Annotated in this window: 49 protein-coding genes and 1 riboswitch (2 of these 50 only partly in view); of the genes, 26 read left to right on the top strand and 23 right to left on the bottom strand. The window is 46.1% G+C overall.

Going from position 1 to position 57,671, the window contains the following annotated elements:
* On the bottom strand, window positions 1–1,680 hold the 5' portion of the coding sequence (glyS, locus tag DN599_RS16985; RefSeq protein ID WP_110458782.1) for a glycine--tRNA ligase subunit beta. It extends 390 nt beyond the left edge of the window; 1,680 of the gene's 2,070 nt are visible here — the first part of the coding sequence; the start codon lies at window positions 1,678–1,680; the stop codon falls past the left edge of the window.
* A 12-nt stretch (window positions 1,681–1,692) separates the two neighbouring features.
* Complete coding sequence (glyQ, locus tag DN599_RS16980; RefSeq protein WP_110458781.1) at window positions 1,693–2,598, bottom strand: glycine--tRNA ligase subunit alpha; 906 nt, start codon at window positions 2,596–2,598, stop codon at window positions 1,693–1,695.
* A 108-nt stretch (window positions 2,599–2,706) separates the two neighbouring features.
* On the opposite strand from glyQ, the gene DN599_RS16975 reads away from it, so the two are divergent.
* A complete protein-coding gene (locus DN599_RS16975; protein WP_110458780.1) occupies window positions 2,707–3,276 on the top strand; it encodes a DNA-3-methyladenine glycosylase I in 570 nt (189 codons plus the stop codon).
* A gap of 216 nt (window positions 3,277–3,492) precedes the next feature.
* Here DN599_RS16975 and DN599_RS16970 read toward each other — a convergent pair whose 3' ends face one another.
* The 6 genes from DN599_RS16970 to fadB all read right to left on the bottom strand — a co-directional run bounded on the left by DN599_RS16970 (window position 3,493) and on the right by fadB (window position 12,183).
* The gene (locus DN599_RS16970) at window positions 3,493–6,690 is read right to left on the bottom strand and encodes an amidohydrolase family protein (protein WP_110458779.1); all 3,198 of its coding nucleotides are present in this window, start codon (window positions 6,688–6,690) and stop codon (window positions 3,493–3,495) included.
* Between the two features lie 305 nt (window positions 6,691–6,995).
* On the bottom strand, window positions 6,996–7,451 hold the full coding sequence (locus DN599_RS16965) for an MOSC domain-containing protein (protein ID WP_110458778.1): 456 nt from the start codon (window positions 7,449–7,451) through the stop codon (window positions 6,996–6,998).
* An 88-nt stretch (window positions 7,452–7,539) separates the two neighbouring features.
* The gene (gene tusA, locus DN599_RS16960; protein ID WP_110458777.1) at window positions 7,540–7,785 is read right to left on the bottom strand and encodes a sulfurtransferase TusA; all 246 of its coding nucleotides are present in this window, start codon (window positions 7,783–7,785) and stop codon (window positions 7,540–7,542) included.
* 140 nt (window positions 7,786–7,925) lie between these two features.
* The gene (ybaK, locus tag DN599_RS16955; RefSeq protein WP_110458776.1) at window positions 7,926–8,408 is read right to left on the bottom strand and encodes a Cys-tRNA(Pro) deacylase; all 483 of its coding nucleotides are present in this window, start codon (window positions 8,406–8,408) and stop codon (window positions 7,926–7,928) included.
* A 439-nt stretch (window positions 8,409–8,847) separates the two neighbouring features.
* Complete coding sequence (gene fadA / locus DN599_RS16950; RefSeq protein ID WP_110458775.1) at window positions 8,848–10,011, bottom strand: acetyl-CoA C-acyltransferase FadA; 1,164 nt, start codon at window positions 10,009–10,011, stop codon at window positions 8,848–8,850.
* 21 nt (window positions 10,012–10,032) lie between these two features.
* The gene (gene fadB, locus DN599_RS16945) at window positions 10,033–12,183 is read right to left on the bottom strand and encodes a fatty acid oxidation complex subunit alpha FadB (RefSeq protein ID WP_110458774.1); all 2,151 of its coding nucleotides are present in this window, start codon (window positions 12,181–12,183) and stop codon (window positions 10,033–10,035) included.
* 282 nt (window positions 12,184–12,465) lie between these two features.
* On the opposite strand from fadB, the gene pepQ reads away from it, so the two are divergent.
* The 4 genes from pepQ to hemG (DN599_RS16925) all read left to right on the top strand — a co-directional run bounded on the left by pepQ (window position 12,466) and on the right by hemG (DN599_RS16925) (window position 16,597).
* Window positions 12,466–13,788 (top strand): Xaa-Pro dipeptidase, encoded by a 1,323-nt coding sequence (pepQ, locus tag DN599_RS16940; RefSeq protein WP_110458773.1) that lies wholly within the window; start codon window positions 12,466–12,468, stop codon window positions 13,786–13,788.
* 13 nt (window positions 13,789–13,801) lie between these two features.
* Window positions 13,802–14,419 carry a YigZ family protein gene (locus DN599_RS16935; protein WP_110458842.1) on the top strand — a complete coding sequence of 206 codons (618 nt, stop codon included), beginning with the start codon at window positions 13,802–13,804 and terminating at the stop codon, window positions 14,417–14,419.
* A gap of 193 nt (window positions 14,420–14,612) precedes the next feature.
* Window positions 14,613–16,070 (top strand): TrkH family potassium uptake protein, encoded by a 1,458-nt coding sequence (locus DN599_RS16930; protein WP_110458772.1) that lies wholly within the window; start codon window positions 14,613–14,615, stop codon window positions 16,068–16,070.
* A complete protein-coding gene (gene hemG, locus DN599_RS16925) occupies window positions 16,070–16,597 on the top strand; it encodes a menaquinone-dependent protoporphyrinogen IX dehydrogenase (protein ID WP_110458771.1) in 528 nt (175 codons plus the stop codon). The genes DN599_RS16930 and hemG (DN599_RS16925) overlap by 1 nt, the downstream gene beginning before the upstream one ends.
* A gap of 24 nt (window positions 16,598–16,621) precedes the next feature.
* Here the strand turns inward: hemG (DN599_RS16925) and DN599_RS16920 are convergent, their stop codons facing one another.
* On the bottom strand, window positions 16,622–16,927 hold the full coding sequence (locus tag DN599_RS16920) for an ArsR/SmtB family transcription factor (protein ID WP_028763438.1): 306 nt from the start codon (window positions 16,925–16,927) through the stop codon (window positions 16,622–16,624).
* Window positions 16,928–17,192: 265 nt separating this feature from the next.
* On the opposite strand from DN599_RS16920, the gene hemG (DN599_RS16915) reads away from it, so the two are divergent.
* Window positions 17,193–17,726, top strand: coding sequence for a menaquinone-dependent protoporphyrinogen IX dehydrogenase (gene hemG / locus DN599_RS16915; RefSeq protein WP_110458770.1), 534 nt, complete (start codon window positions 17,193–17,195; stop codon window positions 17,724–17,726).
* Between the two features lie 177 nt (window positions 17,727–17,903).
* Window positions 17,904–18,434, top strand: a complete 531-nt coding sequence (locus tag DN599_RS16910; protein ID WP_110458769.1) for a thioesterase family protein — start codon at window positions 17,904–17,906, stop codon at window positions 18,432–18,434.
* Window positions 18,435–18,463: 29 nt separating this feature from the next.
* Here the strand turns inward: DN599_RS16910 and DN599_RS16905 are convergent, their stop codons facing one another.
* A complete protein-coding gene (locus DN599_RS16905) occupies window positions 18,464–19,111 on the bottom strand; it encodes a glutathione S-transferase family protein (RefSeq protein WP_110458768.1) in 648 nt (215 codons plus the stop codon).
* 217 nt (window positions 19,112–19,328) lie between these two features.
* Window positions 19,329–19,730 (bottom strand): helix-turn-helix domain-containing protein, encoded by a 402-nt coding sequence (locus DN599_RS16900; RefSeq protein WP_239473339.1) that lies wholly within the window; start codon window positions 19,728–19,730, stop codon window positions 19,329–19,331.
* Window positions 19,731–19,949: 219 nt separating this feature from the next.
* Between DN599_RS16900 and DN599_RS16895 the strand changes: the two genes are divergently transcribed.
* Complete coding sequence (locus DN599_RS16895) at window positions 19,950–20,606, top strand: DNA-3-methyladenine glycosylase I (protein ID WP_110458840.1); 657 nt, start codon at window positions 19,950–19,952, stop codon at window positions 20,604–20,606.
* Window positions 20,607–20,824: 218 nt separating this feature from the next.
* On the opposite strand, the gene DN599_RS16890 is transcribed toward DN599_RS16895, so the two are convergent.
* Window positions 20,825–21,574, bottom strand: a complete 750-nt coding sequence (locus DN599_RS16890; protein ID WP_110458767.1) for a TorF family putative porin — start codon at window positions 21,572–21,574, stop codon at window positions 20,825–20,827.
* A gap of 422 nt (window positions 21,575–21,996) precedes the next feature.
* Here DN599_RS16890 and DN599_RS16885 point away from each other — a divergent pair, with 422 nt between their 5' ends.
* From DN599_RS16885 to DN599_RS16870, 4 genes are all read left to right on the top strand, one after another.
* Window positions 21,997–23,157, top strand: coding sequence for an efflux RND transporter periplasmic adaptor subunit (locus DN599_RS16885; protein WP_110458766.1), 1,161 nt, complete (start codon window positions 21,997–21,999; stop codon window positions 23,155–23,157).
* 9 nt (window positions 23,158–23,166) lie between these two features.
* Window positions 23,167–26,322, top strand: coding sequence for an efflux RND transporter permease subunit (locus tag DN599_RS16880; protein WP_110458765.1), 3,156 nt, complete (start codon window positions 23,167–23,169; stop codon window positions 26,320–26,322).
* A 123-nt stretch (window positions 26,323–26,445) separates the two neighbouring features.
* On the top strand, window positions 26,446–28,284 hold the full coding sequence (locus DN599_RS16875; protein WP_110458764.1) for a M14 family metallopeptidase: 1,839 nt from the start codon (window positions 26,446–26,448) through the stop codon (window positions 28,282–28,284).
* A gap of 301 nt (window positions 28,285–28,585) precedes the next feature.
* Window positions 28,586–29,356: a DUF4097 family beta strand repeat-containing protein gene (locus tag DN599_RS16870; RefSeq protein WP_110458763.1), complete on the top strand. Its 771-nt coding sequence runs from the start codon at window positions 28,586–28,588 to the stop codon at window positions 29,354–29,356.
* Between the two features lie 157 nt (window positions 29,357–29,513).
* On the opposite strand, the gene DN599_RS16865 is transcribed toward DN599_RS16870, so the two are convergent.
* The 3 genes from DN599_RS16865 to DN599_RS16855 form a co-directional block, all read right to left on the bottom strand.
* Complete coding sequence (locus tag DN599_RS16865; RefSeq protein ID WP_110458762.1) at window positions 29,514–30,335, bottom strand: phosphatase PAP2 family protein; 822 nt, start codon at window positions 30,333–30,335, stop codon at window positions 29,514–29,516.
* 157 nt (window positions 30,336–30,492) lie between these two features.
* On the bottom strand, window positions 30,493–30,777 hold the full coding sequence (locus tag DN599_RS16860; protein ID WP_110458761.1) for a GIY-YIG nuclease family protein: 285 nt from the start codon (window positions 30,775–30,777) through the stop codon (window positions 30,493–30,495).
* A 27-nt stretch (window positions 30,778–30,804) separates the two neighbouring features.
* On the bottom strand, window positions 30,805–32,895 hold the full coding sequence (locus tag DN599_RS16855) for a S9 family peptidase (RefSeq protein WP_110458760.1): 2,091 nt from the start codon (window positions 32,893–32,895) through the stop codon (window positions 30,805–30,807).
* 302 nt (window positions 32,896–33,197) lie between these two features.
* A riboswitch (FMN riboswitch) is annotated at window positions 33,198–33,402 on the top strand.
* A 164-nt stretch (window positions 33,403–33,566) separates the two neighbouring features.
* On the opposite strand from DN599_RS16855, the gene ribB reads away from it, so the two are divergent.
* Window positions 33,567–34,220 carry a 3,4-dihydroxy-2-butanone-4-phosphate synthase gene (ribB, locus tag DN599_RS16850; protein ID WP_110458759.1) on the top strand — a complete coding sequence of 218 codons (654 nt, stop codon included), beginning with the start codon at window positions 33,567–33,569 and terminating at the stop codon, window positions 34,218–34,220.
* A 114-nt stretch (window positions 34,221–34,334) separates the two neighbouring features.
* Here ribB and ftnA read toward each other — a convergent pair whose 3' ends face one another.
* Window positions 34,335–34,859, bottom strand: a complete 525-nt coding sequence (gene ftnA, locus DN599_RS16845) for a non-heme ferritin (protein ID WP_110458758.1) — start codon at window positions 34,857–34,859, stop codon at window positions 34,335–34,337.
* A gap of 394 nt (window positions 34,860–35,253) precedes the next feature.
* Here ftnA and moeA point away from each other — a divergent pair, with 394 nt between their 5' ends.
* Window positions 35,254–36,498 (top strand): molybdopterin molybdotransferase MoeA, encoded by a 1,245-nt coding sequence (gene moeA / locus DN599_RS16840; protein WP_110458757.1) that lies wholly within the window; start codon window positions 35,254–35,256, stop codon window positions 36,496–36,498.
* 14 nt (window positions 36,499–36,512) lie between these two features.
* On the top strand, window positions 36,513–37,283 hold the full coding sequence (moeB, locus tag DN599_RS16835) for a molybdopterin-synthase adenylyltransferase MoeB (RefSeq protein WP_110458756.1): 771 nt from the start codon (window positions 36,513–36,515) through the stop codon (window positions 37,281–37,283).
* Window positions 37,284–37,440: 157 nt separating this feature from the next.
* Here moeB and folM read toward each other — a convergent pair whose 3' ends face one another.
* From folM to folX, 3 genes are read right to left on the bottom strand one after another with little or no spacing between them, the layout of a single operon-like run.
* Window positions 37,441–38,148 carry a dihydromonapterin reductase gene (gene folM / locus DN599_RS16830; RefSeq protein WP_110458755.1) on the bottom strand — a complete coding sequence of 236 codons (708 nt, stop codon included), beginning with the start codon at window positions 38,146–38,148 and terminating at the stop codon, window positions 37,441–37,443.
* Between the two features lie 18 nt (window positions 38,149–38,166).
* Window positions 38,167–38,802, bottom strand: a complete 636-nt coding sequence (gene folE / locus DN599_RS16825; protein ID WP_110458754.1) for a GTP cyclohydrolase I FolE — start codon at window positions 38,800–38,802, stop codon at window positions 38,167–38,169.
* Window positions 38,803–38,836: 34 nt separating this feature from the next.
* On the bottom strand, window positions 38,837–39,202 hold the full coding sequence (gene folX / locus DN599_RS16820; protein ID WP_110458839.1) for a dihydroneopterin triphosphate 2'-epimerase: 366 nt from the start codon (window positions 39,200–39,202) through the stop codon (window positions 38,837–38,839).
* Between the two features lie 658 nt (window positions 39,203–39,860).
* Here folX and DN599_RS16815 point away from each other — a divergent pair.
* Window positions 39,861–41,432 (top strand): BCCT family transporter, encoded by a 1,572-nt coding sequence (locus DN599_RS16815; RefSeq protein ID WP_110458753.1) that lies wholly within the window; start codon window positions 39,861–39,863, stop codon window positions 41,430–41,432.
* A 70-nt stretch (window positions 41,433–41,502) separates the two neighbouring features.
* Here the strand turns inward: DN599_RS16815 and DN599_RS16810 are convergent, their stop codons facing one another.
* The 4 genes from DN599_RS16810 to DN599_RS16795 form a co-directional block, all read right to left on the bottom strand.
* Window positions 41,503–42,222, bottom strand: a complete 720-nt coding sequence (locus DN599_RS16810; RefSeq protein WP_110458752.1) for a 3'-5' exonuclease — start codon at window positions 42,220–42,222, stop codon at window positions 41,503–41,505.
* A gap of 7 nt (window positions 42,223–42,229) precedes the next feature.
* Entirely contained in the window at window positions 42,230–44,119 is a 1,890-nt protein-coding gene (locus DN599_RS16805) for a DUF294 nucleotidyltransferase-like domain-containing protein (RefSeq protein WP_110458751.1), read from the bottom strand.
* Window positions 44,120–44,211: 92 nt separating this feature from the next.
* Entirely contained in the window at window positions 44,212–45,117 is a 906-nt protein-coding gene (locus DN599_RS16800; protein ID WP_110458750.1) for a helix-turn-helix transcriptional regulator, read from the bottom strand.
* Between the two features lie 28 nt (window positions 45,118–45,145).
* On the bottom strand, window positions 45,146–45,991 hold the full coding sequence (locus DN599_RS16795; protein ID WP_110458838.1) for a formate dehydrogenase accessory sulfurtransferase FdhD: 846 nt from the start codon (window positions 45,989–45,991) through the stop codon (window positions 45,146–45,148).
* 293 nt (window positions 45,992–46,284) lie between these two features.
* Between DN599_RS16795 and DN599_RS16790 the strand changes: the two genes are divergently transcribed.
* The 10 genes from DN599_RS16790 to DN599_RS16745 all read left to right on the top strand — a co-directional run.
* Window positions 46,285–46,755 carry a DUF3305 domain-containing protein gene (locus tag DN599_RS16790; RefSeq protein ID WP_110458749.1) on the top strand — a complete coding sequence of 157 codons (471 nt, stop codon included), beginning with the start codon at window positions 46,285–46,287 and terminating at the stop codon, window positions 46,753–46,755.
* The gene (locus DN599_RS16785) at window positions 46,755–47,351 is read left to right on the top strand and encodes a DUF3306 domain-containing protein (RefSeq protein WP_110458748.1); all 597 of its coding nucleotides are present in this window, start codon (window positions 46,755–46,757) and stop codon (window positions 47,349–47,351) included. The genes DN599_RS16790 and DN599_RS16785 overlap by 1 nt, the downstream gene beginning before the upstream one ends.
* Before the next feature lie 193 nt (window positions 47,352–47,544).
* Window positions 47,545–49,215: a 4Fe-4S binding protein gene (locus DN599_RS16780; RefSeq protein WP_110458747.1), complete on the top strand. Its 1,671-nt coding sequence runs from the start codon at window positions 47,545–47,547 to the stop codon at window positions 49,213–49,215.
* A gap of 10 nt (window positions 49,216–49,225) precedes the next feature.
* Entirely contained in the window at window positions 49,226–49,894 is a 669-nt protein-coding gene (locus tag DN599_RS16775) for a TorD/DmsD family molecular chaperone (RefSeq protein ID WP_110458746.1), read from the top strand.
* Between the two features lie 142 nt (window positions 49,895–50,036).
* Entirely contained in the window at window positions 50,037–50,237 is a 201-nt protein-coding gene (locus tag DN599_RS16770) for a twin-arginine translocation signal domain-containing protein (RefSeq protein WP_110458745.1), read from the top strand.
* 67 nt (window positions 50,238–50,304) lie between these two features.
* On the top strand, window positions 50,305–53,154 hold the full coding sequence (locus DN599_RS16765) for a formate dehydrogenase subunit alpha (RefSeq protein WP_110458744.1): 2,850 nt from the start codon (window positions 50,305–50,307) through the stop codon (window positions 53,152–53,154).
* 26 nt (window positions 53,155–53,180) lie between these two features.
* A complete protein-coding gene (gene fdh3B / locus DN599_RS16760) occupies window positions 53,181–53,777 on the top strand; it encodes a formate dehydrogenase FDH3 subunit beta (RefSeq protein ID WP_110458743.1) in 597 nt (198 codons plus the stop codon).
* A gap of 50 nt (window positions 53,778–53,827) precedes the next feature.
* The gene (locus DN599_RS16755; RefSeq protein WP_110458742.1) at window positions 53,828–54,856 is read left to right on the top strand and encodes a formate dehydrogenase subunit gamma; all 1,029 of its coding nucleotides are present in this window, start codon (window positions 53,828–53,830) and stop codon (window positions 54,854–54,856) included.
* Between the two features lie 727 nt (window positions 54,857–55,583).
* Window positions 55,584–55,781, top strand: coding sequence for a twin-arginine translocation signal domain-containing protein (locus tag DN599_RS16750; protein WP_110458741.1), 198 nt, complete (start codon window positions 55,584–55,586; stop codon window positions 55,779–55,781).
* 17 nt (window positions 55,782–55,798) lie between these two features.
* Window positions 55,799–57,671: the 5' portion of a molybdopterin-dependent oxidoreductase gene (locus DN599_RS16745; protein WP_110458740.1), read on the top strand. Its footprint extends 983 nt past the window's final position; 1,873 of the gene's 2,856 nt are visible here — the first part of the coding sequence; it begins with the start codon at window positions 55,799–55,801; its stop codon lies off the right edge, out of view.

Below are 57,671 nucleotides of genomic sequence, written 5' to 3'. Positions count from 1 at the left end.
AAAATCGGCCGGTGAAGTAGGGCGACGAGCCAGTACGGCTAAAATCACGTCGACACTGACACCTTGATCTTGATACCAAGCACGGAAGCGGCCCATAAAGAACTCAAGTACCTGTTCTGCCACGTTGTCGTTGCTGAGGTTTTCACCATGAAGCGCTTGTGCTTTAGCAATTAGATCAACCAAATCAAGCGGTAAGTTATTCTCTAAACAGATGCGTAGCACACCAATTGCGGCGCGGCGTAGGGCGAATGGATCGGCTGCGCCTTTTGGTGCTTGGCCAATACCAAAAATACCCACTAAGGTATCGAGCTTCTCTGCTAATGCAACGCAGATAGAGATAGGTGCTGTTGGCACGGTATCGCCAGAGAACTTAGGCTTGTACTGCTCAGCAAGTGCAACCGCTACAGCATCGGTTTCACCATCTAGACGCGCATAGTGCATGCCCATGGTGCCCTGTAGATCGGTGAACTCCATCACCATATTGGTCATCAAGTCTGATTTAGATAGAAGACCTGCACGAGCGGCTTCTTCTTGGTTTGCACCAATGCTGCTGGCAATGAAGCCAGCTAATGCTGAAATGCGCTCAACGCGTTGCTTAATGGTGCCCAACTGCTTTTGGAATACCACGGTTTCAAGGCTAGCAAGACGAGACTCGAGCGACTGCTTTTTGTCGGTTTCGAAGAAGAACTCTGCGTCGGCAAGACGCGGACGAACCACTTTCTCGTTACCTGAGATAATCTGCGCCGGATCTTTAGATTCGATGTTAGTGACGAAAATAAAGTTTGGCAGCAGTGCGCCCGCTTCATCAAATACTGGGAAGTATTTTTGGTCGCCTTTCATGGTGTAAACCAAGGCTTCTGCTGGTACGTCGAGGAATTTCTCTTCGAAGTTGGCGGTCAATACAACTGGCCATTCAACCAGTGAGGTCACTTCTTCGAGTAGATCATCTTCAAGATCGGCCACGCCACCGATTTTAGCGGCAGCAGCTTCGGCGCCCGCTTTAATGATCGCTTTACGCTCAGCGTAATCGGCTAACACTTTACCTTGCTCTTTAAGTGCGCTGAGGTAGTTGTCTGCATGGTCTAGCTCTAAGGTGTCTACACCCATAAAGCGATGACCGCGTATGGTGCGAGCAGATTTTATGCCCAGTAATTCGCCTTCAATTAGCTCGCTACCCATTAGCATAGTCACTGTGTGCACTGGGCGGATAAATTGTGTCTTGCTACTGCCCCAACGCATAGGTTTAGGAATAGGTAGCTTGTCTAGTGCGCGCTGAGCCATATCTGCGATCAGTGACTTTGTTTCTACGCCAACCACTTTAGCTTGATGTAATAACCACTCGCCTTTATCCGTTTTAAGACGTTCGGCTTGTTCAACGCTAATGCCGTTACCACGAGCCCAGCCCATTGCGGCTTTAGTTGGGTTGCCATCGGCATCGAATGCTTGCGCGATGGCAGGACCACGCTTCTCTACCACTTTATCGGCTTGCGCCAATACCAGTTGCTTAACATTGATGGCTAAACGACGAGGAGCTGCATACCAAGTTGCTGATTCAAAGCCCAGCTCGGCTTTATTTAGCTCTTCGGTAAAGTTAGCTAAAAATGATTCTGCTAAGTTACGTAGTGCTTTTGGTGGTAACTCTTCGGTGCCTACTTCAATGAGTAAGTTTTCAAATTTCATCTTTATAACCCTCTACTTACACATTGGGAAACCAAGCGCTTCACGGGCTTGGTAATAGGATTCTGCAACCGCTTTTGCCATGGTGCGAACGCGTAAAATATAACGCTGACGTTCGGTAACCGAAATAGCATGACGAGCATCGAGTAAGTTAAAAGCGTGAGACGCTTTCATCACTTGCTCATAAGCGGGTAGTGGCAGAGGTGTTTCAAGTGCTAGCAAATGGTTACAGGCTTTTTCGCAGTCATCGAACTGCTTGAAAAGCACTTCTACGTTGGCGTGTTCAAAGTTGTAGGTAGACTGCTCAACTTCATTTTGGTGGAAAACATCACCATACATAATCTTGCCCATTGGACCATCAGTCCAAACAAGATCGTAAACGCTATCAACCTCTTGAATGTACATGGCTAGGCGTTCTAAGCCATAGGTGATCTCGCCCGTTACAGGGCTACACTCTAGGCCGCCGACTTGTTGGAAGTAAGTGAACTGAGACACTTCCATACCATTTAGCCAGACTTCCCAGCCCAGTCCCCAAGCACCGAGCGTGGGTGATTCCCAGTTGTCTTCAACGAAGCGCACATCGTGGATACCCATATCGACACCTAAGGCTTCAAGTGACCCTAAATACAGCTCTTGAATGTTGCTTGGTGAAGGTTTTAAGACTACTTGAAACTGGTAGTAGTGTTGCAGGCGGTTAGGGTTTTCACCATAACGGCCATCGGTTGGACGGCGACATGGCTGGACATAGGCGCTGCTCATTGGTTCTGGGCCTAATGAACGCAAGAAAGTCATGGGGTGGAATGTGCCCGCACCCACTTCCATGTCCAGCGGTTGAACGATAGCGCAACCTTGCTGTGCCCAGTATTCTTGCAGGGTTAAGATAAATCCCTGAAATGTTTTTACGTCGTGTTTCGTCGTCATGTCTACTACTGTCAGCTGGTGATAGAAAATGGTTTCGATTATACCTTGTTGAAAACGGCTTATGTAGGTTATTTTTTATCTTAACTGGGGAAAATTGAGAAAAATGTCATGACTATAACGCGTTGTGGTTGGGTGAGTGATGACCCTTTATATCAGGCTTATCATGATGATGTATGGGGAAAACCTGTTTACGATAGTCAAGAGCTGTTTGCTAAGCTCTGCTTAGATGGCCAACAGGCGGGCTTGTCTTGGCTCACTATTTTAAAAAAACAGCAAAATTATGAGGCGGCATTTGCTAATTTCGACCCAAAAATCATTGCCACCTTTGATGAGCAGAAAGTGGAAGCCTTATTGCAAAACCCCGGTATTGTGCGTAATCGCTTAAAGGTGAATTCGATTATAAAAAATGCCAAAGGCTATTTGGCATATGTAGAGCAGGGTAATGATTTTTCGACATTTTTATGGGCTTTTGTCGATGGGAAACCTAGGGTTAATCATTTCACTTCTTTAGCGCAAGTACCTGCACAAACGCCTGAGTCTGAAGCGATGTCAAAGGCGCTTAAGAAGCTCGGTTTCAACTTTGTTGGACCGACCATTTGTTACGCCTTTATGCAAGCGGTGGGCATGGTAAATGATCATCTAGTCGATTGCTGCTGTTATCAACAGCCAGATACATGATTTCGAGTAAAGTGGGCTGGATGAATTCTTGTTATATTCACCATAGCTAAAGTGACGAAGATGGAATGTTGATTGCATTTTTATACGGCATTAAAAAGGGTGTTCCACGTGGAACACCCTTTTTATCGCTTGAATGGAATTTTTACTTCATTTTTAAATTTTCATGAAATTAAAATTGGCGGCCAAACTCCGGCAGATTTTTAAATTGAAAATTGATTAAAGTTCGAAGAAAAATGGCTTGCGCTTGGTTTTCTTACCGTTAAGTTGGTTCATGGTTTCGGCATTGTAAAGTTTGCCGTTGACCATGGTATAAGCCACTCTGTCGGTAACACGAATGTCTTCGAGTGGATTGCCATCGATGACGATCAAGTCGGCAAGCTTACCTGATTTAATCGACCCCAGTTGATGATCCATGGCGAAGGTAATGGCAGGGTTGATGGTTGCCGTTTTTAACACTTCCATATTGCTCATGCCTCCTTGGGCGAACATCCACATCTCCCAATGTGCGGCCAAGCCTTCACGTTGTCCGTGGGCGCCAATGTTTGGTTTAACACCGAGTTCGTTTAACTCATTGGCGACGCGTGCAACATTGAAATGGTTGTAGTGCGCATCGGGTGCGGTAGGTCTGCGCATTGAACGGGCTTGTAAAAGATCACCAGGTACATATTTAGATAGGCGAGGGTGTGACCAGACATCTGTCTTATCATACCAATAGTTTTCGCCTGATATACCACCATAGGCAACTACGAGAGTCGGGGTGTAATGGACATCCGTCTGGCTCCACAACTGTTTAATATCATTGTAAATGGCGCCTGCAGGTAGTGAGTGCTCAACGGTTGAGTGTCCATCGGCGATCATGGTGAGATTATGCTGCAGTAAGCTCCCCCCCTCTGGCACGACCATCATTTCCAACTCGCGGGCTGCGGCAATCACTTGCTGACGTTGGTTTCGTCGTGGTTGGTTATAGCTCTTGACGCTGAATGCACCCACTTTTTTGAGGCGTTCTAAGTGAAACTTGGCATCGTCGAGCGAATCGATGTGCGACGTATATCCCGGTGCATTGGCACCATACAGGATTGTACCCGTTGAGAAGATACGTGGGCCGGCGATATTACCTGCCTTCTGTTGCTCAGAAGCGGCAAAGATCTCGGTGGTGTCGTTAGAGGGATCATGGATGCTGGTGACACCGAGCGACAGGTTGGAATAAAGTTCCCAGTTTTGCTGCGGGATAATTTCACTTTCACCTTGTGCCCCATGAGCGTGTGCGTCAAATAACCCCGGCATTAATGTCTTACCTTTGATGTCGATAACCTCTGCACCAGCAGGGATCTCTGTTGTTGCATCACCCACTGCGACAATCTTGTTGTCTTTGATGATGACAACGCCGTTATCGATAACTTTATCATCTTCCATGGTGACCACTTGGCCGCCGACAAAGGCAATGGTTCCACGTGGAACATCAGCCTTCTTACTAAAACCGATATCGGTGATCTTAGGTTCGCGATTCTCTGACTTAGCCTCTTTCTCTGCAGTAGTGTAGCTGCTATCCACGTTAACTTGATAGAGCTCTGGTCCTAATGTCCAATAAAGCTGATCGCTGTTGTTGTTCCAACTAATGCTTTCGCCTGCTCGCACGCTTAATTGGGTAACGGGAAGGTTGCTGGCTTTGGGGCCGATATCTATGGTTTCGCCATGTTTGGCAAATGGGGTTACCCAGACTTTAAAGCGCTCAGCAAATGCGAGTTGTTTGCCGTCCGGTGAGACCCTAAACTCGGTTGCGTGCTTACTAGTGTAATGTACCCGTTTTTGGAATCCATGCAGATTAATTGAAGATAACTGTGGCGTCTCATCGTGGTCTAAAAAGAAGACTCGGTCTGACTCTGCGCCAAACTGAGGCTGATAGCCATCGGGAGTGATCTTGGTATTGGCTTTGCCTTTGATGTCGACCACATATAGACCGGGTTCCTGAGACCAAGTTCTAGGGGTGATATTGCCACCTTTAGCTTTACGGTAAACGACTAACTCGCCATCTGGCGAAAACGTGGGCTCAACATATTTGCCAGGTTCTTGGGTGAGTACCTTTGCCTTGCCACCCCGAGCGCTGATAACACGGACACTACCTTGCTTGTCATCATCCCAAGTGGTGAAGACTATCTGTCTGCCATCGCGAGACCATTGCGGGAATAGCTCACGCAGGTCTGCATCTAGTTTGGTGAGTCGAGTGACCTTACCGTCTGGGAGCGCCTTTATCCATAACTTACCTAATGCCTCATAGACGACTTTTTTGCCGTCTGGAGACACCTGCGCCATGCGGAGCATTTTTACGTCGAAGATATCTTTGTCTATGTCCTGCTTAAAGCGTACTGACGGTTGTATAGCAAGCTCTGTCTTAACCGAGAAGGGGATCTGCTTGACTTGCTTATCTGCTACCTTTAGGCGGTTAATTTTACCACCCGCCCAGAACACAAGTTCTTCATTATCGGCGGTCCAGCTTATTGTTGGATATACACCGTGAATAGCCCAGGTTTCTTGCATGTCACGGTCGAGTTTGTCGTATAGTTTGGTTTTTTTACCAGACTTTAAATCCAGTAGATAAAGTGATGATTGGAAGCCATCACGTTTAATGAAGGCGAGTTTGCTTCCATCTGGGCTTGGGGTTGGACGAATTGCACCACCTGTACCTTCGATAAGCACCTCAATACCACCCGTTTGAGTATCGTAGCGCTTAATCTTATAGATACCCTTGACCGAGTCTTTTGAGTAGTGGAAGGTTTTGCCTGGCGTGGCGTCTTGACTGAAGTAAACGTAGCGGCCATCTGGCGAATAGGCGGGTTCGCCCAGATCTTTCTGTTCGTTAGGGCGCTCAGTTAGTTTGACACCATCGCCGCCGGCCACATGATAAAGCCAAACTTCGCCAGCTCCTAAGCTACGGCTGCCAGTAAAATGCTTACGCGCGATAAGGTATTGTGAGTCGGGGCTCCAAGCTGGGCTGTTGAGTAAGCGGAATGTCTCTTTTGTCACTGGGCGAGGGTTGCTGCCATCGGCATCCATAATCCATATATTGTCGCCACCATCTTCATCTGAGGTAAATGCAATGGATTTACCATCAGGGCTATAAACGGGCTGCATCTGCCATGCGATGCCTTTAGCGAGAGCTTTTGCTTCGCCACCTTCGATTGGCATTTGGTAGATATCGCCCAACAGATCAAACACTATGGCTTTGCCATCAGGACTTACACTGACGTTCATCCAAGTCCCTTCAGATACGTCTATTTTGATTTGTTGAAGCGGGGCATTTGCTGGAGCATTAACTTGCCAATTGGTGGAGTCTTGAGTGGTTTCTTGTGTAAATGCTTGGGGGCTTAGAGCGAGTGCTATTACTGCACATAAGGGCTTAATTTGTTGTGTTAGCATTATTATATCCGTTTAATTGTTATTGTTTCCGTAGGCATACGTTGTGCCGAGTATCGCTAGTTTTTACTTATTGATGGTGAAATGTGTATAGCTGCAAAAAATTATGTGCTGGCGACACTCATATCACTGTACTGTCAGTTTTATCGATGTAGTTCAATACTAGTTATCGCATAAATTGGTTAACAGTAACACCCAATTTATGTGACAGAAAATGAATGGTATTTAGATGGCGAAATAGAGTCTAGGGTGAATGCAAGCCACTTGTGTCAGTGGCTAGTTCAGAAGTAATAAAGGTGTGGCGTCGATTAAAGTAATTGCAGCTGCTCACTAAAATACACTCTATTACCAATATCTATGGTAGCGTCATTGAGCACTTTGCAGGTGATGCCACCACGCCAATCTGGAGTTAATGCTTTCTCTAAGCCAGGGAAGGCTGCTTGCATCTTTCTACAGGGATCGGTTTCACCTGTAACTAGAAGCTGCAGATCTCCAACATGCATAATTTTACCGACATCTTGCGGCCCAAAGCGGACACCTTCGACCAATAAGTTAGCCCTACGTGTTGTCCATGGTAGTTGAGTGTTAAGCGATTCGCAGGCCTGCTCCCATTGTTCGAATGAGAGCACTGTAACCTGTCTGTTACCTGGTTTACCAAAAATATCTTGGGCAACGCCGCTGCTGGTAGTGACCAATGCGGTTGAGGTTTCTAACATTGGGCCGCGCTTGACCACTTTATAGCTAATGCCTTGTAAACTTGCCATTTATCCTATCCTTTTGATGACTATCACTCAGTGTAAACTGTGCTCGACTCCGCTGGCAAGTGTTACTAAAAGGGTAAACTCTTATGGGCTATAGGCCTTTCTTTATCAGATATTGGTATGGTACCGCTTCGGTGTTACTGGCGATTAATGTGTGATCCATAAATTCACAAAAGCTGGGGATATCCCGGGTGGTTGCCGGATCATCTGCAATGACCAACAAGGTCTCGCCATCATTCATATTTCGAACTGATTTTCTGACCATCATAACGGGTTCTGGGCAGCGAAGTCCCATGGCATCGAGTTGGTGTTGGGCGTCTGAAAATGGATTACTCATATATTCAACCTTAGAAGATGAAAAACTCACTTTAAACAGAAGCAGCTAATGTTACGCTAGCGGCGTGACTAAGCCAATATGTGGGTACGGTTTTGTGAACTCAAGGAGGTTGTTTCACGTGAAACAGCCTTTAATATGGCTTACGCGAGTGAACCACTATCGGTTAACCAGGCAAATTTACCATTTGTCGCATGAATAAGATCTTGTGGTTGGATGCCAATATCTAAGCCGCGACGCCCTCCACTGATATAGCAGCGTTCGAGTTTTACTGCACTTTGATGAATAAAAGTGACGAGACGTTTTTTTTGGCCGATAGGGCTGACCCCTCCCAATATATATCCTGTGGCTCGCTGCACTACATCGGCAGGCGCCATGGCCGCTTTTTTGGCTGCGGCGGCTTTAGCCAAACGCTTCATATTGAGCTTTTCATCGACAGGGATGATGGCGACCACCAATTGACCTGAGTCCAGTTGGGCGACTAAGGTTTTAAAGACCTGCTCCACCGGAAGGTTAAGTTTTTCTGCAGCCTCTAAGCCAAAGGCTTTGGCGTTGCTATCATGTTGATATTCGTGAAGGCTGTAGCTGATGTTGGCTTTATCTAAGGCTTTGGTTGCTGGTGTCATTGCTCTTTCTTTATAGGCGTCGGTGCATGACAGAAAGTGTCAATGCATGATAAGGAATTTTAGCTATCGTTTGCCAACCTTGACTGTGATAAAGGCCGACATTTTTACTTTCTGTCTCAATTGTATCACGCTTATTAGGGTACCATCATCGAGTGCAACCCACATGGTAAGTAACATATCACGACGGAGATACCGAGATGAGGGGATTATTCAGTCTATTTTGGCTGCTTGTAAGATGTCCATATTCTGCGTGATACCAATGAGCAATCAGTGGGATAGCTTCTGGCCTATCAGGCAATGGATGAATATCAGTTGATACTGATCGGCTATTGTCCTCATAATGGCGAATTTTTCTCCAGCCTGTTTCACGTGAAACAGCCAAAAAAAATCGAGTAGCATTAGCTACTCGATTTTATATAACGGTGATGGGTGGTTGGCGTTAAACGCGTTCAAATACCGTTGCGATACCTTGACCCAAACCAATACACATGGTGGCTAAGCCTAAGTTAGCATCTTTACTTTCCATTAGATTGATTAAGGTGGTAGAGATACGTGTACCCGAACAGCCTAATGGGTGACCCAGTGCAATCGCACCACCGTTAAGGTTAATCTTTTCATCGACCACATCCATCAAGCCAAGATCTTTAACACAAGGCAGTGATTGTGCTGCGAAGGCTTCGTTTAGCTCAATCACATCAAGGTCATTAATGGTGAGGCCTGCACGGGCAAGTGCTTTTTGTGTAGCAGGTACTGGGCCGTATCCCATGATTGCTGCATCACAGCCAGCAACCGCCATAGAGCGAATGCGAGCGCGGATAGGTAGACCAAGCGCTTTCGCTTTCTCTTCTTCCATCACTAGCATCGCCGAAGCGCCGTCAGACAGTGCCGAAGAAGTCCCAGCCGTTACTGTGCCATTAACAGGATCAAATACAGGGCGAAGACCTGCGAGTGATTCAAGCGTGGTTTCTGGGCGAATGACTTCATCGTGAAACACCTTTACAAGAGCACCGCTAGCATCGTGACCTTCGATCGCATGGATTTCGCTAGCAAAGCGTCCTTCAACGGTGGCCGCATAGGCACGTTGATGTGAACGTACGGCAAACTCATCCTGTTGCTGGCGAGTAATACCGTGCATCTTACCAAGCATCTCAGCGGTTAGCCCCATCATGCCCGAGGCTTTAGCCACGTTATTAGCTAGGCCTGGGTGGAAATCGACACCGTGATTCATCGGCACGTGACCCATGTGTTCAACACCACCGACGATAAAGGTGTCGCCCATACCCGTCATGATAGCGCGAGCAGCTTGATGCATGGCTTCCATTGATGAACCACAAAGACGGTTGATGGTGACAGCGCCGGCTTGCTTAGGAATACCCGCAAGTAGGGCGGCATTGCGTGCGATGTTGAAGCCTTGCTCTAAGGTTTGCTGAACACAGCCCCAAATCACATCTTCAATGGTATTTGGGTCAAGTTGTGGGTTACGAACCAGTAACGCTTTCATTAGTTCGGCTGACAAGGTCTCAGCACGAACGTTTCTAAATACTCCAGCCTTAGAGCGGCCCATAGGAGTACGGATGCAATCTACTATAACTGCTTGTTTCATTATTCTATTCCTTCCGGCTGATTAGGCTTGGTAGTAGCTACCGTTGTTGGCAGCAAGTTCACGCATCTTGTCTGTTACTTGGTACAGACCGCCTAGGTGAGCATATTTGTCGGCTAATGCAACAAAATTAGCTACGCCCATGGTGTCGATGTAACGGAACACACCGCCTCTAAATGGAGGGAAACCGAGACCGTAAACTAGCCCCATGTCAGCTTCAGCTGGAGTGGCAATGATGCCTTCTTCGAGACAGCGTACTGTTTCGATAATCATTGGGATCATAGTGCGAGCGATGATCTCATCTTTGGTGAACTCTTTGAGTTCACCAAAGGTATTACCTAGGAGTTCATAACTCACAGGATCGATATCTTTCTTTGGCTTACCACGGCGATCGACAGAGTACTGATAGAAACCTTTGGCATTTTTCTGTCCAAAACGTTGCGCTTCAAACATCACATCAATCGCATCTTTACCGGTTTTGCCCATTCTGTCGGGGAAACCTTCAGCCATCACTGCTTGTGCGTGGTGGCCGGTATCTAGACCGACGACGTCGAGCAGATAAGCAGGGCCCATTGGCCACCCAAACTGCTTTTCCATTACTTTGTCGATAGCCGCAAAATCGGCGCCATCGGCAAGTAGGCCGCTAAAGCCGGCAAAATAAGGAAATAGCACGCGGTTAACGAAGAAGCCTGGGCAGTCGTTAACAACAATAGGGGTCTTCCCCATTTTGGCCGCATAAGCCACAACCGATGCAATGGTTTCTTCTGAACTATTTTCACCACGGATAACTTCAACCAAAGGCATTTTGTGTACTGGGTTAAAGAAATGCATACCGCAGAAACGCTCAGGTTTCTTTAGGCTCTTAGCCAATAGATTGATTGAGATAGTTGATGTGTTCGAGGCGATGATCGCATCTTCACTGACATGCTCTTCGACTTCAGCCAATACCGTGGCTTTCACTTTTGGATGCTCAACAACGGCTTCAACAACAACATCGGCTTGTTTTACAGCACTGTAATCGAGTGTGGCAGTGATGTTATTCAGTACTGCAGCCATCTTCTCTGGAGTCGAGCGTCCACGTTTGATTTGCGCTGTCAGTAGTTTAGATGCTTCGCCTAAACCAAGTTCAAGTGCTGGCTGAGCGATATCTTTCATGACGATTGGCGTGCCTTTGCTGGCACTTTGATAGGCAATACCACCGCCCATAATACCTGCGCCCAACACGGCGGCACTGTTTACGGTTTTAGCTTGCTTAGAAGCTTTCTTCGCCTTTCCTTTAACGAGTTGATCATTAAGGAATATACCGATAAGTGCTTGAGCAATTTCGGTTTTAGCCAGTTTAAGAAATGCCTGATGTTCGATTTGTAGCGCTTCAGCTCGCTTAGCGCCTGCGGCTTGCTCTATTACATCAACCGCTGCCATTGGGGCTGGGTAATGTTTGCCCGCAACCTGAAAGACCATGCCTTTAGCTGTGGCAAATGACATCATTGCTTCAAGCTTAGGTAGCGTGAGTGGCGATAATTTACGGTTACGACGTGATTGCCAATCAATCTTCTCGGCAATGGCATCGTTAAGCATTTGAATCGCTGCGGTTTCTAGTGCTTCTGGTGCAACAACAGCATCAATAGCGCCCACTTTTAATGCCGCTTCTGGGCGTTGATCTTTACCTGTGGTGATCCATTCAAGCGCGTTGTCCGCGCCAATGACGCGAGGTAGACGTACCGTGCCGCCAAAGCCTGGAATAATACCCAGTTTGGTTTCGGGCAGACCAATGCGAGCCGTGGTATCTGCCACGCGCAAATCGGTTGCTAAAATGGTTTCACAGCCACCGCCTAATGCAAAGCCTTTGATTGCTGAGATGGTTGGGAAGGGCAAATCTTCAAGTTTATTAAAGACCTTGTTAGCTTCTTCTAACCAACTGAGCAGTACAGCATCATCTTGTGCGAAGAGGCCTAAAAATTCGGTGATATCTGCGCCGACAATAAAGGCATCCTTTCCAGACGCCAGCATTAAGCCTTTAAGGTTTGGCTGTTGCTTAATTGCATCTAATGCGGCATCGAGAGATGTTAAGGTTTCTCTGTCAAATTTGTTTACTGAGCCTGCGGCGTTAAAACAGAGCCGAGCGATATTGTCTTCAAGTTGTTCAACCTGAATCGTAGGACTTTGGTAGATCATTGCTTGCTTCCTTATTGCTTTAAAGAGCACTACCTACTATTGATTTTGTATAGCGTAGGTAAAATCTCTATCTTACAGCAGGCCATCATTTGACCAGTTGCTGCTCAGTGTGCGTCTAAATCGAGAAAATTTCAACACCCAATTTAAACGGTTGTTTAATTTTCTTCGGTTAGGCTGAATTTTGCGCTTTATGTTAGACTGACGCCAATATTGTCGCCGTCACTGACGCCTGGGTGTTAAGCATTCAGACGTATGCCATAAAATAATAATAGGAACATAGACATGGAAAATTTAGCTACCCTTTACCCTGACCATATCCTTGAGTTAAATCATCGCGTTGCTGAAATTGTGGCGAGAGAGAAACTGTCTGGGTTGGTGATCCATTCAGGTCAACCTCATCGTCAGTTTTTAGACGATATGGATTACCCGTTTAAGGTTAATCCACATTTTAAGGCGTGGTTACCCGTTATCGATAATCCCCATTGTTGGTTATTGGTTAATGGTAAGGATAAGCCACAGCTGATTTTTTATCGTCCAGTGGATTTTTGGCATAAAGTGGCCGACCTTCCAGATGCATTTTGGACCAATGAAATTGAAGTTAAGCTGCTCACTAAGGCCGACAAAATAGCCGATTTTTTGCCTAATGATATAGGTAACTGGGCCTATATTGGCGAACATTTGGAGGTTGCCGAAGTATTAGGGTTTACATCGCGTAATCCCGATGCCGTAATGAGTTATTTGCATTATCACCGTGCAACAAAAACACAATATGAACTAGCCTGCATGCGCAAAGCCAATGAAATTGCAGTGAAAGGCCATGAGGCTGCTAAGAGTGCATTTTACGGTGGTGGCAGCGAGTTTCAAATCCAACAAGCTTACCTCAATGCGGTTGATCAGAGTGAAAATGAGATGCCCTATGGCAATATTGTGGCACTTAACCAAAATGCTTCGATATTACATTACACCGCACTAGAGCATCAGGTGCCTGCTCAGCGTTTATCTTTTTTGATTGATGCCGGTGCCAACTTTCATGGTTATGCCGCCGACATTACTCGGACCTACGCTTTTGAAAAAAATCGTTTTGGCGAGCTGATCGTGGCGATGGAACAACTGCAACTAGCGATTATCGATATGATGCGACCCGGCGTAAAATATGTTGATCTGCATATCGACACTCATCATAAATTGGCGCAAATTCTACTGGATTTCAATTTAGCCACTGGTGATAAGCAAGGCTTGGTAGAGCAGGGGATCACCAGTGTCTTTTTCCCTCACGGGCTAGGCCACATGCTGGGATTGCAGGTACATGATATGGGAGGCTTCTTGCATGATGAGCGCGGTACTCATATCGCTGCGCCAGAGGCGCACCCATTTTTACGCTGCACGCGTACATTAGCAGCCAATCAAGTGCTAACCATAGAGCCAGGGTTGTACATTATCGATACCTTGCTTGACGCCTTAAAGCAGGATGCTCGTCGGCAACAGATTAATTGGGATACGGTGGCTATGTTACGTCCATTTGGTGGCATCCGTATCGAAGATAATGTGATTGTGCACCATGATCATACTGAAAATATGACTCGTAACTTAGGGCTTAATGGTTAAGGATTGATGATTGTTGAGTGAAAGTTACCTTATTCCGGCTCAGCGCCTAGTGATAGAACAGGAGATAAAACACAGCCGTTTTATCTCCGTACTGTTTCATTGCTCATCTGAACAAGTATTGAAGTGTGTACTTACTAACGTCAAGGCGGAGTATCCCGGAGCCAATCATTATTGTTATGCCTTTATCGCCGCCGAGCCCTGTAATACAGTAACCATGGGCTCAAGCGATGATGGTGAGCCTGCTGGGAGTGCTGGACGGCCGATGTTAGCCACCCTGCAAGGGGCTAATATTGGTGAGATCGGTGTCATAGTGGTGCGCTACTTTGGTGGCACTAAGTTGGGTGTCGGTGGACTGGTGAGAGCCTATAGTGCGGGCATTAAGCAAGGGCTCACGCAGTTGGAGACCGAACTTAAATTAATTCGTTATCCCGGTCAGTTGGTGTGTGAGTATCACCAGCTTAAAGATGTAGAGCACTTTTTAATGCGTGGTGAAGGGCTGATCACCGACAAAATATTTTCAGATAAGGTGTTGGTACATTTTGAGATACCCAAGGGGCATCAGCAGACGTTTGCACAGGAGCTAGCGACCATCAGTCAGGGCCAATTGAAGGTGCAGTTTGAGGGGGAGTAGTATGATTCAAGCAAGGATTCATATTGGTGAATTAAGCTATAAACTCAGCTTCTGTAATAAACCACAGGTTTTTTGATCATTGCCTTAGTTTTGTTACGTATTGGGGTAATAAATTTTATATAACAGCATGATAAATGTGTGCGAAAATGGTCGATTGTGCATGATACCGCTAAAGGACTAATAGAAAGCCCAGATGCAATATAGAACAATTATAAGAATTACCGGACTATTGATGGGGTTGTTTTCGTTATCGTTACTTCCCCCAGCTCTCGTCGCCGTGATTTACAAAGATGGCGGTGGTGCTGCGTTTATTCAGGCTTTTTTTCTGAGTTTATTGCTCGGCTTTTTGCTTTGGTATCCTAATCGTCACCATAAAAAAGACCTACGTACCCGCGAAGGTTTTTTGCTGGTAGTGTTGTTTTGGGGGGTACTAGGGTCGATTGGTGCTGTCCCCTTTATTTTCTCTAGCCAACCAGACTTATCTCTTGCAGACAGCTTTTTTGAATCTTTTTCGGGCTTAACCACTACCGGTGCAACGGTTTTAGTGGGGCTAGATGACCTACCTAAGGCTATCTTATTCTATCGCCACCTGCTGCAATGGTTGGGCGGCATGGGGATTATTGTGTTGGCTGTCGCCATCTTACCCGTACTAGGTGTTGGGGGAATGCAGCTTTATCGCGCCGAAATTCCCGGACCTGTTAAAGACAGTAAGATGACCCCGAGAATTGCCGAATCGGCAAAAGCTTTATGGTATATCTATCTAGCATTAACCATCGCGTGTGCATTCGCCTATTGGCTTGCTGGCATGGATCTGTTTGATGCGATATGTCATTCATTTTCGACCATTGCAATTGGCGGTTTTTCTACCCATGACGCCAGTATGGGCTACTTCGATAGTACGACTATTAACATGGTATGTGTGGTGTTTTTATTGATTGCCGCACTTAATTTTAGTCTGCATTTTGCGGCATTTACTCGCCGCGGTATTAATTTAAAAGTCTATTTTCGTGACGCCGAATTTAAGGCGTTATTGGTTGTTCAGCTCACGCTTACCCTGATCTGTTTTGCGACCTTATATCATTCGGGTATCTACGATAATCCCGAAGAAACCTTCGATTTTGCCCTGTTTCAAGCGGTATCCATCTCTACTACTGCAGGTTTTGGTACCGAAAGCTTTCACATGTGGCCGCTATTTTTGCCAATGCTCCTGATATTTTCTAGTTTTATTGGTGGGTGTGGTGGGTCTACCGCCGGCGGTATTAAAGTGATGCGAGTCATCTTACTCTTACTGCAGGGCTCACGTGAATTAAAGCGCTTAGTACACCCAAGGGGAATGTTTTCGATTCGGATTAATGGCAAGGCGTTACCAGATCGAGTGATCGATGCCGTATGGGGATTCTTTTCTGCCTATGCGCTTGTTTTTGTCGTTTGTATGTTGATACTGATGGCATTGGGGCTGGATAACATTACTGCCTTTAGTGCTACCGCGGCTTGCTTAAATAACTTAGGTCCTGGGTTGGGTGAGGTGGCGAGTAATTATGCCAGTATCGGCGATGGAGCCAAGTGGGTGCTCGTGGTTGCGATGCTATTTGGTCGTTTAGAAGTGTTTACTTTATTGGTGTTATTTACACCTACTTTTTGGAAGAATTGATGAGCCGTACATTAATTATTTATTCGACAGTAGATGGACAAACGAAGGCGATTTGTGACCAAATCCAAGAGATCTGTCAGGCAGAAACTCAGATGGTAACAATGGTTTCATTAGAGGAGGCACAGGCAGTTAACCTGTCTTATTTCGATAAAGTATTGATTGGTGCGAGCATTCGTTATGGCAAGCATAGGCCTGAACTGTTGCAGTATGTTAACCGTCATCGCGCCGTGTTAAATGGCAAGAAAAATGCCTTTTTTACCGTCAATGTGGTGGCCAGAAAACCGGAAAAAAACACTCCGGAAACCAACCCCTATATGAAAAAGTTCTTACAGTTGTCGTTGTGGCAGCCACAGCAACTTGGTGTTTTTGCCGGTAAAATTGACTACCCTAAATATCGTTTTTTTGACAAATTTATGATTCGATTCATCATGTGGATCACCAAAGGGCCAACCGATACGTCGGGTACTTTCGAATTTACCAATTGGGACAAGGTCAAAGCCTTTGGTAAAGCTTTTAGTGAGCGATAACACAGCGAGTAGCGCTACACACCTTTAGGCACAGTAGCGCTTATAGAGAATCGAGATAACCTCGGTAACTTGCTCATTTTTAAGGGTGTAATAAACAATTTGTGAACTCTTGCGTGTCGCCACCAGATCTTCTGCGCGCAGCACCGCAAGATGCTGAGATAACGCCGATTGGCTTAGTGGTACGGTTTCATTGAGTTGCGTGACGCTAAGTTCATTATCAAGCAACTGACATAAGATCATCAGGCGGTAGGGATTAGCGATAGCCTTGAGCCATTTGGCAGCACTCTGAGCATTGGTGACCATGGTATCTACATCGATATCTTTTTGCATACAGTTAGTCTCTTATACTCTGCTTGATTAGACAACTCTAATTGAATGGCTAGGTTAAGGCAATGATACTCAGTCTACGGTCCGAACTCAATTGATGGGTCTACATGTTTAATCAGTATCTTAGCAGGTGTATCTTATCGCGAATTTTTTAATGATTAGGTGGCATATTTCACAAAAACCTTAACTAATTTGTGATCCATTAATATGTTTTGATGGCAGTAAGCTGTAACAATGCGATTTAACTGTTTTTGATTATGGGTGTGATATGGCTTCAGTGTTACTTATTTATTATTCTCGTGGCGGACATACTGCCAAAATTACCCAAGCAATTGCAGCACATATTCGTCAGCAAGGTCATCAATGCGATGTGGTGCAGATAGGGCATGTCGAGACGATTGATTGGGATAAGTATGATAGTGTTGCCTTAGGCGCATGTGTGCTTTACGGCAGCTATGATAAATCGGTATTTGCCTTTGCAACTCAATATCAGCAGCAACTAGCCTCAATACCTAATAGCTTTTTTAGTGTTAACGTTGTCGCGCGTAATCCCGAGAAACGTGTGCCTGAAAACAATAAGTATCTGCAAAAATTCATTGAGTTGTCACCTTGGAAACCTAAAGATGTCAAAGTCATTGCAGGTAAGGTCGATTACCCCTCTTGGCGTTGGTATGACAGATTGATGATCCAACTGATCATGAAGATCACTCATGGGCCAACCGACCCTAAAGCCGTTATCGATTACACGGATTGGGACGATGTAAAGGTATATGGTGAGCATCTTATTAGCCTTGCTAAATAAAGTGCATCACAGTGAGTTTAAAAGAGCCATCACGGCTCTTTTTTTTGTGCCCGACACGTCTCTAAAGGTGCAGTGGTTTAGCGTGCTATTACGACTTAAGTGCAGGCCGATATCTTGCTTGTTATCTGGTATGACCTCTGCTAGCCTTTCGGCTTCATTTTAAAGGACATTATTGTAATGAATCTGTATTTTCGCTTGATTTGGTTGATGTTATGGCGTGTGCGCCATTGTCGCAGTATCGATTTTTTAGGCACCAGTAAGATTGATTACCGTGCGTTACCTTTAGATTGTGATATCAACTTTCACCTTACCAACTCCCGTTATCCTGCTTTTATGGATCTGGCCAGAACTTACATGTTGGCAGAAATGGGGTTACTGAATCGTTTTCTTAAGCTCAAATGGATGCCCATCGTCAATGCGGCTGAATTTACTTATATTCGTGACATTAAGCCGCTGAGAAAGTTTGAAGTGCAAAGTAAGGTCGTTGGTTGGGATGAAAAATATTTTTATGTAGAGCAGCGGTTTGTTAGTGAAAATACCCTGCGCTGCATCGTTCACGTGCGCGGCGTCTTTGTGTGTGATCGCAAACAGGTACCTATTGCAACTATGGTCAAAGAGGCTGGTTTCGACGGTCCTGCGCCAGAGCTGCCTCCTGAGGTGGTAAAGTGGAAGGCTTTTTTGCAGCTAAAAAAAGAACGTAATTTATAATTTCACCTTCAATTAATGGGCGGTTAATACTAGGGAATAGGGCGAAAGCCTATCAGGGCTGTCGTTTTCGCTAGCTCAATCTCTTGTTGAACTTGTATCCATGAACCACGCGTTTCTGCTTGATGGAGATAACGCACAAGCTGATCGAATTGATATAGCTTAAAGCGCTTTCTGGCGCCCATGATACACGGGATTAAAGCACAATCAGCCATGGTAAATGCATCGCCACATAGCCAGTGATAATGGCTTAGTTGTTCATTTAAGCTTTGAAAGCTAGCATGAATTTCATTTTCAAGTTGTTTGATCTTTAAGGGGACTTGCTCGACTCGAGTTTGCATTCTTTCGAGCGTATACAGCTTATTACTTACATCGTTATCAATGATGCGATCGCATAGTCTAACCTGTAATGCGTGTTCAAAATCGGTCGGAATTAGCTGGGTGCCTGTTGCGAATTGATGATCGATATATTCGATGATAATAGTGGATTCGGGCAGCAATTTGGCCGAGCGTGTTTTGAGTAACGGTAATTTACCCGAGGGATATTGTTGTGTGAAGCGGTTGCGAGAATAAGGATCGCTGAGTTCGATGATTCTAGGATAGAAGTTGACCTGTTTTTCATAAAATGCCAGCAGTACTTTTTGTGAATATCTAGAGAGGGGGTGATAAAACAGTTCCATCTTAACCCATCTCCATGCGCCGCCAATTGATACTATAACCTTAGTCTGCTTTTCGCTATAAGGTTGAATTTTTCACTTGAGTTGATAGCGGCTTTTGGATTCGAGTGAGTCAATGTTGGCACTTTCTAGGTGTGTAAAGTCGCGTTGTGTAATCTGTGCTGTGAGCACTGCCTATGCCTTGCTTAGAGCTGAAACCTTCGCTGTAAAAACGTCAATATTAACCTAATCTTAGGTGGTATGGTGTGGTGATAACCCTGTACGGCATAAACGGTATTGTGTTGTAGTCGGTGAGTCGTGGTACCAACGCCCTTTGGTGTATTGCAGTGCTCAGCAATGACGCAGCAGCCTGTTTTGCCAATAACAGTAATTCAGCGCAGTAATAGTAGAATTCTTGTCCCGTTTGAGTGAGCGATAACCTGTAAGTGGTGCGCCGGAGCAATGTCTGCTGGCAACGGCTTTCGAGCCGTTTAAGATGTTGACTCACCATGGAACGGCTGATCCCAAGTTGTGTTACTGCAGCCGTGAGAGAGCCTTGTTCCACAACGCTGGCAAATACCAACATGCGATAGAGCTGGGATACATCTATAGGGTTAACCTGTCCTTGATTGTTTAATTTCAATAATAACATTAACTTATAGACAGATTGATGGTTATTTGAACAGTTAAATAAATCAAAAATACTAGCTCGTTAATCATGATGATTGTCATCGAAATTGATCGATTTCCTCCTCAGGAGGGTATTGTGTGGCAGAATCGATGGGCAATGTTCGTATTTGTCCTAATAGGATAAGGGTCAACGTAGAGAGATATTGTTTTGGAATCTTTTGAGCAAATTTATATGCGGGCATGCCAACGTAAAGGTGGCGAGGCGGCATTAAAGAGCTTGATGCCCGTTGTGGTGTCTAATGATGCAATTAAGCATTACAGCGATGCAGAGCTATTGTCTGAGATCTGTAAAAAGGTGTTTCAGTGTGGTTTTGTTTGGCGCATTGTCGATAATAAATGGTCAGCTTACGAGCAGGCATTTTTTGATTTTGAGCCGCATAAGGTGTTAATGCTCTCTCCTGAACAACTGCAACAGCGGGCCAGCGATGAGAATCTAATTAGGCATTTAAAGAAAACCATGGCCATTTATGATAATGCATTAATGGTGCACGATATTAAACTTGAGTATGGCAGTTTTGCCCAATTTATCGCCGATTGGCCAAGTGATGATATTACAGGTCTATGGAGTGAACTTAAGCGTCGAGGTAATCGTCTTGGCGGCAATACCGGGGCCTACTTTTTACGCGCGATAGGCAAAGATACCTTTTTATTATCTGATGATATTAAAGGCTATTTTCAGGCGCATAAGTTGATCGATTTTGGATTTAGCACCAAGAGCGGTTTGGCGCAGGTGCAAAAAGTGTTTAACATTTGGCAACTGGAGTCTGGTTTACCACTGGCTGAAATTAGCCGAATCGTCGCTTGTAGTGTGGGTGATAATCGAATCTAACGCCAAAATGAATGATCTAGCTATAGTATTTTTATGTTCGAGCCTTTGTTAGCGTTAGGTGTTGAGCTGTTTTTGATTGAACGGATTACAACATAGAGCGCATTGGCGCTCGCGGCATCAGTGCTTTGTTGTCGTCATTCTTGTTTAAAAAAGCCAGCCTATTTTAGGCTGGCAAAAAGTGCAGAGATAAAACAAAGGGATGAAAAATCAGATGGTGATTAAAAGCTCTTACTGATCCCAATAACAACCCGGTCATCGAATATTTCAGTTTGTGTGCCGTAGACTTTATGGTCGGCATCCATTGTGCTGCCATGGTAACGTAGATCGAAGTCTAAGCCCGCATAGGCTTTGGTGATACCAAGGTTCCAATGTCCCCAACCTTCAGCCCCCTCGCCATCAAGCTCTTGGTAACCAAGGCTGCCTGATACCTTAAAGCCATTATCGAATGCATAGCTAGGGTGTATAGCGTAGTTAACTCCTTGCCAGCCATCTACCCCAAACCAATCATCCAGTGTTGGAGTGACCTCTAGCTGCACATTGGTGCGGCCGAACTGTTTACCCACTTTTAACCATAATTCGGTGTAGTTCGAATATGAGGCACCTGGATAGAGGTAAGAAAATAGCATGACGTCATAGGTGATACCGCTATCACCAAACTCGCCATATTTACCCATGTAGGGTGCGGTAACAATTTCTAAATTAGGATCGGCAAACTTGATATTTGAGGCGAAGACTCCGGCGTACCAGCCGTTATCGTTTCCCCAGCCTAATGTACCTTGTACAACAGGAACATCACCGTCCATGGTTTCGGATTCACCACGAAACACATAGTCAGATGCGAAAGTAAGCTTAGTTGTGAGTTTGCCACCAAATAATTCATTATCTTCTTGTGCTTGTGCAATGGAGACCACTGATAGTAGTAAGCTGCCAATGAGGGCTGAGTATTTTAGCTTTGTAACCGTGTTCATAATCATCTCGCTAATGGTGAGTGTTGTTGTGTTGATGACTATAAAGTGAACTTATGAATGACTTTTATACCCCGAATGAACTAATGACAAAAAAATATGAACAATTGTGAACAGTTCTGTTCGCTTAATGCTAAATTTACTGTTGCAAGCGTGATTTGTATCGCGCTAGATCACACTTTTATTACATACTTGTGTTTTTGAGGGGGAGTAACGCTCAATGTTAACCCCTTGTTAACAATGTTCGATACTTACTTATAATAATTTGCATTAACTTACAAAATGAGTAGGTTATTGTTCTTGTTGACCTAGGCTAGGTGTGAGATAAATGGTTCCAATGTAAATAATGCTTCCAAAAGATTGCTCTGTAGTATGTTCTGCTACATGTAGGGCATTTTTTGTTGTGGCCTTGATTAGGAGTTATCATGCGGCAAATAGTGAAAATTGCCTCTGTTTTAAGTGTGGCGTTATGGATAACGGGTTGTGAAAAGCAAGAGGCACCGAGTCAATCAACCGCTGCAGCTAAAAGCCTCGAAGTTGGCGTCATGCAGGTTGTGGCACAGCCTCAAGCGATCCAGGTTGAATTACCTGGTCGCAGTAAAGCATTTCTTGAAGCTGAAGTCCGTCCGCAAGTTTCCGGTATTATTACCGAACGCAGCTTTATAGAGGGGGCTGATGTTGTCAAAGGGCAGTCTCTTTATCAAATAGACTCTGCTACATACAAAGCGGCATTAGTGAGTGCTGAAGCTGATTTGGCGCGTGCGAATGCAGGTTTAGCCTCGGCGAAAGCCAAAGCGGCCCGCTATCAAGAACTGGTGAAAACCAATGCGATTAGTCAACAAGAATTTGATGAAGCAGAAGCGGCATACAAGGAAGCTTTAGCTAATGTTACTGTCGCGAAAGCGGCAATTAACACCGCACAAATTAATCTTGAGTACACTCAAGTTCAGGCTCCTATCTCTGGCCGTATCGGTAAGTCGAGCGTAACAGCGGGTGCGTTGGTGACGGCAAATCAAAGCCAAACACTGGCGACAATTCAGCAGCTTGACCCTATCAATGTGGATATTGCTCAATCGAGTGCGCAACTATTGCGTCTAAAGGCTAAGTTGAAGCAAGGTTCATTACAGGCGGCCGATAACGCAGACGTTAACTTGATTTTGGAAGATGGTACGCCGTATTCGCATACGGGCACGTTGCAGTTTTCAGAGGTCAGTGTCGATGAGAATACCGGCTCAGTGACATTACGTGCCGAGTTCCCAAATCCAGATGGAGTGTTACTGCCAGGTATGTATGTCCGCGCCGTGTTAAATACGGGAACAGACCCACATGCGATTTTAGTTCCGCAAAAAGCGATCACGCGTAACTCTAAAGGCCAAGCCATTGCGATGGTAATAGGCGCTGAAAGTAAAGTGGAAGCGCGGGTTGTCACTACGGCAGAAGTTATCAATCATCAATGGCGTATCCTCGATGGCCTTAAGGTTGGCGACCAATTGATTGTTGAAGGTTTACAGAAAATTCGTCCCGGTGCACCAGTGACCGGAAAACCGATTGACGCAATGCAATCAGATCAGCAATCACAAAAGTAGGGTAAAGTTATGGCTCGTTTCTTTATCGATCGCCCTATCTTTGCTTGGGTGATCGCCATTATCGTTATGATGGCCGGGGTGCTCTCTATTATGAAGCTCCCTGTGTCACAATATCCCAGTATTGCGCCACCAACCGTAGTGATTAATGCTGTTTATCCTGGTGCTTCGGCAAAGACCATGGAAGATACCGTTACTCAGGTGATTGAGCAGCGAATGACGGGGATTGATAATCTACGTTATATCGCCTCAACGAGTGATAGCTTTGGTAACGCACAAATCACCTTAACCTTTAATGCCGAGGCCGATCCTGATATCGCTCAGGTGCAGGTGCAAAACAAACTGCAACTTGCGATGCCCTTGTTACCACAAGAGGTGCAGGCACAAGGGGTTAAAGTTAACAAGTCCAGCTCTGGCTTTTTAATGGTATTGGGTTTCGTTTCATCTGATGGTTCATTGGGTAAAACGGATATTGCCGACTATGTTGGCTCAAATATCCAAGACCCTATTAGCCGTGTTGCTGGTGTGGGGGAAATTCAGTTATTCGGTGCACAATATGCGATGCGTATATGGCTCGATCCGTTAAAGCTGACCCAATACAACCTGACCAGCCAAGATATTATGGCGTCGATTCGTGAGCAGAATGCGCAAGTTTCGGCTGGCCAATTAGGTGGCGCTCCTGCGCTTGCGGGCCAAGAGTTAAATGCTACGGTTTCGGCTCAGAGTCGTCTACAAACTGCCGATGAGTTTAAGAAAATCATCATCAAAGCAGACAGTTCGGGTGCTAAGGTCTTCTTAGAAGATGTGGCACGTGTTGAGCTTGGCGCAGAAAGTTATGCGGTTGAATCGTTTTATAACGGTAAGCCGGCGTCGGGTCTGGCAGTTAAGCTAGCTACTGGCGCTAATGCGTTAGCGACTGCTGAGCGTGTGCGTGAAAAAATTGATGAATTAAAGGTGTTCTTCCCACAAGGGTTAGAGGTTGTTTATCCTTATGATACAACGCCTTTTGTTGAGAAGTCGATTGAGGGAGTGGTACATACCTTACTAGAAGCCGTCGTCTTGGTCTTCGTGATCATGTACCTGTTCTTGCAAAACTTCCGCGCGACGTTAATCCCAACTATTGCGGTTCCCGTTGTATTGTTAGGTACGTTTGCCATTTTATCGGCGACCGGATTTTCGATTAATACTCTTACCATGTTCGCCATGGTATTGGCCATTGGTTTGCTGGTGGACGATGCGATTGTGGTGGTGGAGAACGTTGAGCGTGTGATGCAAGAGGAGGGCCTGAGCCCGCTCGAAGCGACGCGTAAGTCGATGGATCAGATCACCGGCGCTCTAGTGGGTATCGGTCTTACCTTGTCTGCGGTATTCGTACCCATGGCCTTTATGTCGGGCTCGACAGGGGTTATCTATCGTCAGTTCTCGGTCACGATTGTCTCTGCCATGGCCTTGTCTGTGATGGTGGCAATTATCCTGACGCCGGCACTGTGTGCGACCATGTTAAAGCCTATCGCGAAAGGCGAAGGGCACGTCAAAACCGGTTTCTTCGGTTGGTTTAACCGTAAGTTCGATGCAATGACATCGCGCTATGAGGCCAGTGTTGCCTCTATGATTAAGCGTACCGGACGTGTCATGCTGGTCTACTTGGCATTGACCGTGGCCGTAGGCTGGATTTTCATGCGCATGCCTACCGCTTTCTTACCGGATGAAGACCAAGGTATCTTGTTCACGCAGGCTATTTTGCCAGTAAACTCGACTCAAGAAAGCACCAAAAGGGTGATGGAAAAAGTCACCGATTTCTACCTTAACCAAGAGGGCGACAGTGTTAACTCAGTGTTTACTGTCTCTGGTTTTAGTTTTGCCGGTAGTGGTCAAAACATGGGTTTGGCGTTTGTCGGTTTAAAAGATTGGTCTGTTCGTGGTGAGCAGGGTCAAGATGTTCAGTCAATTGCTGGGCGTTCTATGGCGATGTTCTCGCAAATGAAAGAAGCCTTTGTATTTGCCTTTGTCCCGCCTGCCGTGATTGAACTGGGTACCGCTAACGGTTTCGATTTCTATCTACAAGACAGAAATGGTCAAGGCCACGATAAGTTGGTTGAGGCCCGTAATATGTTGCTTGGGCTGGCCGCGCAAAACCCCAACTTGGTCGGTGTGCGTCCTAATGGTCAGGAAGATGCGCCTATGTATCAAATCCATGTGGATCACGCCAAGCTTCGCGCCTTGAGTGTCGACATCGATGCGGTAAACAGTGTACTAGGCACGGCCTGGGGTGGCAGTTACGTCAACGACTTTATTGACCGTGGTCGAGTGAAGAAAGTGTACGTGCAAGGCGATGCTCAGTACCGTATGCAGCCGGAAGATCTTGATACCTGGTATGTACGTAATGCTGAAGGTGAGATGGTGCCTTTCTCGGCCTTTGCTACCGGCTCATGGGAATTTGGTTCACCGCGTCTAGAACGCTTTAACGGTTTGCCGTCAATGAACATTCAGGGAGGCACTGCGCCGGGGTATAGTACAGGTGCGGCGATGGATGATATCGAAGCCATGGTTGCTAAATTACCACCAGGATTTGGTGTCGAATGGAATGGCCTGTCTTATGAAGAGCGTTTATCGGGTAATCAGGCGCCAGCACTATACGCACTCTCTATTATAGTCGTGTTCTTAGTATTGGCTGCGCTGTACGAGAGTTGGTCTGTGCCATTTGCGGTTATCTTAGTGGTGCCGCTTGGGGTCATTGGTGCGCTATTGGCGATGAATGGTCGGGGTCTGCCCAACGACGTATTCTTCCAAGTCGGTCTGTTAACCACTGTGGGTCTAGCGACGAAGAACGCTATCTTGATTGTAGAGTTTGCTAAAGAGTTCTATGAGAAAGGTGCAGGTCTCGTCGAAGCGACCTTACATGCGGTGCGGGTTCGTTTGCGACCGATCCTCATGACCTCTCTGGCGTTTGGTTTGGGGGTTGTACCATTAGCAATTAGTACTGGTGTCGGGTCTGGTAGCCAGAACGCTATCGGTACCGGTGTGCTCGGTGGCATGATGAGTTCAACCTTCTTGGGGATCTTCTTTATTCCGATCTTCTTCGTGATAGTTGAACGTATCTTCAGTAAACGAGAGCGCAATGGTGGTAGTGATGCCGCTATCGCCAAGACGGCTGATAAAGAATCATAGTTGACGCTAACAGTATCAAAAAGCCCAGCACTTGCTGGGCTTTTTATTGGCGCTAGAATGTTGCATTTAAAGGATATTTCGTTAAATATGTCTGTCTAAAAATAAGCCGTAAGGTCAATATCTATGCGCCCTCAATTATCGATACTTTTCCTGTTACTCCCTTTAACGCTTGGCTTGCCTGTATGGGCTGAGCAACCCGCTGCGACCCCGCAGATTGCTACTACCTACGTTAACGATGCCATCTTACCGCCAAGCATTGTGTGGCACGGGGCGAGTGAATCGTTGCTACTCGATGGCGAAGCGCCATGGGCAACCCCATTTGAAGTGGGCGGCTTTAAGGTTAGCCCGAGTTATGATGAGACGTTTGTTTGGTTAGATAAGCTGGTGGCAAGTAGTGACCTGTTGCACAAGGTGTCGCTAGGGAAGAGCCCTCAGGGGCGTGATATTTGGATGCTGATAGCATCGACAGAGGGGGCTGATACTCCTGAGGCCTTGGCTGCGACGGATAAACCCACTGTGTTAGTGCAGGCAGGGATCCACGCCGGAGAAATTGACGGTAAAGATGCCGGCATGATGTTACTACGAGACATGGTATTGGGTGATAAAGCGGCGCTACTCGATGGGGCTAATTTACTATTTGTACCGATTTTTAGTGTCGATGCCCATGAGCGCAGTGGTCAATATAATCGCGTTAATCAGCGTGGCCCGATAGAGATGGGTTGGCGTACTGCGGCTAACAACCTTAATTTGAATCGTGATTATGCCAAGGCCGACGCGGTAGAGATGCAGCATATGCTGGGTGCGATAAATCGATGGCAGCCCGACCTGTATATCGATGTGCACGTTACCGATGGCATGGACTATCAATATGATGTCACCTTTGGCTATAACTTAGCTCAAGGGCTGAGCCCGTCGAGTTTTCGTTGGCTAGATACCCAATATCGACCTTATGTGGAGCAGGCGTTAATGCGCGAAGGGCATATTCCGGGTCCCTTGGTGTTTGCTATCGACAATAGTGATGTGAGTAAGGGAATGTCATTATGGAATGCCAGTCCACGTTACTCAAATGGTTATGGTGATGCTCGGCATCTACCGACGATTTTAATTGAAAATCATAGTTTAAAGCCGTTTAAGCAACGAGTGCTTGGTACTTATGTCATGTTAGCGGCCACCCTCGAATTGGTGGGCAAGCAAGCCACTTCACTGCGCTCGGCGATTAAGCAAGACAAGTATCGTTATAGCGACCGCATTACCTTAACTTGGGGCGCCCAGCAACAGCAGCAAGGATGGGATTTCAAAGGGATTGATTACCGCACCGAAATCAGCCCCATCAGTGGTGAAAAGGTTGTTCGCTGGACTGGCGAGCCTAAACTTTACGAAAATTTACCCGTGATAGGTAATACTCTGGCTGACATAAAGGTTAATCGCCCCTCAGCTTATTATGTTGCACCTCAGTGGCTTGATGTGATTGAGCGTCTCGCAATTCATGGGATCCGTATGACAACGCTAACAGAGCCTAAGACACTTAAGTTGACCCAATATCAATTAACAGCGCCGCAATTTGGCAGTAAAGATTATGAAGGGCGTCAGCGAGTAAGCGCGCAATTGAGCGCACATGGGGTACAAACCACACTGCCAGCGGGCACCGTCAAGATTGATACGCAGCAGCCTCTGGGGGATTTGGCGATATTGCTGTTAGAACCTCAGTCGCCTGATTCATTATTACAATGGGGCTTTTTCAATCCAATATTTACCCGCACCGAATACATAGAGCATTACGCCGTAGAGCCACTGGCGGCGCAAATGCTTGAGGCCGACCCCAGCTTGCAGGCAGAATTTACCCAAGCGTTGCAAGACCCTGCTTTTGCCGCTGATGGCGAGGCAAGGTTACGCTGGTTTTATGTTCGAAGCCCTTATTATGATGGGCAATATCAGGTTTATCCGGTTTGGCGAGACGAGTAATGGCCGGTGTTATCATCTGTACCAACGCAGCTTAGGCTGCGTTTTTTATTGCGTATGGTTAAGGGTAACATGGGTAAATGCTCCTCAAGAGGTACGGATTTGGGATGGGTCATTGCCGATCATTAAATGAGCTTTTTTACTAACGAGTTGTGATTTAAGCAGATTTTTAGTGAATATCATTAAAATTTTTGAGCAGAAATCAACTTAAATCATTTAAAACAATAAGATAAATAATTGGCATGGAGTCTGCTTTATTTGAGGTAAGCGTTTGAGCAAACATTAATTAATAAGGATATGAGTTATGAATTTACGCCCCTTGGTTTTATGTGCCGCACTGAGTGCTTCGTTAGCTGGCTGCATCATTAACGTTAACGGTGCGGGTATGACCTCGTTTGATTATCACCGCCAGCAGCAGTTAATACTTGATGCCACACAGTTGCAACAGCTCGTAGCCGAAACTGGGGCTGGAGCACTGACTATTGAAGGAGTTGATGGGCTCCGGGAGGTGCGTATAGAGGCGGACATTTATGGTTATGATGGCGCCGAGCCAGAGCTTAGCTTAGTGCAGGAAGGTGAACACGCCAAACTGATCGCCAATTTTGACTCCTTCAGTAGGGGCTCATTCACGAGTGGCAACTCTCCTTATATTGATCTAGTGGTTAAAGTGCCTACCAATTTGAAACTCATGCTGGATGATGGCTCGGGTAATATTGAGGTTCGTGGCGTGAATGCCGAAATGATCATTACCGATGGTTCTGGCAGTATCACTATCGATGGTGCTAAAACATTAACTATCGATGATGGCTCAGGCAGTATTGTATTGCAAAATATTGACGGGGATATCAGCTTAACGGATGGCTCTGGTAGTATCGAGATCCAACGGGTGAATGGTGATGTGTCTGTGCATGATGGTTCTGGCTCGATAGTCATTAATCATGTGGCTGGTTTAGTCACTATTGATGATGGTTCTGGTGGTATTAGCGTCGACAATAGCAAAGGATTACACATTATTGAATCTGGTTCGGGCGATCTGAGTTTTGACAATATTCAGGGGCCCGTCACCATGGATTAATGGCTTCCCGGCGCGAAGGCGAAACGCTATCACCCTGTTCAGCGAGGCTGAAGAGGAAGGGGGCTGTAAGTTCCTGATAGCACTAGCCATCGCCCATCCATAGCTAGCCGCGGGCGATATTGAATAGCGACTTAGCGCTAAGGCCGTTGATATAAGTCTATTGTGTTTTTGAGGCAAAGCGCTGTATCAACAGCTGTTTAATATTGTATTGGCGTAAAAAGAGAGTTGCGGCGGTAAACAGCAGTCCCCATCTTAGTAGTAACACTTGCCAGATAATATCCTTATCAAAGCTTTTTTCTAGCTCGCAGATCACCAATACTAACCATAAAAACATCAGCATTAATGCGTTATTGACCCGCTGCAACTGGGTTGGTGGACAATACGCAGCGGTATAAGCGCAGAGTAATCCGACGATCGCGCCGAGCATAATATCTTGTGGCCAGTGTGCGCCAACAATGATCCTCGATATGCCAACGATAGTGCCAAACGTGATCGCAAAGACTTTAATGGTGTGGCTTTGGTAAGCAAACCATAGGGTACCAGCAAACAGGAAGGCGCTAGCAGTATGGCCGGAGGGAAAACTATGGCTCATGCGGGTTTCACCAATAATATTAAGTGGTTCTAACACTGCAGCGGGGCGCGGCATATCAAAATATTGTTTTAATAGCGGTACGAGCAGTAATGACAACACGCTGGCAATGATCACCCGTAATATTATCTCAGGGCATTTGATCAAGAAGCATAAGGTGATCACTCCAAGCGTCACACCATTGCCTAAGTCGGTGATGAGCAATAGGGGCCAATCGGGTAACTCTGCCGCGATTCCATTGAGTAGTCTAAACAGGGTAAGGTTTACATCGGGAAGAAGCGTGATTAAAAAAGCACAGCTTAGCACTAACATTAAGCCGAGAAAGCTGCGTTGATGCTGCTTGTATTGTTTAGGCAAGCCATCAGCCTTTGCATATGTGGTGGTGCCCATAGTCGTCTCAAATCAGCAATTATTTCCCACAATAGATCTTTGTTATGTTTAAGTAAAGCCACATGATTTTTAATAAACCGCTGTTGGTCTTTAGATCGATTATCGATGGATGTTTCAATGGGGATAATCACTAAATATCACTGAAATAATGCTAAAACTAGCTAACGATATGCGTTTTGGCCTCATTTTGTATTAATGTCAGTTTTTGCTTTTTTGTTAGCTTCTTAACTGCTATTTCACGTTTCAGTGCAGTCGAGTGACAACTTAACTGCTCATGATAAACCAATTGCAGCGGCCCCTTACCGCGCAGAAACTTAGCGGCTTTAGGGCCGCCGCCTTGATGTTCTTTAAAGCGGCGTGCGATATCGGTTGTTACGCCGGTATAGAGTTGGCCTTTATGGCACTCAACGATATATAAAAACCAAGGTTTACCCGTCGTCATCGATAGCTCTTGTTTTTCTGAGTGTGGTTAACGACAGCTTGTGCTGTTGGTTAATATAGACTCTGCGCCCAACAACCCCAATAAGAAAGCATACTCTTCAGCCGTGTCTTGATAGCGGCGATAGCGGCCACTTTTCCCACCGTGTCCAGCTTCCATATCGATATGGAACAGTAATAAGTTGTCGTCGGTCTTATATTCCCTTAATTTCGCCACCCATTTTGCCGGTTCAAAATATTGCACCTGAGAGTCATGCAGACCAGTGGTGACCAAAAGGTGAGGGTAGGCTTGACGCGTTATGTGGTCATAGGGGGAGTAAGTGAGCATATAGTCGAAGGCGGATTTATCGTTAGGGTTGCCCCATTCATCATACTCATTGGTGGTGAGTGGAATCGACTCGTCTAGCATGGTCGTCACAATATCGACAAACGGCACGTGGGCGGCCACAGCGAAGTAGAGCTCGGGTGCTTGGTTAATCACGGCGCCTATCAACAGGCCACCTGCGCTGCCCCCCGTCGCAACTACTTTATGAGGATCGGCATATTGTTGCTGTATCAATGCTTGGGTGACATCGATAAAATCGTTAAAGCTATTTTGCTTGTTAAACAGCCGGCCTGCGTCATACCAAGGTCGGCCGAGCATTTCGCCACCGCGCACATGGGCAATGGCGTAAACCACGCCTCGGTCGAGTAGGCTTAATATGGCACTGTCAAAATCCGCATCTATGGTGTAACCGTATGCGCCATAACCATATTGGTACAGTGGGTTGCTGCCATCTCGTTTAAATAAGCTTTTGTTGTACACCAAGGTAACGGGAATGCTCGCGCCATCTCTGGCATCGATAAAGAGGCGTTCAGCCTGATAATGCTCACTATTAAAGCCACCTAATACGTTTTCCCTTTTGAGTAACCGCTTGGGTGAAGCTTGGGTCAAATCGTATTGGTAAATCGATTCTGGGGTGGTTGGGCTAGCATAATAGAGCCTAAGCTGGTGGCTATCTTGGCGAGGATTAACATCAAAACCCACCACATAAGCGGGATCATCGAAGTCGATTTGATAGCTAGGTAGCTTATCCGGATAGACGGTGATCTGGCTGAGTCCCTGACGGCGCTGCTGCACAATAAGGTAATCTTGCAGTACCAAGAACTCCTCTATGCGGCATTGGTCATCGGCAGCAATCACCTCCTGCCAAACATGCTTATTGGCAAAATCCGCTTCGGCCACTTGCATCAGGCGAAAGTTAACCGCCTGCCAATTGGTTAAAATAAAATAGTCGCTACCCCGTTTCGCCACCGAATACTCATGGCCCGTTTCTCTGGGAAGTAGCGCTGTGAAGTGATCAAGTGCTTGATCGGCATCGAGCACCGAGACCTCGCTGGTGATCGTGCTTTCATGGTATAGCTCGATACGAGTTTCATCTAAACTTTTACCTAAGCTGAGGTAGAAGCTGTCATCTTGCTCTTCATACACGAGTGTATCGGCCGATTGTGGCTGCCCTAACCGATGACGAAATACTTGGTAGCCCAGCAGGGTTTGTGGATCTTTGGCGATGTAAAACAGGTGCAGATTATCGTTAGCCCACACTATGCTACCGTCAGTGCCTTCGAGTGTCTCTTCCAGCAGTTCGCCTTGTTCGAGGTGCTTAATGTGTATGGTGTAGATGCGCCGGCTCAGTTTGTCTTCACTAAAGGCCAATAACTGTTCGTCAGGGCTAATGGCGAAGCTGCCCAGACCATAAAACTCATGGCCGTGGGCGCGTTGGTTAACATCTAACAGCACCTCTTCGGCATCACTATTAAGCTGTGGTTTACGCAGTAAGATAGGGTATTCCCCCTCTTTATGGTAACGACTCCAATACCAATGGGAGTGCCAGTAGTAAGGAACACTCGACTCGTCTTTATCTAGCCTGCCGACCAGCTCATCGAATAAACGTGCCTGTAAAGGCGCGAAGGGCTTAAAGCATTGTTGATGGTAGTTGTTTTCGGCATTGAGATGCGCTATCACCTCTGGTGACTGACGCGTATCGTCTCTTAACCAATAATAGTTATCGATCCTCTCTACACCATGATGTATCAATGAGTGTGGCTTTTTGGCGGCGAGCGGTGGAGAAATTGAATGCATTAAAGACGACCTTTATTATCGATAACGTGGTAAACCAGTGCGAGTTTGCCTGTAAAGCTTGAGCTTAGGTGATTTAGTTCAGGCTTGTCACCTTCTAGCTTGTTATTTGTTTCAAATTGGCGCACCCTATTTACGCCTAATGTGCTGATCCTAAGTGATTAAGATTAGCCCCTCCAGCAATATTTACGGTTTACTGCTGTTATGCAGACCCAGTGTGAGCCCGTTAGCGAGTCCGTTTAACAGTGACGCTGCGCCGCTTAACAAGAGCCTGTTGAGCCGATATTCAGTGAGTAGGTGACATTAATAATTCTCAGGGCGGGGTGTAACTCCCCACCGGCGGTGATAGTTGTATATGCAACTTAAGCCCGCGAGCGCCTAATCTATCCCAAGGTTAGGGTCAGCAGATCTGGTGCCCTTATTGCGTGTAGAGATTGCATGTTAAAGGTATTCCAGAGCCGACGGTAATGAGCGCGTAAGCGCACTGAGTCCGGATGAAAGAGAATATAAGAACCACAAACAGCGTATGTCGCGCTCTAAGCTTGGGCTTAGTTCGCTAACGTGACCCTGGCTCTTATTCAACACCACCATAAGCGCAGGCTTATCGGTGTTATTTTCTATATGCCCTGATTCTGGCACAAAACCATTTTATTAGTATTACTAAGGATTTAACCATGAATCAGTCTTTACTCTCAGCCTTTGGCGATGCCAATACCCGTGTTGAAGCCGCGTTGACAGCCTTACGCGCTGGCCAAGGCGTGTTGGTGGTCGACGATGAAGATCGCGAAAATGAAGGCGATCTTATTTATGCAGCCGAGCACTTAACCAATCAACAGATGGCGCTGCTTATTCGGGAATGCAGTGGCATAGTCTGTTTATGCCTGCCAGATGAACGGGTTAAACAATTACAGTTACCGCCCATGGTGGCTGATAACTCAAGCCAATATGGCACCGCGTTTACCGTGAGCATCGAAGCCAAAGTTGGGGTGACAACCGGCGTTTCGGCTGCCGATCGGGTCACCACCATTAAAGCGGCGATCGCCGATGGGGCAAGTGCCAGTGATCTGGCTCGCCCTGGTCATGTGTACCCGCTACGTGCTCAACCCGGTGGCGTATTGACTCGCAGAGGGCATACCGAAGGCACCATAGATCTGATGTTGCTGGCGGGGCTGAAACCTGCGGGCGTGTTATGTGAGGTGACCAATCCTGATGGCACCATGGCGAGATTGCCTGAAATCATCGCATTTGGTGAGCTGCATCAAATGCCAGTGTTGACCATAGAAGATATCGTGATTTACCGTAAGTCGTTACTGGCTCAAGCGAGTTAATAGGCTTAATAAACAAACAAAGAGCCGATATACGGCTCTTTGTTTATCATTTACCACCAATATCGACCACTCATAAGGTCTATTTCAAATAGACACAGGCGATCCGTTAGCGGTTTATTGACCCGAGGTCATCACGCTCGCCGACTCTTCGATGGCCATTTGCGCCAAATCCTTATCGACAAAAAATAATGCCTTACCATCTTCGCCAATCAGGCGAATCTTATCGACGATTGATTTAAACAACTTCTCTTCTTCATGTTGCTCAGAGACATACCACTGCAGGAAGTTAAAAGTAGAATAGTCTTGGTTAGTGAATGCAGCATGAGCAAGTGCATTGATTTTACTGGTTATCATCTGCTCATGGGCGTAGGTGTGTTCAAAAAGGACCAGTAATGATTCAAACTCAGCTTGCGGTGCTTCAATGGCGCCAATCAGTGGCATGCCGCCCGTTTCGCTAACGTAGGTAAATAGGCGGTGCATGTGCTGCATCTCTTCGTCAGCATGGGCACGCATAAATTTAGCGGCACCCTCAAAGCCCTTGTCTTCGCACCAAGCGCTCATTTGCAGGTAGAGATTTGAGGAGAAGAACTCCACATTAATTTGTGCGTTCAACTGATCAATCATCGTTTGTGCCAGCATAGTAGATCCTTGTTATGTTCATTGGATTAAGCTGGGCTATTGTGTAAAAGCGGGCGGTTAAATGCAACTAAATTTACTTAACTTAATGTTTCAAATACAAATAGTTATCATTGCGTCAGTGTTGACCCTATCAAATATTTGTCGGATTAATGGGCCCTTGATTAAGCCATTTATAAGCGGCGCGTTGTAGGCATAAGCCTTGCGATTGGCGGTAGGTGACAGTCTTGTTTCGCGCTATATTAAGTCGTAAATTGCGCAGGCAGCTCAGTTAGCTTGCTGAGGATTGATTTGTTCGCACTATGACAAAAACTGCCGTGGAGATCATGGCCTTCTCTCATCAGCGTGGCATAATGGGCATCAATCTTTGCTTAAACATTTATCTTTAAGGTAACCGATGCCCATGAAATTTGATCCATGTTCTCAGCCTAGCCTTATGCACCCAGACGAAGCGATTATTAAACTACTCGATCAAGTCATGCCCCTAAGTGACTCTGAAATGGTGCAGCTTCCCCATGCCTTAGGCCGAGTATTAGCTGAAGATCTGGCATCGAGTATTGATTTGCCTCCTTTTAACAACTCGGCAATGGATGGCTATGCTTTTCGATTGCAAGATTTGAGCAACAACGACACCCTGACGCTGATCGGCCACTCTTTTGCTGGGCACCCGTTTGACGGCGAGGTCAAACCCAACACTTGCGTGCGCATTATGACTGGCGCACCATTGCCATCGGGTTACGATACCGTACAGATGCAAGAAAAGGCCAGTGCCAACGGTGATAGTATTACCATTGAAGCGCCTGATGCGGTTGGTGAAAATGTGCGTTATCGCGGCGAAGAGCTTAATACTGGCGATAAAGTTTTACGGGCTGGTACCCAGATTGGCGCCGCCGAAATGGGCGTACTCGCCACGATAGGAGCGAGCCAAGTTCGCGTTGTGCGTCGGGTTAAAGTGGCCTTTTTCTCAACGGGTGACGAACTGCGCCCGGTTGGCAGCGAGTTGGCGCCGGGGCAGATTTATGATTCTAACCGTTACAGCATTCAAGGTTTATTGAGTCGATCCAACGTAGAGTGGGTCGATTTGGGGGTGATTGCAGATGATCCTGAGGCGATTCGTGAGGCATTTCGTACCGGAGCTGCCCAAGCGGATATGCTACTCACCTCGGGTGGCGTCTCTGTAGGCGACGCCGATTACACCAAACAAATTTTAGAAGAAGAGGGTGAAATTACCTTCTGGAAGCTCGCCATGAAACCGGGTAAGCCATTTGCTTTTGGGCGACTGGGTAAGGCGATATTTTGTGGTCTACCAGGCAATCCGGTGTCATCTATGGTGACCTACTATAAATTGGTGTGGCCGCTTATCAATAAGATGCAAGGCTTGCCACGCGCTAAGCCGTTATTACTGCAGGCGAAATTGAGCAGCGATCTGCGTAAGTTTGCTGGTCGGGTTGAGTATCAGCGCGGTATTTTGAGCCACAACGAACAAGGCCAAGCCGAGGTGAGCATCACAGGTGGGCAAGGCTCGGGTATGTTGACTTCGATGAGCTTGGCTAACTGCTTTGTGATTTTAGCGCGAGAGCAGGGTGACACGCCTGCGGGTAGCTTAGTGACGGTTGAACCCTTTAATTCTGTGCTCTGTTAAGTAGGTAAGCTGAGATGACATCGACACTCGATAATCACGACATTCTGTCGGACAGCGAGATCTTACGTTACAGTCGCCAAATCTCCATTAAGGCGATGGACTTTGAGGGGCAAGAGAAGCTGAAACAAGCCAAGGTATTAGTCATTGGGCTTGGCGGCTTAGGTTGCGCCGCAAGCCAATATCTTACCGTGGCGGGTGTAGGGCAATTGACCTTAGTGGACTTTGACACTGTTGAGCTGTCTAATCTGCAACGCCAAGTGCTGCATCAAGCGGATAATATCGGCCAACCTAAGGTGGCCTCGGCGCAAGAAACCTTGAGTCAGCTTAATCCTCATGTGGCGATTACCACTATCAATGCCGTGCTCGATGACTCAGAGCTTGATGCCTTAGTCATGCAGCACGATATCGTGATGGACTGCACTGACAATATGACGGTGCGTGAGCAGTTAAATAGCCGTTGCTTTACCCATAAGGTACCACTGGTTTCGGCCGCAGCGATTCGTATGGAAGGCACTGTCACTGTGTTTGACTATCAGGGGGATACGCCTTGTTATCATTGCTTTAGCCAGCTGTTTGGCGACCAGCAATTGACTTGCGTCGAGTCAGGCATCTTGGCTCCAGTTGTGGGCATGATTGGTTGCCTGCAAGCGGTAGAGGCCATTAAGGTGATTGCTCACATGGGCAAACCTTTAGTGGGCCGCATTTTGATGATAGATGCGATGACCATGGAGTTTCGCGAGATGAAACTTATTAAGCAGCGAAACTGTAGCACCTGTGGTGCATAAGCGCAGTTAGCTGATACGCTAGCCCAGATGGTGGGCTAGCTGTTTTGTGTTGAAATATTAGGTTTTTTCGGCGCTTATTCTTTTAACTCTCCATGATCTCACATCGCTGTTATTTGAAATCTTTATTACTTAAAATCTCTATGATTTTTATGGCTAATTATTTTAAATGCCTGCCACCATCGAGCGCCAATGAACGTCCGGTAATGTAGTGGCTTGCCATAAGATATTCAATCGCCTTGAGCACCTCGATTTCACCTGCTTCACGTTGCAGTAGCGATTTAGCTAATGCCTGCTGTTTATATTGCTCGTCATCATGTGCATTAAAACAGATCAGCGCAGGCGCAATACTATTGACCTTTACGTGTGGGGCTAGCTTAGTCGCAAACGATAATGTCATATTTTCTAATGCAGCCTTACTGGCCGCATAGGCGATATGTTTCTTGCTGCCTTTTTGGGCGACATAATCGGTGAGGTGAATGATGTCGCTTAGGTGGTCACCTTGGGTCAGCAGCGGGGCTAACCCTAGATTGATCTGATAAGGTGCCGTCACATGTACCTGCATCATGGTGGTCATTATTTGCTCTGGCGCCATCGGGCTGTCATCGGGTAACCACAGAGAGGCGTTGTGAACAATGGCGTCAAGCTGCGGATACTTAGCCGTGATGGCATCAATGAAAGTTTGCACCTCTTCAGCTTGGGTAAAGTCACAGCAATACAGGTCAGCACCCGCCTCGCTTAAAACGTCGATGCTGGGGTAATGGCGTCGAAACGTCCCGATAACCTGATAGCCTTTGTCAATAAAGGCCTGTGCTAAGTACAAACCAATGCGCTTGCCTACGCCTGTGATTACAATGGTGGGTTGCATAAGATCCCTGTCGGTAAGTTAGCCAAGAAATTCGGCTCTAGTATGATGATTCGACTTAAAGCAGCCACCTAATGCGGTGGTTTGTGTCGAGGATTGGCTGTCCATAATGCCGCGTGATTTGACGCAATAGTGGGTCGCTGAAATCGATACCGCCACATCGTCGGTATTGAGTAGGGTTTGCAGTGCCACCAATATTTGTTGGGTCAGCCGCTCCTGCACCTGAGGCCGTTGAGCAAAAAAGCGTACGATACGATTAATTTTCGACAAACCTATGATCGATGACTTAGGGATGTAAGCCACTTTGGCCGTGCCATCTATGGTAATAAAGTGATGTTCACAGGTGCTGGTTAGGCTGATGTCGCTGACTTTGACCATTTCATCGACACCCATTTTATTGTCAATTTGAGCAATCGCGGGGAAGTTGTCGTAATCGATGCCGGCAAAGATCTCATTAACGTACATTTTGGCAATACGATGAGGGGTTTCGCACAGGCTGTCATCATTGAGGTCTAGCCCTAAAGTGTCGACCACTTCGGTCATTAATCCTTTAATTCGCTCATACTTCTGTTGCGAAGACAGGGGGTTATCACGCAATGGCGTTTCTAAGCCTTGGGCGATTAACGCTCGTCTCACTTGCTGTGCAGCTGGATTCATAACTAATACTCCGCGGTAAAACGGTTAATGATGACTATCTGTCATCTAAGTGGCTTTCTAGCGATAACGAGACTGAGTCGGCAAATCGCAGGGCGTGGGGTTTGTCTACTGTCACTTGGCAGTAACGCACCCAGGGATGCTCACAACTAATGGTGAGTATGTCGGACACTAATTTTTCCAGTAATAAAAAGCGACCTTCCTCAACGTGCTGGATCACTTTTTTGGTGATCACCTTATAGTTGAGTGCGTCACTGACATCATCTGTCTGGGCTGAAAGCGCAGCTGGGTAGTGGATTTCAATATTGATCACCACATCTTGCTGTTTCTCACGCTCATCGGGGTTAAAACCGATAAAGGTGCGTAACCTAAGATTGGTTATTTTGATTTTGGCATGGCTGATTTTGGCGTTGGTAATGGTCATGATATTTCCTCATCATTTGCAGACAGTACGTTGGTCGTGAACAGTTAGATCATTTGCTAAAGTAAAGCAGATAGGAATTTAGATGGTGCTGTGAAGTCATTTTTTTATCAAGCTTTGCTTGATAAATCTTGTGGTTATTGCTTCTCCTATTTTTCGTCGGTTAATGAAGTTTCTTGTTAGTTTTTCACTAGGTTCTCTTTCATTTTTAAGCATCATTAACATTCGGTTGATAGAGCATCATTGAGAGTGATGTCGTTTACCCTGTTGCTCCGCCCATATCGAATGTTAAATGTGAACAAACCATATTTGACGGATATCGATTATTGAGTTCACTAGAAAGGTTAGTTTTAACATTGAGGTTATTGAGTTCAGATACAGATGAATAGCAACTTTTTAGTTAGTGCTCTAATCATGATGGTGGGTTTCAATAACTGTTTATTCTTGGAATAAAGCCTATTTAACCGCCTAAAGGTCGTTAAAGTTAGTAAAAATTGGCATTTTATTGGACGTGGCCATAGAGAAGAATACAATAGGCGAAAATAATATTTACTATATTACTATCAGTTGAAATCATTTTTGATAATCTAGAATGATTTTTCAATAGTTATTCTTTAGGTTTTTTTAGTGGGGATAATCGATGACAAAAGGTATTGATAAGTACAGTATCGATAGTACCGACTATACGGTTGGTCAGGATAATGTTCAGAAGTGGGGGTTTGATGTACATAACCCTGTATTTGGTATTAGTGCGGGGCTAATTGTTGCATTTCTAATCGCAACCTTAGTTACTGATGCCGAAACATCGAAGGCGGCGTTAGATGGTATCAAATGGAAAATTATTGGTTTATTTGATTGGTTATTTATTTGGTCAGGCAATGTTTTCGTTTTGTTTTGCTTGGGATTAATTGTATCACCCTATGGCAAAATACGGTTAGGTGGGCGTGAGGCGACAGCTGACTATTCTTTCTTCTCTTGGCTATCTATGTTGTTTGCTGCGGGTATGGGAATAGGATTAATGTTTTGGAGTGTTGCTGAGCCTGTTGCTTATTTTACTGGTTGGTATGAAACTCCCTTAGGTGTAGAGGCTTATTCGCCTGAAGCTGCCAAAATCGCGCTAGGTGCGACTATGTTCCATTGGGGTTTGCATCCTTGGGCTATTTATGGCGTTGTGGCCTTATCTTTAGCTTTCTTCGCCTACAATAAAGGACTTCCTTTATCAATTCGTTCTATTTTTTACCCAATTTTAGGTGACCGAGCCTGGGGATGGGCGGGGCATATTGTCGATATATTGGCCGTGTTGGCAACCTTATTTGGTCTGGCAACTTCTCTGGGGTTAGGGGCGCAGCAGGCAGCGAGTGGTATTCATCATGTATTTGGCATTGAGGCTGGATTAGATCTGCAGATTGGGGTGATTATTGGCGTAACTTTACTGGCGGTCGTATCTGTTGTTAGAGGCATCGATGGTGGCGTAAAGGTTATTAGTAATATCAATATGATAGTGGCTCTTATACTACTTATTTTTGTTGCCGTGATAGGTTATTACGTTAGCTTTGGATCGGTATATACTACGCTGATGTCCTATGTTGAGAACATTATCCCTTTAAGTAACCCTCATGGCCGTACCGATGAAGCCTGGTTCCAAGGTTGGACTGTATTTTACTGGGCTTGGTGGATATCTTGGTCACCATTTGTAGGTATGTTTATTGCGCGAGTGTCCAGAGGGCGCACCGTGCGTGAATTTATCACCGCAGTATTGTTGGTTCCAACCTTTGTAACGCTTCTCTGGATGTCGGTATTTGGCGGGATGGCAATCGATCAAGTGGTCAATAAAGTGGGTGAACTTGGTACGCAGGGGCTTATCGAAGTGCCTTTAGCTATGTTCCAGATGTTTGATGTTTTGCCGTTTGGTACATTATTATCAACTATTGCTGTTCTCTTAGTCTTAGTCTTCTTTATTACTTCTTCAGACTCAGGGTCATTAGTGATCGATAGTATTACAGCCGGAGGTAAGATGGATGCACCGGTACCTCAACGCATATTTTGGGCACTATTAGAGGGCGCTATAGCGATTGCATTATTGTGGATTGGTGGAGCTCAAGCGATTGAGGCTTTACAGGCTGCAGCGATCTCTACAGCCTTGCCATTCACATTTATATTGTTGTTGATGTGTGTCAGCCTGATTAAAGGGATGCGTACTGAACCCTTTTAGTTGATGAGATTATAGTGAGGCTAGATTACTGGCCTCCTTTTTATAGGGAGGCCTTAATCTCTTGTGGACTCTATTGCCAGAATTCTTTGATAGGTGATTGTGGATCATAGTGATGTGCAATTTGTGCCTGAAGAAGCTCAGCCGTAGCAATCGCATCGGTCAAGGCATGGTGAGGCGAGTAAGGCGGTAATCCATATCGTTGCCGACAGGCTCCAAGCCTTCTTGAAAGAGATTTGCCGCCTTTGAGCCTGTTCCATATTCTAGCGCGAAGTTTATGTTGGATTCTTGATTCCAGTTCCATGGTGTCCACCACGGGAAATTCGATGCCATTGTTGATTCGGGTCATTAAGGCCCGCTCCAAAAATAGTCGTTCTATTTGTTGGCAATGAACCACTATTATTTTACCCGCCATCTCATTTAATACCTGCTCGAATATAACCGATAGGTCTGGTGCATCTAAGATGTCGGTATGGGTAATACCATGGATGATGACGGAATCTTCGGCTAACTTTTCTCTTGGCCTCACCGTCCAAGATTTTGCGCGGTTGAGAAAGATACGATCTAAGTTAAAAGGCACTGTTCCTATGCTGATGATATCATCTTTATCTGCATTTAGACCTGTTGTTTCAAAGTCCATGGAGAGGAACTCTATTTTGCCGATGGGGTTATTTCCATCGGGAAGTGATGTGGCATAATAATCGCGTAAACTACCCTCTTTTAATGTTTTTAGTTTTTGCTTGAATTTTCCCGGCCAGTCGATAGTTGGATGCGAAAGCCATTTTTTTAGCATAGTGCACTCACTTGAATTGAATATTGGCTTGATAGCGGAACTTGAGAAAATTCTGTCCGTTACTTAAGATTTGAAATGCATCTTTGAGGTTCCGTCGTTCAAAGTCAGATAAGTTTTCGGGCTCTATGTTGTTATCAGGATCTATTCCAAGTTTCACATCAAAGGCTTGGTGACGGATACGCACCATGGATATAAACTCCATGGCATCGCGAAGGTCTTGACCGCGCCCTTTTGGAAGTATAGCGGCATCAATAATATCATCGAGTCGTTCGAACGAATTTCGTGCCCTGGAACCTACAGATAGAGCATGTACACGAATGAGATCTACAAGAGGTGCAGTGCCACGACGCTTGAGGTTAATGGAATTATTATGACGACCATCTTTTTCCATGACAAAGTCTTTGAAGAATCCCAATGGAGGCTTACGATTGAGAGCATTCCTTGCTAAACACGCTAAGAAGCGATTGTTTTTTCTGGCTCGGCGGACGATAAAACCATTAAGCTGCTCAGCCCATTTAAGCCTGCCATATACACCATCAAGATCAAAGAAAATAGAGGCGTTAAGTAAGGCTTTTGGGTTGGGGTTATCTATCCAATCAGCAAAGCACTCTTCCCATTCCTTGCGTGTCATACGCCATGTGGGATTGGTTGCCATAATGTCACCCGTGCAATAACTGTAACCACATTTATCGAGTCCATCACAGACAAATTTAGCTAAGTTTGCAAAGTAATCATTGTGTTTTTCCTTATCATAACTCTCATCCAAGATAATAGCGTTATCTTGATCTGTAACGATAAGTTGTTCATCTCTCCCCATTGAGCCCAATGCTAGAAAACAATAAGGAATAGGCGGTGGGCCAAATTTTTCTTCGGCGAGTTCCAGTATGCGTTGTTTGAAGCTACGCCCTATCACTGACATAGCGCTACCAATCATATGAGAATTTGCGTCCTCATTAACCATGCGCTCGAAGCTGTCTTTAACTTGCTTTGATAGCACCACTAGCTCGTCAACTGATAGTTGCTGAAAGATACTACTTACTAACAGTAGTGAGTTCTGTGATTCGTAGCGCACGATATCAGTGGCTTCAATGATACCTATAGGTTGGCGTCCTTTCAAAATAGGCAGGTGGTGAACGTTGTAACGAAGCATAGTTAACATCACTTCGTGGACATAGGCGTTGTGATCTAGACTGATGACATCTGTGCTTACAACAGAACCGACTTCGTTGGTTGGATTTATACCTTCGGCTAAAACACGGGTACATAGATCTCTATCTGTGATAATGCCCATTAATGGTGATGTATCATCTTCATCATTTTCCAGTACATCAGGATCTATTACTAACAGAGAGGAAACATTATCTTTAGCCATCAATATAGCCGCATCTTGTATACTTTCAGTCTTGTTTATATAGGGGGGCTCGCGAGTTAATAAGGTCCGGACTTTAGGTGAGGTGAGATCATTTTGATTAGTAGAATTTGATACCGCCTGGCGTAAACGTGCGTTATCTTCAACTTCGACAAAATCGGCAAACACATCATATTGCTCGTAGAGTTCTTGAAAAATATTTTCAGGAAGACAGTAGACCAATGTGTCTTCAATAGCTTTAACCGGAAAGCGAATTTTATTGTTGGTAAGTAATCCCATTTGGCCAAAAAGATCACCAGTATCGAGCCTGTTATAGAGTTCTCCTTTTCTGCGGTATACTTCGACCTCGCCGCTACGAATTATGTAAAGATAATTGATATGATCACCAAGATGAATGATAGGCGTATCTTTACGATAATAAGATATCTCTACATGCCGACTAATGCGTTCGATAACTTCTTCAGGTAACAAGTCAAAAGGCGGATATTTTACTAAGAAGTTTTGGATCTCGTTTAACTCAGCTTCCACGATATCTCCTTTGGTCTCGTGCATGGGTTATGCGGCGTGCACCCTATCACATCTAAATTTCGTTAAAGAATATAAAACATGGTGTGGTTTAATTATGATGCGGTCCAGAGCATTTGCCCGCATTGGCTTAGATCATATCCGCCTAATTGCGCTGCAAGTTGTCGGGTCTGGGTGCTGCTAAGCATATCGAATAAGGCTTGCAATTGGCGACGAAAGTAGATGCCTTGTGGCATAACAAAATCAAATGATTCAGTAACAAGAGGCACAAAGCTCAAACCACTTTCCATCGCAACCGATTGGCAACCAAAGCCAATATCGGCCTCGTTACGGGCAATAAATCCAGCCAATTCCCGCTCGCTATAGGCGGTGACGGCAGTATTAAGCTGTTTAATACTTGCCCCTTGTTTCATAAGCCAGTGCTCTAAATGTTGTTGGCTACCGGCTCCCGCTTGGCGGCCAACCCAGCGCCAGGGTAGGCTAACAACTTTGTCTTCTTCTTGGCATCTGTGGTGCATTTCGGCACGCATCATTAATCCTTGCTGGCGGGTATAACCGTGTACCATGACCCATTGTTGGTGGTTGGGGTAGCCCTTGAGCAGTGCGGGGTGGCGAATATTGCGCTCTTCGACATTGCCCCAGTGCAGGGTGCATACATCGGCATAGCCTCGTGATAGCAGATCTAGCCCCATGCGTGAGCCAGTAGCGCTATAGCTGACTAAGTCACTCTTACCGATACGCGACATTAAACGTGCCACTAGCATAGATAGTAGTGGGTCATCACTGCCAGTAATGTGCATTCTATCTGACAGCATACCGCTGTGACACGAGTCCATTACCCAGCGATCGATGAGTATTTTGGGAAATAGCCATTTGCCTGTGACTTTGGTTGCAGGCAATATCCTATCGTTTGCCATGGCGTAGACCTTTTTTTCATTGAGGTCTAAGTATTCAGCCACCTGTTTGGCACTCATGTAGATGAGTTCACTCGGCTCGGTCATCAATATTCCTTTAAATCTATCTATATAGTTAGCTGATATTGCGTTTAGGTGGCGTAGCATCAAACTCAATGTTCTCGGCGCCATTATAAACTAGAAAATGGCGTCCTTTGGCGCGGGCGATCATAGTGATGCCTAGCTTTTGCGCTAGCTCAAGCCCCATCTGGGTTGCCCCACTGCGAGACAACAATACCGGTATGCCCATCTTGGCTACTTTTATCACCATTTCTGAGGTGAGCCTCCCTGTGGTATAAAACAGCTTGTCGCCGCCTAACTCTTGTTTGAGCCACATTTCGCCAGCCAAAGTATCGACCGCATTATGGCGGCCTACATCTTCGACAAAACCGCTGATTTGATCACCCTGACAAAGTCCGCAACCATGCACTGCACCGGCATTTTTATAGGTTTCATTGTAAGCGCTGATATTGTTTAACAGGCTGTACAGCATGCTCTGCTTTAACTGGGGGATCGGTAGCTTAATATCGTCCAAACCATCCATAAAACCACCATAAACAGTACCTTGACCACAGCCTGTGGTGACGGTTTTTTCTGCGAGCTTTTCATCAAGATGCTCTGTGGTCTCTTGCGTTAGCACCGCGGCAGAGCTGACATCCCAATCGACAATGACCGATTCGAGTTGCGTGACATCAGAAATAAACCCTTGGTTTTTAAGATATCCCAGTGCCAAAGCTTCAGGGCGAGCACCCAGTGTCATCAATGTCACAATGGGACGCCAGTTAAGGTAAACCGTCAATGGGCGTTCACACGCAATAAATTTATCAAGGATCTCGCCTTGCTCATTGGTCGCTTTTACAGCAATGGTTAGCGGCACATCGGCCTGGGTTTTTAAGAAAGTTAGCTGTTTATTCTTAGTCATAAAGATCATCTTGTCGCAATAGGCTGCCAGCAGCATAGCAATAATCATTCCGATACTAATATTTTATGTTGTAATGCGTGATCGAGTTAAATGCTTATGGCTCAAACGCCCTTTTATGTCCCGCTTAAAATGTCATTTAGGACAAATTGTCCTACCCTTGAAAGGAAATTGATGATCTAGCTCAAACTATATTACCAATTGCGCTGGCATGTATATTGCTTGTTAATCATATACCGCAACCCATAGCTTGGCTTGCCAAATTAGGCTCAAGCTCTCTAATCAACGGAGTTGGAATGCAACGTACCGAAAGTCAATGGCCCATGTATGTTTCGCTGAAAAAGGTCGAGAAACAAGTTGGGCGCTGGATAGCTGAATCTTGGGAATTAGATCAGGTCGTTCCTGCCACGCAACCGTCGCCAGAGGGAGCTAAATTGGTGGGGTTAGAACTGCACAAGGATGAACGTGGCAGTTACCGTATCAATTTAGATATGGATAATGCCATGTTATTTATTGTATGCGATGAGCTAGAAGATGGCACTTGGGTGCCGACCCATATTTCGGCCGATCAAAATGTCGCAGCAGGTTGCCTTGAGGGGGATACACCAGTATTGAGCATGCTGATGCCCGATGCAGTCGCGTGTTGGATTGAAGCGTATATCACCCGCCATGGCGAGGTAGAAATTTGTGCCCATCGACGTAAGCACGTGGATCGTCGTAATAATGAGGGGCCAAGTAGTAACCATAACCGAGGACAGGTTTCATAATGAGCGATAAACCAAGCGGATTGTTAGCGCGATGGAGCCTTCGTCGTCAGCAAGTGCAGCAAGAAGAGGAAGCCGAGCAAATGGCTCAGCTGTCCTCTGAGCAAGCGACAGCGACTATTGAGCCAGCAAGCGAGACATCACCTGTTGAGTCAAGTGATGAAAATAAAATCTTAATGGCAGCAGACCTGCCAGATCCTGAGTCGATTGAGGTTGGTGGTAGCTTTGCCAGTTTTATGGCCGATAATGTTGATCCCAATGCTAAGGCCGCCGCGTTACGCGCCTTGTGGAAGCAACCACATTACAGTGAGATAGATGGTCTGCTCGAATACGCTCTCGATTATACCAATCAGCCTAAACTGTCGCCGGAAGTATCGGCTGAGCTTGCTAAGAAAGTCTTCCGTCACCTTACTCAAGATGATGAGCAACAAGAACCATCTAACGAGTCACTCGAAGCAAAAGAGATGATAGCTTCGAATACCCCGCAGGATGCGAATTTACCCGGCGTAAGCCCAGCGGACATTTTGGACGAAGAGTTAGCCGATTTGTCCCAAAATGAACCAGAATCACAAGGTGCACCTAAACCACCCGTTGCTTGAGGTTAGTTTAGAGTGTTTTTAAATCCATAATTTTGGTACGTGAATTGCTGCTGATGAGGCATATAAAACAACGGGTTAATTTCTCGTTGATAATGAGGTGAAGCTGGCGCCAATAAAGCGCACGCCAATTAGAGCACATATAGCCACCTCGTAAACGGCAGCAGCCAAAACTGTTCAGGAACGCAATGTGAGCATGCATTTAAACGGTAACGAAAACCTGACTGACCTCAAACAGGTCCGTCAGCAAGTATTGGGACAGACGCAAATACTGCAAAACTTGATCCCGCCGACAGTCAGCTACACCACTGAGGGCAATGTGCTTATCATCGGCCCAGAAGATTTGGCTCGCCTAGCGGCGGACAAATTGTCTAACATGGGTCAGCGCGCGATCCTCGCCAATGAATCCATTACTAGCCAAGATGAAGAGCATCTTGAAAAAGTGATGGCCGCGGCGGAAGATGTTGAAAGCTATTACAATAAGCTTATTGAAATAAAAGGTTTCTTGGGGCAGTTTCAAGTTAAGGTTGAACATGAGACTGGTACAGCCGACCTGAGTTTAGTGGCGATTCGTAAGGCTCATTTCGACCTGATTCTCGATCTCAGTCACTCGCCCTGTATTAATTTAGAGATGTTGCCGCCTGGCTACTTCTATGTCGGTCAAGATGAGGCCAAGTTGGCCGATGCTATATCCCAGTTGCCTAATTTAATTGGTGAGTTCGATAAGCCTCGCTATGTCAAAGTCAACAGCGACATTTGTGCTCACAACCGTAATGGTATCGATGGCTGTAATCGTTGCCTTAACTTTTGCCCCGCAGATGCTATTGCCAGTGTAGATAAGAAGATTGAAATCGATCCTTATCTCTGTCACGGCGCAGGCAGTTGTACCAACGCGTGCCCGACTGGTGCGATTAGCTATGATTTGCCCACGCCACAGGCGTTGCATTCTTACCTGCATAAGTTAGTCACGCGTTTTCGTGAGCAGGCACAAGTTGCACCCGTTATTTTGTTCCATGACGCCGCCAATGGCGCCAGCTTAATTAACGACGATCTACCCGGCGCCGTCATTCCGGTAGAGCTAGAAGAGATCACCGTTGCTAGCATGGATCACTGGATGTCATCACTGGCTTGGGGCGCACGCCAGGTGATAGTGCTTAATACCGATGCCACAGCACCCACCTTGACACAGATGCTAAATGGCGAACAACAGTTAGCCAATGAGATATTCGATGAGATGGGCCAGCCGCAGCGAGTGAGCGTGGTCAATCAGCATCAGTTATCTGAATTAGCCTCTTTGGTTGAGACTAGTGCCAGTTGGCCTGTAATTGTCCCTGGTGAATTTAGCCCAACCACTAAGCGCGCCACCTTATATGCGGCAATCGATCATCTCAATAGCCAAGCGGCTTCTATCGACACCACATTAAGTAAAGGCAATATTCCGTTCGGTAAAGTCAGCGTCAATACCGATAGCTGTACCCTATGCCTGTCGTGTGTGTCGACCTGTCCGACCCAAGCGTTAACCGATGGCGGTGATTTGCCGGCGCTGCACTTTGTTGAGCAAGATTGTGTGCAGTGTGGGTTATGTGAGTCAGCCTGTCCCGAGAATGTGATTAGCCTGACCGCCCAAATGAATTTTGATGCGACTGCTCGTCAGCAGCGCCAAACACTGAAAGAGGAAGCGCCGTTCGAGTGTATTCGTTGCGGTACCCCTTTCGCCACCCAATCCATGGTGCAACGGATGCTGGATGTAGTCGGGGGCCATAGCGCCTTTAGTGCCAACACAGAACGCTTGAAGATGTGTGGTGACTGCCGGGTAAAAGATATGTTTGAAGATATTCTTCAAGATCCTGAAAAGCAACTGCGATAAGAGTGTAGCTATGACCGAATTAGTAAGAGAAGTATCAGAAAACGATCAGCTAAGAGCCGATATTTATCAGCTGTTAGCCGCACTATTACGTTGCCAGCCAAGTGCCGAACTATTGCAGTTTCTTGCCAGTCTTGAAATCGATGCCAGCGAAGATGATAGCGATATCACTAAGGCTTGGTTAGCCGTAAAACTGGCTGCGGGTCAGTTCACTACAGAACAGCTCGAAGAGGAATATTTTAATATTTTCTTGGGGGTGGGCAGTGGTGAAATCTTGCCTTACGGTAGTTGGTTTATGACGGGCTCTTTGATGGATAAGCCTTTGGCGTTACTGCGCCAAGATTTGGTGCAACTCGGATTTGAGCGTACCGATGAGGTGAAAGAGCCTGAAGACCACGTCGCTGCCTTGTGTGAAGTGATGGGAACCTTAATTTTAGAGGCGCCGGGTTATCGTCAATTGGCTTTCTATCAACGCCATATCGGTAGCTGGATCGACCGCTTTTGTGATCATTTAGCTCGCGCGCCCAGTGCGGCGTTTTATGCCACAGTGGCACAGCTGGCTAAATCTTTCTTTGCTATTGAAGCCAATGAGTTCGAGCAATTGAGCTTAAACATTCCGGTGAACTGCCCAGGCAGCGATGCGGAAAAGATCCAACCCACCAGCAATGAACTCGTTTCATAGGGTGGGCGACAGGTTATGCCTGTGCTATTTGGCACAGGCATAGTCAAATCTGAGGGTGCGCCCTCAATTGCAATCGAGTCACCGCGCCAACGCTTATCTATGCTGGCAACGCGACTCATCTTGAGTAAACAAAGGAGACACTATGAAGAAGCAAGCTTCCGATATGGGTCGTCGTCAACTGCTAAAAGCCTTGGCTGTAGGTAGTGCAGCCGGTGCAGTCGCTACCATTAGCGGTCAAGCTGTAGCGGCTACACCAGCACAGGCTAAAGAGTCTGCAAGCGGTGATGGCTATCGCGAGACTGACCATATTCGTAGTTATTACGCGTCGTTACGTACAAAGTAAATCGCTACTTAAGGTAGTGAATCAAGCGTAATAACGTAGTAATTCAATAACATTAGGAGAGTGTGTGATGCGATTAACACGCAAAACAGACCAAGTTGATGCGACTAAAAAGCCAGCTCTAGGTCTAAATCGTCGCCAATTCCTCCAGACAGCAGGTCTTGCTACTGGTGGTATTGCTGCGGCTTCAATGCTGGGCGCAGGTATGATGCGCAAAGCAGAAGCGAAAGAAGTGCCTCACGATGCACCTACAGAAGTAAAACGTACCATCTGTTCTCACTGTTCAGTGGGTTGTGGGATTTACGCTGAAGTGCAAAACGGGGTGTGGACAGGGCAAGAGCCTGCGTTCGACCATCCATTTAACGCTGGTGGCCATTGTGCTAAAGGGGCATCGCTGCGTGAACATGGTCACGGTGAGAAGCGTCTAAAGTACCCAATGAAGCTCGAAGGCGGCAAGTGGAAGCGCCTTTCTTGGGAGCAAGCGATCGAGGAAGTTGGTCAAAAGGCATTGGATATTCGTAAAGAATCGGGTCCCGACTCAGTATTCTTCATGGGTAGTGCCAAGTTTTCTAACGAGCAAGCGTATTTATACCGTAAATTCGCCGCGATGTGGGGCACCAACAATATCGACCACTCAGCGCGTATTTGTCACTCTACCACTGTAGCCGGTGTTGCTAACACTTGGGGCTATGGTGCGCAAACCAACTCTTTCAACGATATCCGTAACGCTAAAGTGATGATGTTCATTGGGTCTAACCCCACCGAAGCCCATCCTGTAGCGATGCAACACATCTTAGAAGGTAAAGAGCGCGGCGCTAAAATCGTCGTGGTTGACCCTCGTTTCACCCGTACAGCAGCTAAGTCTGACGAGTACGTGCATATTCGCCCTGGCACAGATATCCCATATATCTATGGCCTGTTGTGGCATATTTTTGAAAACAAGTGGGAAGATCAAAGCTTTATCGACCAACGTGTTTACGGTATGGAACGTATTCGCGAAGCGGCCGCTAAGTGGACACCTGCTGAAGTGGAAAGCGTGGCCGGTGTACCTGAAGCACAGATGTATCGTGTTGCTAAGCTGTTGGCTACCACTAAGCCTGGCACCGTCGTTTGGTGTATGGGGGGCACTCAGCATCACATTGGTAATGCCAATACCCGTGCCTACTGTATCCTGCAGCTAGCCCTAGGTAATATGGGTGTGTCTGGCGGTGGTACTAACATCTTCCGTGGTCACGATAACGTACAGGGTGCAACGGACTTTGGTCTGCTGTTCGATAATTTACCCGGTTACTATGGTCTGAAGACTGGCGCCTGGAAGCACTGGTGCAATGTTTGGGACTTGGATTACGATTGGGTGAAGAGTCGTTTTGACCAAGAGCAACATCTTGGGCAAGATCCAATGACATCGACAGGTATTCCGTGTTCACGTTGGCATGATGGCGTACTCGAAGATAAGACTAAGATCGCACAGAAAGATAATATTCGTATGTCATTCTTCTGGGGTCAGTCTGTTAATACCGAAACTCGTGGTCGTGAAGTGCGTGAAGCATTGAACAAGATGGACACGGTCGTGGTAGTGGATCCATTCCCAACCATGGCTGGTGTGATGCATACCCGTAAAGACGGTGTCTATTTGCTGCCAGCCTCGACGCAGTTTGAGACCTATGGTTCAGTGTCAGCCTCTAACCGCTCGCTACAATGGCGCTCACAGGTTATTGAGCCGCTATTTGAGTCTAAGCCAGATCACGTGATCATGTACAAGCTGGCGAAAAAGTGGGGCATAGAGCAAGAGTTGTGTAAGCATATCCAAGTCAATGGCGATGAGCCGCTGATTGAAGATATCGTTCGCGAATATAACAAAGGTATGTGGACTATCGGTTACACAGGTCAAAGCCCTGAGCGTTTGAAGATGCACCAAGAAAACTGGGGCACCTTCGATATTAAATCGCTTGAAGCTCCAGGTGGCCCAGCTAAGGGTGAAACCTATGGTCTGCCTTGGCCATGTTGGGGTACGCCAGAGATGAAACACCCTGGCACGCAAATCTTGTACCGCACCGATCGTGAAGTGAAAGACGGTGGCGGTAACTTCCGTGCCCGTTACGGGGTTGAACACGAAGGTAACAACATCTTGGCTGAAGGTTCTTTCTCTAAAGGCTCTGAAATCAAAGATGGTTATCCAGAATTTACCGACAAGATGCTTAAGCAACTTGGCTGGTGGGATGATCTCACCGCCGAAGAGAAAGTGGCCGCAGAAGGTAAAAACTGGAAGACAGATATCTCAGGTGGTATTCAACGAGTGGCGATTAAACATGGTTGTATCCCTTACGGTAACGCTAAAGCGCGTTGTATCGTGTGGAACTTCCCTGATGATATCCCAGTACATCGTGAACCACTGTATACCCCTCGTCGTGACTTGGTTGCTAAGTATCCTACTTATGATGACCGTATGGTTGCGCGACTACCTACTCTGTATAAATCCATTCAGGATCAAGATTTTGCCAAAGACTTCCCATTGGCATTAACCTCTGGCCGCTTGGTTGAGTATGAAGGTGGTGGTGAAGAGACCCGTTCAAATCCATGGCTAGCTGAACTGCAACAAGAGATGTTCATCGAAATTAGCCCAGGTGATGCGGCGGATCGTGGTCTTCGTGATGGTGACGAAGTATGGGTTCACAGTCCAGAAGGCGCCAAAATTAAAGTTCAGGCAATGGTGACTCCTCGGGTGATTAATGGTGAATGTTTCATGCCATATCATTTTGCAGGTATCTTTGAAGGTGAAAGCCTAGAGAAGAATTACCCAGAGGGAACAATCCCTTACGTTATTGGCGAATCGGCCAATACGATATTGACCTACGGCTATGACGTTGTGACACAGATGCAAGAGACTAAGTCTAGCTTGTGTCAGATCACTAAAGCCTAACTGAACTTGATGAGGAGATAGCCATTATGGCAGTCATGAAATTTCTATGTGACACCAAACGCTGCATCGAGTGTAACGGTTGCGTCACAGCATGTAAGAACGAAAACGATTCCGCACTCGAGTGGGGAATTCAACGTCGCCGCGTCGTGACGATTAACGATGGTCAGCCTGGCGAAGCATCGATCTCAGTGGCATGTATGCACTGTACCGACGCCCCTTGTATGGCAGTTTGCCCTGCTGATTGTTTCTATCGCACCGAAGACGGCATTGTATTGCATAACAAAGATACCTGTATCGGTTGTGGTTACTGTTTCTATGCCTGTCCTTTCGGCGCGCCACAGTTCCCTAAGCAGGGCGCTTTTGGTAGCCGCGGCAAGATGGATAAGTGTACTTTCTGTGCCGGTGGCCCAGAAGAGACCTTCTCTGAAGCCGAGCGTCAGAAGTACGGTGCTAACCGTATTGCTGAAGGTAAGTTGCCTATGTGTGCGGAGCTTTGTTCGACTAAAGCACTGCTCGCAGGTGATGCTGAAATGGTATCGAACATTTACCGTGAGCGCATGGCTGCGCGAGGTAATCCTAATGTGATTTGGGGTTACAACCCTCAAACAGCTGAGTTCAACTAAGCAGAGCAAGGGTTAGCGCATCAGCGCTATCCCTTAAGAAAGGAGTGACAATGTTAAACAAACTGTTAAACAAATCACTGCGTAGTCTGTTTGCTCTGTTAGTGCTCATCACGGGATTGGGTGTGGGGGCGACGATGCTCTCTATGCCTGCTCACGCGACTGATCAGCAATCGAGTCAGCAACAGGCTAATGCAAAAACCAGTGATGCGGACCTATGGCGAGCGGTAAAATCTGGTGATTCGGGTTATACCACAGCTAAAGGCGTAGAAACTGGAGTGCTGATTAACGTTGCCGGTAATGATGGTAAAGAGGTAAGAAATAAATACCTTACGCCGATTATGGCCATCGCGGTTGTCGGTGTTTTTGGTGCATTTTTACTGTTTTACTTGGTAAATGGTGCATCTAAATTAAGCCATGGCTTTTCCGGCAAAATGGTATTGCGCTGGACAAAAGCCGACTTGTGGCTGCACTGGGCGATGGCGATACCTTGCCTTACACTGATCTTTACTGGTTTAAATATCATGCTGGGTAAGTATGCCTTGCAACCTTATGTCGGCGCCGATGTGTGGGCTGCATTAATCTACGGTAGCAAGACTATCCATGATTATGCGGGGCCTGTATTCATCATCGCTTGGGCGCTATGCGTCGTGAAATGGATGCCAATGCAGACATTTAAGATGTATGACCTTAAATGGTTCTTAGTGGTTGGTGGCTACATCAACTTTGGTCCATTTAAAGGTAAGCACCCTGACAGTGGTTTTGCTAACGCTGGTGAGAAAATGTGGTTTTGGACACTGACCTTCTTTGGTTTATTTATCAGTGTATCCGGTATCATGTTGGTTTTACCTGGCTTAGATCTGCCACGTGAAGCGTCAATGGCGGCTCTGCTTATTCATGGCATCAGTGCCATTATCTTGATCGCTTTCACCATAATACATATATGGATGGCGACGGTATTGAGCGAAGGCGGTATGGAGTCGATGAAGTCAGGTTACTGTGATGAGAACTGGGCGATTCAGCACCATAATCTTTGGTTTGATGAGATCAAAGAAAACGGCACTTTGCAGTATAAAGAGTAAGTTTATTACGTAAACTTAACTTAAAGAAAACACCTCGTAGGGTAACCTGCGGGGTGTTTTTTTATGGTTTGAGTTTAGGTCAAATATTCTCATCACTGTAATATCAATTCACTCTTGCCATGAATGAATGGCATAGCCTTTCGCTAAATATTCCTATTAAAAAATTTCTCTTCACCGTCTGAAAATTTTAAATCATCGCTTAATTATGGGTCGTATCATTGCGGCTTAATTTAGCGATCGTTAGTGCAAACTAATGAATATTAATACCTGATACTTGTATTAGGGATGATGTATTGAGGCAGTGAGTTCTCTTTGTTTTTTGTATAAAAAATAAACTTGTTAATGTGTCATTCATGCGAACGATAAGTACCCGATATCTGCAGCTTTAAGCAATTAGCTAATATGTTGAATAACATTGTGTTTACATGTGTGTATGGGTGAATCATTGCTTGGTGGTGAACATCTAATACGAATATTTAAATATATATGATTGGCTTAACACTTTAGCTATTTACTCTATTTTTGCACGATTCTTACCCCGTTTAGATCAATATTTTCAGTATCAAATCCACCTATATTGCAGGGGCAATTAATCGGATGTTTTAAATAAATATACAAGATTTACCAAATAAGCACCTAGGCGCAACATTTGTTTAACGTGTGTTTTATCGCTTGATTGGAATGAAGCATCCCAACTATTTGAATCGTCCTAATACTAGGAGCAAAAATGAAAAAGCAACAGCCCGATCTTAATCGAAGATCACTGCTGAAAGCACTCTCCATTGGTGGTACGGCCGGGGTGGCCATTGCCGCAAGCGGTGTCAGTGTTGCCCATGCAGCGGAAACTAAGCCCAGTGTAAAACACACCGATAGCTACCATGAAACTGCGCATATCCGCAGCTACTACAACAGCTTGCGTAGCTAATTAGGAGAATTTAAGCGATGAAGTTAACTCGCAAATCAAATGAGGCGCCTACCGTTGCTAAGCCAACTCTAGGGATCAGTCGTCGTCAATTTATGAAGCACGCAGGTATCACTACCGGTGGTATCGCAGCAGCATCTCTTCTTGGTACCGGCATGATGCGTCGCGCCGAAGCCAAAGATATTCCGCATGATGCACCGATCGAAATCAAGCGTACAGTATGTAGTGCCTGTGCGGTAGGTTGTGGTCTTTATGCTGAAGTACAAAATGGCGTTTGGACAGGGCAAGAACCTGCATTCGACCATCCATTTAACGCCGGGGGGCACTGTGCTAAAGGTGCTGCATTGCGTGAACATGGTCACGGTGAGAAGCGTCTTAAGTACCCAATGAAGTTGGTTGATGGTAAGTGGAAAAAATTATCTTGGGATCAGGCCTTTAATGAGCTTGGTGACAAGATGTTGGATATCCGTAAAGAGTCGGGACCTGACTCACTTTACTTTATGGGTAGTGCTAAATTTTCTAACGAAGGCTGCTACATGTACCGTAAATTCGCGGCGATGTGGGGCACCAACAACGTCGACCATTCGGCGCGTATTTGTCACTCTACCACGGTAGCGGGTGTTGCTAACACTTGGGGCTACGGTGCGCAAACTAACTCGTTTAACGATATTCAGAACGCTAACGCGATCTTTTTTATTGGTGCTAACCCCGCTGAAGCACATCCAGTGGCTATGCAGCATATCCTTATCGCTAAAGAGAAAAACAATGCAAAATTAATCGTTGTCGATCCACGCTTCTCTCGTACGGCTGCGCATTCTGACTTACATTGTGCGCTTCGCCCCGGTACCGATATCCCATTTATCTACGGTATGCTTTGGCATATCTTCGAAAACGGTTGGGAAGATAAAACCTTTATCGAGCAGCGTGTATTCGAAATGGATACCATCCGTGAAGAGGTGAAGAAATTTCCACCGAAAGAAGTGACTCACATCACGGGTGTCAGTGAAGAAGATGTTTACCAAGCGGCTAAATTAATGGCCGAAAACCGTCCTGGCACTGTCATCTGGTGTATGGGGGGAACTCAACACCACGTCGGTAACGCCAATACCCGTGCTTACTGTATCCTGCAGCTGGCCTTAGGCAACATGGGTGTGTCTGGTGGTGGTACTAACATTTTCCGTGGTCACGATAACGTACAGGGTGCGACTGACTTAGGTCTGTTATTCGATACGCTACCGGGTTACTACGGTCTTAAGACTGGTTCTTGGAAGCACTGGTCAAATGTATGGGAACTGGATTACGATTGGGTTAAAGGTCGTTTCGACCAAAATGAATATCTTGGTCGTATCCCAATGAATACACCTGGTATTCCTTGTTCTCGTTGGCACGATGGCGTATTAGAAACGCCTGAGAAGTTGGCGCAGAAAGATCGCGTTCGTATGGCGTTCTTCTGGGGACAATCGGTTAACACCGAGACACGTCAAAGCGAAGTACGTGATGCACTCGATAAGATGGATACTGTGGTTGTCGTCGATCCATTCCCAACGATGGCGGGTGTTATGCACCGTCGTAAGAATGGTGTTTATCTGTTACCTGCTGCCACTCAGTTTGAAACTGAAGGTTCAGTGTCTAACTCGGGTCGTAGCCAGCAATGGCGTGAAAAGGTCATCGAGCCATTATTCGAGTCTAAGACCGACCTTGAGATCATGTATCGTCTATCGCAAAAGCTTGGTTTCGACAAAGAGTACACCAAGCGCATCGCTAAAGATGCTAACGACATGCTAGTGATTGAAGACGTTACACGCGAAATTAACCGCGGTATGTGGACCATTGGTATGTCTGGCCAAAGCCCAGAGCGTTTAAAGTTACATACTCAAAACTGGGGAACCTTCA

This window comes from Shewanella algidipiscicola, assembly GCF_900380485.1.
Lineage (GTDB): Bacteria > Pseudomonadota > Gammaproteobacteria > Enterobacterales > Shewanellaceae > Shewanella > Shewanella algidipiscicola.
The sequence above is the reverse complement of the archived record's forward strand: the minus strand, read 5'-3'. Positions and strand labels throughout refer to the sequence as shown.

What these genes read in the sequence shown, in the direction of transcription:
- DN599_RS16970 (WP_110458779.1), bottom strand. Translation starts at nt 6,690, where the DNA reads ATGCTAACACAACAAATTAAGCCCTTATGTGCAGTAATAGCACTCGCT.
- DN599_RS16885 (WP_110458766.1), top strand. Translation starts at nt 21,997, where the DNA reads ATGCGGCAAATAGTGAAAATTGCCTCTGTTTTAAGTGTGGCGTTATGG.
- pepQ (WP_110458773.1), top strand. Translation starts at nt 12,466, where the DNA reads ATGGAAAATTTAGCTACCCTTTACCCTGACCATATCCTTGAGTTAAAT.
- DN599_RS16810 (WP_110458752.1), bottom strand. Translation starts at nt 42,222, where the DNA reads ATGCTAAAAAAATGGCTTTCGCATCCAACTATCGACTGGCCGGGAAAA.
- DN599_RS16930 (WP_110458772.1), top strand. Translation starts at nt 14,613, where the DNA reads ATGCAATATAGAACAATTATAAGAATTACCGGACTATTGATGGGGTTG.
- fdh3B (WP_110458743.1), top strand. Translation starts at nt 53,181, where the DNA reads ATGGCAGTCATGAAATTTCTATGTGACACCAAACGCTGCATCGAGTGT.
- DN599_RS16865 (WP_110458762.1), bottom strand. Translation starts at nt 30,335, where the DNA reads ATGGGCACCACCACATATGCAAAGGCTGATGGCTTGCCTAAACAATAC.
- DN599_RS16895 (WP_110458840.1), top strand. Translation starts at nt 19,950, where the DNA reads ATGCGGGCATGCCAACGTAAAGGTGGCGAGGCGGCATTAAAGAGCTTG.
- DN599_RS16755 (WP_110458742.1), top strand. Translation starts at nt 53,828, where the DNA reads ATGTTAAACAAACTGTTAAACAAATCACTGCGTAGTCTGTTTGCTCTG.
- DN599_RS16875 (WP_110458764.1), top strand. Translation starts at nt 26,446, where the DNA reads ATGCGCCCTCAATTATCGATACTTTTCCTGTTACTCCCTTTAACGCTT.
- DN599_RS16870 (WP_110458763.1), top strand. Translation starts at nt 28,586, where the DNA reads ATGAATTTACGCCCCTTGGTTTTATGTGCCGCACTGAGTGCTTCGTTA.
- DN599_RS16785 (WP_110458748.1), top strand. Translation starts at nt 46,755, where the DNA reads ATGAGCGATAAACCAAGCGGATTGTTAGCGCGATGGAGCCTTCGTCGT.
- DN599_RS16880 (WP_110458765.1), top strand. Translation starts at nt 23,167, where the DNA reads ATGGCTCGTTTCTTTATCGATCGCCCTATCTTTGCTTGGGTGATCGCC.
- ftnA (WP_110458758.1), bottom strand. Translation starts at nt 34,859, where the DNA reads ATGCTGGCACAAACGATGATTGATCAGTTGAACGCACAAATTAATGTG.
- folE (WP_110458754.1), bottom strand. Translation starts at nt 38,802, where the DNA reads ATGAATCCAGCTGCACAGCAAGTGAGACGAGCGTTAATCGCCCAAGGC.
- tusA (WP_110458777.1), bottom strand. Translation starts at nt 7,785, where the DNA reads ATGAGTAATCCATTTTCAGACGCCCAACACCAACTCGATGCCATGGGA.
- ribB (WP_110458759.1), top strand. Translation starts at nt 33,567, where the DNA reads ATGAATCAGTCTTTACTCTCAGCCTTTGGCGATGCCAATACCCGTGTT.
- DN599_RS16815 (WP_110458753.1), top strand. Translation starts at nt 39,861, where the DNA reads ATGACAAAAGGTATTGATAAGTACAGTATCGATAGTACCGACTATACG.
- moeA (WP_110458757.1), top strand. Translation starts at nt 35,254, where the DNA reads ATGCCCATGAAATTTGATCCATGTTCTCAGCCTAGCCTTATGCACCCA.
- DN599_RS16790 (WP_110458749.1), top strand. Translation starts at nt 46,285, where the DNA reads ATGCAACGTACCGAAAGTCAATGGCCCATGTATGTTTCGCTGAAAAAG.
- DN599_RS16910 (WP_110458769.1), top strand. Translation starts at nt 17,904, where the DNA reads ATGAATCTGTATTTTCGCTTGATTTGGTTGATGTTATGGCGTGTGCGC.
- glyQ (WP_110458781.1), bottom strand. Translation starts at nt 2,598, where the DNA reads ATGACGACGAAACACGACGTAAAAACATTTCAGGGATTTATCTTAACC.
- DN599_RS16905 (WP_110458768.1), bottom strand. Translation starts at nt 19,111, where the DNA reads ATGGAACTGTTTTATCACCCCCTCTCTAGATATTCACAAAAAGTACTG.
- folM (WP_110458755.1), bottom strand. Translation starts at nt 38,148, where the DNA reads ATGCAACCCACCATTGTAATCACAGGCGTAGGCAAGCGCATTGGTTTG.
- DN599_RS16770 (WP_110458745.1), top strand. Translation starts at nt 50,037, where the DNA reads ATGAAGAAGCAAGCTTCCGATATGGGTCGTCGTCAACTGCTAAAAGCC.
- fadB (WP_110458774.1), bottom strand. Translation starts at nt 12,183, where the DNA reads ATGATCTACCAAAGTCCTACGATTCAGGTTGAACAACTTGAAGACAAT.
- DN599_RS16795 (WP_110458838.1), bottom strand. Translation starts at nt 45,991, where the DNA reads ATGACTAAGAATAAACAGCTAACTTTCTTAAAAACCCAGGCCGATGTG.
- DN599_RS16765 (WP_110458744.1), top strand. Translation starts at nt 50,305, where the DNA reads ATGCGATTAACACGCAAAACAGACCAAGTTGATGCGACTAAAAAGCCA.
- moeB (WP_110458756.1), top strand. Translation starts at nt 36,513, where the DNA reads ATGACATCGACACTCGATAATCACGACATTCTGTCGGACAGCGAGATC.
- DN599_RS16800 (WP_110458750.1), bottom strand. Translation starts at nt 45,117, where the DNA reads ATGACCGAGCCGAGTGAACTCATCTACATGAGTGCCAAACAGGTGGCT.
- hemG (WP_110458771.1), top strand. Translation starts at nt 16,070, where the DNA reads ATGAGCCGTACATTAATTATTTATTCGACAGTAGATGGACAAACGAAG.
- hemG (WP_110458770.1), top strand. Translation starts at nt 17,193, where the DNA reads ATGGCTTCAGTGTTACTTATTTATTATTCTCGTGGCGGACATACTGCC.
- DN599_RS16860 (WP_110458761.1), bottom strand. Translation starts at nt 30,777, where the DNA reads ATGACGACGGGTAAACCTTGGTTTTTATATATCGTTGAGTGCCATAAA.
- fadA (WP_110458775.1), bottom strand. Translation starts at nt 10,011, where the DNA reads ATGAAACAAGCAGTTATAGTAGATTGCATCCGTACTCCTATGGGCCGC.
- DN599_RS16780 (WP_110458747.1), top strand. Translation starts at nt 47,545, where the DNA reads ATGCATTTAAACGGTAACGAAAACCTGACTGACCTCAAACAGGTCCGT.
- DN599_RS16750 (WP_110458741.1), top strand. Translation starts at nt 55,584, where the DNA reads ATGAAAAAGCAACAGCCCGATCTTAATCGAAGATCACTGCTGAAAGCA.
- ybaK (WP_110458776.1), bottom strand. Translation starts at nt 8,408, where the DNA reads ATGACACCAGCAACCAAAGCCTTAGATAAAGCCAACATCAGCTACAGC.
- DN599_RS16775 (WP_110458746.1), top strand. Translation starts at nt 49,226, where the DNA reads ATGACCGAATTAGTAAGAGAAGTATCAGAAAACGATCAGCTAAGAGCC.
- DN599_RS16890 (WP_110458767.1), bottom strand. Translation starts at nt 21,574, where the DNA reads ATGAACACGGTTACAAAGCTAAAATACTCAGCCCTCATTGGCAGCTTA.
- DN599_RS16920 (WP_028763438.1), bottom strand. Translation starts at nt 16,927, where the DNA reads ATGCAAAAAGATATCGATGTAGATACCATGGTCACCAATGCTCAGAGT.
- DN599_RS16855 (WP_110458760.1), bottom strand. Translation starts at nt 32,895, where the DNA reads ATGCATTCAATTTCTCCACCGCTCGCCGCCAAAAAGCCACACTCATTG.
- DN599_RS16965 (WP_110458778.1), bottom strand. Translation starts at nt 7,451, where the DNA reads ATGGCAAGTTTACAAGGCATTAGCTATAAAGTGGTCAAGCGCGGCCCA.
- DN599_RS16975 (WP_110458780.1), top strand. Translation starts at nt 2,707, where the DNA reads ATGACTATAACGCGTTGTGGTTGGGTGAGTGATGACCCTTTATATCAG.